The 56,278-nt window shown below is 49.7% G+C and carries 59 protein-coding genes and 3 pseudogenes (1 of these 62 cut by a window edge); 43 read left to right on the top strand and 19 right to left on the bottom strand.

The window, feature by feature from the left end:
* The 16 genes from SK38_RS07895 to SK38_RS07815 all read left to right on the top strand — a co-directional run.
* Nucleotides 1-869 carry the 3' portion of a major capsid protein gene (locus tag SK38_RS07895; RefSeq protein WP_048235562.1) on the top strand. 157 nt of this gene lie to the left of the window's left edge, so only the last 869 of its 1,026 coding nucleotides appear in the window; its start codon lies beyond the left edge, outside the window; the stop codon is at nt 867-869.
* A 41-nt stretch (nt 870-910) separates the two neighbouring features.
* A complete protein-coding gene (locus tag SK38_RS07890) occupies nt 911-1,309 on the top strand; it encodes a DNA-packaging protein FI (protein ID WP_048235561.1) in 399 nt (132 codons plus the stop codon).
* An 11-nt stretch (nt 1,310-1,320) separates the two neighbouring features.
* Nucleotides 1,321-1,674, top strand: a complete 354-nt coding sequence (locus SK38_RS07885) for a head-tail joining protein (RefSeq protein WP_048235560.1) — start codon at nt 1,321-1,323, stop codon at nt 1,672-1,674.
* 11 nt (nt 1,675-1,685) lie between these two features.
* Nucleotides 1,686-2,264, top strand: a complete 579-nt coding sequence (locus SK38_RS07880; protein WP_048235559.1) for a phage tail protein — start codon at nt 1,686-1,688, stop codon at nt 2,262-2,264.
* Nucleotides 2,261-2,656, top strand: a complete 396-nt coding sequence (locus SK38_RS07875) for a phage minor tail U family protein (protein ID WP_048235558.1) — start codon at nt 2,261-2,263, stop codon at nt 2,654-2,656. The genes SK38_RS07880 and SK38_RS07875 overlap by 4 nt, the downstream gene beginning before the upstream one ends.
* 7 nt (nt 2,657-2,663) lie before the next feature.
* The gene (locus SK38_RS07870) at nt 2,664-3,410 is read left to right on the top strand and encodes a phage tail protein (RefSeq protein ID WP_048235557.1); all 747 of its coding nucleotides are present in this window, start codon (nt 2,664-2,666) and stop codon (nt 3,408-3,410) included.
* Between the two features lie 17 nt (nt 3,411-3,427).
* The gene (gene gpG / locus SK38_RS07865; protein WP_048235556.1) at nt 3,428-3,844 is read left to right on the top strand and encodes a phage tail assembly chaperone G; all 417 of its coding nucleotides are present in this window, start codon (nt 3,428-3,430) and stop codon (nt 3,842-3,844) included.
* Between the two features lie 26 nt (nt 3,845-3,870).
* Nucleotides 3,871-4,269, top strand: a complete 399-nt coding sequence (locus SK38_RS07860) for a phage tail assembly protein T (protein WP_048235555.1) — start codon at nt 3,871-3,873, stop codon at nt 4,267-4,269.
* Nucleotides 4,253-6,802, top strand: coding sequence for a phage tail tape measure protein (locus SK38_RS07855; RefSeq protein ID WP_048235554.1), 2,550 nt, complete (start codon nt 4,253-4,255; stop codon nt 6,800-6,802). Before SK38_RS07860 ends, SK38_RS07855 begins: the two co-directional genes overlap by 17 nt.
* A complete protein-coding gene (locus tag SK38_RS07850; protein WP_048235553.1) occupies nt 6,799-7,128 on the top strand; it encodes a phage tail protein in 330 nt (109 codons plus the stop codon). The genes SK38_RS07855 and SK38_RS07850 overlap by 4 nt, the downstream gene beginning before the upstream one ends.
* Nucleotides 7,128-7,826, top strand: coding sequence for a phage minor tail protein L (locus tag SK38_RS07845; protein WP_048235552.1), 699 nt, complete (start codon nt 7,128-7,130; stop codon nt 7,824-7,826). Before SK38_RS07850 ends, SK38_RS07845 begins: the two co-directional genes overlap by 1 nt.
* 5 nt (nt 7,827-7,831) lie before the next feature.
* Nucleotides 7,832-8,575: a C40 family peptidase gene (locus SK38_RS07840; RefSeq protein ID WP_048235551.1), complete on the top strand. Its 744-nt coding sequence runs from the start codon at nt 7,832-7,834 to the stop codon at nt 8,573-8,575.
* A complete protein-coding gene (locus SK38_RS07835) occupies nt 8,539-9,114 on the top strand; it encodes a tail assembly protein (RefSeq protein ID WP_231587321.1) in 576 nt (191 codons plus the stop codon). Before SK38_RS07840 ends, SK38_RS07835 begins: the two co-directional genes overlap by 37 nt.
* Before the next feature lie 60 nt (nt 9,115-9,174).
* Nucleotides 9,175-12,597, top strand: a complete 3,423-nt coding sequence (gene gpJ / locus SK38_RS07830) for a phage attachment tail tip protein J (RefSeq protein ID WP_048235549.1) — start codon at nt 9,175-9,177, stop codon at nt 12,595-12,597.
* 94 nt (nt 12,598-12,691) lie between these two features.
* Nucleotides 12,692-14,704 (top strand): prophage tail fiber N-terminal domain-containing protein, encoded by a 2,013-nt coding sequence (locus SK38_RS23795; RefSeq protein WP_156183249.1) that lies wholly within the window; start codon nt 12,692-12,694, stop codon nt 14,702-14,704.
* A complete protein-coding gene (locus tag SK38_RS07815; RefSeq protein ID WP_048235548.1) occupies nt 14,704-15,306 on the top strand; it encodes a tail fiber assembly protein in 603 nt (200 codons plus the stop codon). The genes SK38_RS23795 and SK38_RS07815 overlap by 1 nt, the downstream gene beginning before the upstream one ends.
* Nucleotides 15,307-15,576: 270 nt before the next feature.
* Here SK38_RS07815 and SK38_RS07810 read toward each other — a convergent pair whose 3' ends face one another.
* Nucleotides 15,577-15,819 carry a DinI family protein gene (locus SK38_RS07810; RefSeq protein ID WP_048235547.1) on the bottom strand — a complete coding sequence of 81 codons (243 nt, stop codon included), beginning with the start codon at nt 15,817-15,819 and terminating at the stop codon, nt 15,577-15,579.
* Between the two features lie 77 nt (nt 15,820-15,896).
* Between SK38_RS07810 and SK38_RS07805 the strand changes: the two genes are divergently transcribed.
* Nucleotides 15,897-16,316, top strand: a complete 420-nt coding sequence (locus SK38_RS07805; protein ID WP_048235546.1) for a translesion error-prone DNA polymerase V autoproteolytic subunit — start codon at nt 15,897-15,899, stop codon at nt 16,314-16,316.
* Between the two features lie 2 nt (nt 16,317-16,318).
* Nucleotides 16,319-17,587, top strand: coding sequence for a Y-family DNA polymerase (locus tag SK38_RS07800; protein ID WP_048235545.1), 1,269 nt, complete (start codon nt 16,319-16,321; stop codon nt 17,585-17,587).
* Between the two features lie 33 nt (nt 17,588-17,620).
* Here the strand turns inward: SK38_RS07800 and SK38_RS07795 are convergent, their stop codons facing one another.
* From SK38_RS07795 to SK38_RS07780, 4 genes are all read right to left on the bottom strand, one after another.
* Nucleotides 17,621-19,366 carry a P-loop NTPase fold protein gene (locus SK38_RS07795; RefSeq protein WP_048235544.1) on the bottom strand — a complete coding sequence of 582 codons (1,746 nt, stop codon included), beginning with the start codon at nt 19,364-19,366 and terminating at the stop codon, nt 17,621-17,623.
* Between the two features lie 72 nt (nt 19,367-19,438).
* Nucleotides 19,439-20,110 carry an SOS response-associated peptidase gene (locus SK38_RS07790; protein ID WP_048235543.1) on the bottom strand — a complete coding sequence of 224 codons (672 nt, stop codon included), beginning with the start codon at nt 20,108-20,110 and terminating at the stop codon, nt 19,439-19,441.
* 325 nt (nt 20,111-20,435) lie between these two features.
* Nucleotides 20,436-21,641 (bottom strand): DUF4236 domain-containing protein, encoded by a 1,206-nt coding sequence (locus tag SK38_RS07785; RefSeq protein ID WP_048235542.1) that lies wholly within the window; start codon nt 21,639-21,641, stop codon nt 20,436-20,438.
* Nucleotides 21,642-21,986: 345 nt separating this feature from the next.
* Complete coding sequence (locus SK38_RS07780) at nt 21,987-22,328, bottom strand: hypothetical protein (protein WP_231587310.1); 342 nt, start codon at nt 22,326-22,328, stop codon at nt 21,987-21,989.
* 150 nt (nt 22,329-22,478) lie between these two features.
* On the opposite strand from SK38_RS07780, the pseudogene SK38_RS23790 reads away from it, so the two are divergent.
* From SK38_RS23790 to SK38_RS07770, 3 genes and pseudogenes are all read left to right on the top strand, one after another.
* Nucleotides 22,479-22,646, top strand: a pseudogene (locus SK38_RS23790) (isocitrate/isopropylmalate family dehydrogenase); the annotation flags it as partial.
* A 520-nt stretch (nt 22,647-23,166) separates the two neighbouring features.
* On the top strand, nt 23,167-23,652 hold the full coding sequence (locus tag SK38_RS07775; RefSeq protein WP_032944396.1) for an Ail/Lom family outer membrane beta-barrel protein: 486 nt from the start codon (nt 23,167-23,169) through the stop codon (nt 23,650-23,652).
* 10 nt (nt 23,653-23,662) lie between these two features.
* Complete coding sequence (locus SK38_RS07770) at nt 23,663-23,917, top strand: hypothetical protein (RefSeq protein ID WP_048214393.1); 255 nt, start codon at nt 23,663-23,665, stop codon at nt 23,915-23,917.
* Nucleotides 23,918-23,977: 60 nt separating this feature from the next.
* On the opposite strand, the pseudogene SK38_RS23785 reads toward SK38_RS07770, so the two are convergent.
* Together SK38_RS23785 and SK38_RS07765 are read right to left on the bottom strand one after the other, a co-directional pair.
* Nucleotides 23,978-24,097, bottom strand: a pseudogene (locus SK38_RS23785) (cytochrome b); the annotation flags it as partial.
* A gap of 88 nt (nt 24,098-24,185) precedes the next feature.
* Nucleotides 24,186-24,458 carry a hypothetical protein gene (locus SK38_RS07765; RefSeq protein WP_048235540.1) on the bottom strand — a complete coding sequence of 91 codons (273 nt, stop codon included), beginning with the start codon at nt 24,456-24,458 and terminating at the stop codon, nt 24,186-24,188.
* Between the two features lie 241 nt (nt 24,459-24,699).
* Between SK38_RS07765 and SK38_RS07760 the strand changes: the two genes are divergently transcribed.
* Together SK38_RS07760 and SK38_RS07755 are read left to right on the top strand one after the other, a co-directional pair.
* Nucleotides 24,700-26,223 (top strand): EAL domain-containing protein, encoded by a 1,524-nt coding sequence (locus tag SK38_RS07760; protein ID WP_020996464.1) that lies wholly within the window; start codon nt 24,700-24,702, stop codon nt 26,221-26,223.
* 169 nt (nt 26,224-26,392) lie between these two features.
* Entirely contained in the window at nt 26,393-26,590 is a 198-nt protein-coding gene (locus SK38_RS07755) for a hypothetical protein (protein ID WP_048235539.1), read from the top strand.
* A gap of 116 nt (nt 26,591-26,706) precedes the next feature.
* Here the strand turns inward: SK38_RS07755 and SK38_RS07750 are convergent, their stop codons facing one another.
* Nucleotides 26,707-28,794 carry a TonB-dependent receptor gene (locus SK38_RS07750; RefSeq protein ID WP_048235538.1) on the bottom strand — a complete coding sequence of 696 codons (2,088 nt, stop codon included), beginning with the start codon at nt 28,792-28,794 and terminating at the stop codon, nt 26,707-26,709.
* A gap of 396 nt (nt 28,795-29,190) precedes the next feature.
* Here SK38_RS07750 and SK38_RS07745 point away from each other — a divergent pair, with 396 nt between their 5' ends.
* The 11 genes from SK38_RS07745 to SK38_RS07695 all read left to right on the top strand — a co-directional run bounded on the left by SK38_RS07745 (nt 29,191) and on the right by SK38_RS07695 (nt 37,586).
* On the top strand, nt 29,191-30,813 hold the full coding sequence (locus SK38_RS07745) for an ABC transporter substrate-binding protein (RefSeq protein ID WP_156183248.1): 1,623 nt from the start codon (nt 29,191-29,193) through the stop codon (nt 30,811-30,813).
* Complete coding sequence (locus tag SK38_RS07740; protein ID WP_048236440.1) at nt 30,813-31,787, top strand: ABC transporter permease; 975 nt, start codon at nt 30,813-30,815, stop codon at nt 31,785-31,787. Before SK38_RS07745 ends, SK38_RS07740 begins: the two co-directional genes overlap by 1 nt.
* Nucleotides 31,777-32,589: an ABC transporter permease gene (locus SK38_RS07735; RefSeq protein WP_003832419.1), complete on the top strand. Its 813-nt coding sequence runs from the start codon at nt 31,777-31,779 to the stop codon at nt 32,587-32,589. The genes SK38_RS07740 and SK38_RS07735 overlap by 11 nt, the downstream gene beginning before the upstream one ends.
* Nucleotides 32,583-33,377 (top strand): ATP-binding cassette domain-containing protein, encoded by a 795-nt coding sequence (locus SK38_RS07730; protein WP_048235537.1) that lies wholly within the window; start codon nt 32,583-32,585, stop codon nt 33,375-33,377. The genes SK38_RS07735 and SK38_RS07730 overlap by 7 nt, the downstream gene beginning before the upstream one ends.
* Nucleotides 33,361-33,948, top strand: a complete 588-nt coding sequence (locus SK38_RS07725) for an ATP-binding cassette domain-containing protein (RefSeq protein ID WP_048235536.1) — start codon at nt 33,361-33,363, stop codon at nt 33,946-33,948. The genes SK38_RS07730 and SK38_RS07725 overlap by 17 nt, the downstream gene beginning before the upstream one ends.
* 31 nt (nt 33,949-33,979) lie before the next feature.
* A complete protein-coding gene (locus SK38_RS07720; protein WP_003832425.1) occupies nt 33,980-34,495 on the top strand; it encodes a phospholipase D family nuclease in 516 nt (171 codons plus the stop codon).
* 77 nt (nt 34,496-34,572) lie between these two features.
* Nucleotides 34,573-35,223: a metal-binding protein ZinT gene (gene zinT / locus SK38_RS07715; protein ID WP_003832427.1), complete on the top strand. Its 651-nt coding sequence runs from the start codon at nt 34,573-34,575 to the stop codon at nt 35,221-35,223.
* A 139-nt stretch (nt 35,224-35,362) separates the two neighbouring features.
* Entirely contained in the window at nt 35,363-36,001 is a 639-nt protein-coding gene (gene leuE / locus SK38_RS07710; RefSeq protein ID WP_048227040.1) for a leucine efflux protein LeuE, read from the top strand.
* A gap of 173 nt (nt 36,002-36,174) precedes the next feature.
* Nucleotides 36,175-36,537: a DUF1971 domain-containing protein YeaR gene (gene yeaR, locus SK38_RS07705; RefSeq protein ID WP_048235535.1), complete on the top strand. Its 363-nt coding sequence runs from the start codon at nt 36,175-36,177 to the stop codon at nt 36,535-36,537.
* Between the two features lie 3 nt (nt 36,538-36,540).
* The gene (locus SK38_RS07700) at nt 36,541-36,723 is read left to right on the top strand and encodes a DUF1869 domain-containing protein (RefSeq protein ID WP_003832433.1); all 183 of its coding nucleotides are present in this window, start codon (nt 36,541-36,543) and stop codon (nt 36,721-36,723) included.
* A gap of 218 nt (nt 36,724-36,941) precedes the next feature.
* The gene (locus SK38_RS07695; protein ID WP_048235534.1) at nt 36,942-37,586 is read left to right on the top strand and encodes a hypothetical protein; all 645 of its coding nucleotides are present in this window, start codon (nt 36,942-36,944) and stop codon (nt 37,584-37,586) included.
* A 52-nt stretch (nt 37,587-37,638) separates the two neighbouring features.
* Here SK38_RS07695 and fdhF read toward each other — a convergent pair whose 3' ends face one another.
* Nucleotides 37,639-39,786, bottom strand: coding sequence for a formate dehydrogenase subunit alpha (gene fdhF / locus SK38_RS07690; protein ID WP_048235533.1), 2,148 nt, complete (start codon nt 39,784-39,786; stop codon nt 37,639-37,641).
* Between the two features lie 361 nt (nt 39,787-40,147).
* Here fdhF and SK38_RS07685 point away from each other — a divergent pair, with 361 nt between their 5' ends.
* Nucleotides 40,148-40,396 carry a GlsB/YeaQ/YmgE family stress response membrane protein gene (locus SK38_RS07685; protein ID WP_003832440.1) on the top strand — a complete coding sequence of 83 codons (249 nt, stop codon included), beginning with the start codon at nt 40,148-40,150 and terminating at the stop codon, nt 40,394-40,396.
* A 48-nt stretch (nt 40,397-40,444) separates the two neighbouring features.
* Here the strand turns inward: SK38_RS07685 and yoaJ are convergent, their stop codons facing one another.
* Genes yoaJ through SK38_RS07680 form a run of 3 tightly spaced genes read right to left on the bottom strand, consistent with a single transcriptional unit; the run spans nt 40,445 to nt 41,693 of the window.
* Nucleotides 40,445-40,519: a protein YoaJ gene (gene yoaJ, locus SK38_RS24945; protein WP_095533175.1), complete on the bottom strand. Its 75-nt coding sequence runs from the start codon at nt 40,517-40,519 to the stop codon at nt 40,445-40,447.
* A 2-nt stretch (nt 40,520-40,521) separates the two neighbouring features.
* Entirely contained in the window at nt 40,522-40,620 is a 99-nt protein-coding gene (locus SK38_RS24940; protein WP_032941789.1) for a YoaK family small membrane protein, read from the bottom strand.
* Nucleotides 40,621-40,667: 47 nt separating this feature from the next.
* On the bottom strand, nt 40,668-41,693 hold the full coding sequence (locus SK38_RS07680) for a sensor domain-containing diguanylate cyclase (protein ID WP_048235532.1): 1,026 nt from the start codon (nt 41,691-41,693) through the stop codon (nt 40,668-40,670).
* A gap of 186 nt (nt 41,694-41,879) precedes the next feature.
* On the opposite strand from SK38_RS07680, the gene SK38_RS07675 reads away from it, so the two are divergent.
* Complete coding sequence (locus tag SK38_RS07675) at nt 41,880-42,128, top strand: putative hemolysin (RefSeq protein ID WP_048214378.1); 249 nt, start codon at nt 41,880-41,882, stop codon at nt 42,126-42,128.
* A gap of 7 nt (nt 42,129-42,135) precedes the next feature.
* On the opposite strand, the gene SK38_RS07670 is transcribed toward SK38_RS07675, so the two are convergent.
* The gene (locus SK38_RS07670) at nt 42,136-42,483 is read right to left on the bottom strand and encodes a DUF488 domain-containing protein (RefSeq protein WP_048235531.1); all 348 of its coding nucleotides are present in this window, start codon (nt 42,481-42,483) and stop codon (nt 42,136-42,138) included.
* A 198-nt stretch (nt 42,484-42,681) separates the two neighbouring features.
* Here SK38_RS07670 and SK38_RS07665 point away from each other — a divergent pair, with 198 nt between their 5' ends.
* Complete coding sequence (locus SK38_RS07665; protein WP_020996459.1) at nt 42,682-43,389, top strand: CTP synthase C-terminal region-related (seleno)protein; 708 nt, start codon at nt 42,682-42,684, stop codon at nt 43,387-43,389.
* A gap of 37 nt (nt 43,390-43,426) precedes the next feature.
* On the opposite strand, the gene SK38_RS07660 is transcribed toward SK38_RS07665, so the two are convergent.
* Nucleotides 43,427-44,614: a CynX/NimT family MFS transporter gene (locus SK38_RS07660; protein WP_032943103.1), complete on the bottom strand. Its 1,188-nt coding sequence runs from the start codon at nt 44,612-44,614 to the stop codon at nt 43,427-43,429.
* A gap of 99 nt (nt 44,615-44,713) precedes the next feature.
* Between SK38_RS07660 and SK38_RS07655 the strand changes: the two are divergent.
* A pseudogene (locus SK38_RS07655) lies at nt 44,714-45,512 on the top strand (AraC family transcriptional regulator).
* Here the strand turns inward: SK38_RS07655 and SK38_RS07650 are convergent.
* The 3 genes from SK38_RS07650 to dgcJ all read right to left on the bottom strand — a co-directional run bounded on the left by SK38_RS07650 (nt 45,489) and on the right by dgcJ (nt 48,112).
* Complete coding sequence (locus SK38_RS07650; RefSeq protein WP_003832453.1) at nt 45,489-45,935, bottom strand: DUF441 domain-containing protein; 447 nt, start codon at nt 45,933-45,935, stop codon at nt 45,489-45,491. The pseudogene SK38_RS07655 and the gene SK38_RS07650 overlap by 24 nt on opposite strands.
* Nucleotides 45,936-46,073: 138 nt before the next feature.
* A complete protein-coding gene (locus tag SK38_RS07645) occupies nt 46,074-46,577 on the bottom strand; it encodes a YbaK/prolyl-tRNA synthetase associated domain-containing protein (protein WP_032943105.1) in 504 nt (167 codons plus the stop codon).
* A gap of 44 nt (nt 46,578-46,621) precedes the next feature.
* Nucleotides 46,622-48,112: a diguanylate cyclase DgcJ gene (dgcJ, locus tag SK38_RS07640; RefSeq protein WP_048235529.1), complete on the bottom strand. Its 1,491-nt coding sequence runs from the start codon at nt 48,110-48,112 to the stop codon at nt 46,622-46,624.
* Nucleotides 48,113-48,276: 164 nt separating this feature from the next.
* Between dgcJ and SK38_RS07635 the strand changes: the two genes are divergently transcribed.
* A complete protein-coding gene (locus tag SK38_RS07635; RefSeq protein ID WP_008784518.1) occupies nt 48,277-49,047 on the top strand; it encodes a class I SAM-dependent methyltransferase in 771 nt (256 codons plus the stop codon).
* Nucleotides 49,048-49,141: 94 nt separating this feature from the next.
* Here the strand turns inward: SK38_RS07635 and SK38_RS07630 are convergent, their stop codons facing one another.
* Nucleotides 49,142-50,425: a YeaH/YhbH family protein gene (locus SK38_RS07630; protein WP_008784519.1), complete on the bottom strand. Its 1,284-nt coding sequence runs from the start codon at nt 50,423-50,425 to the stop codon at nt 49,142-49,144.
* A 120-nt stretch (nt 50,426-50,545) separates the two neighbouring features.
* Complete coding sequence (gene yeaG / locus SK38_RS07625) at nt 50,546-52,480, bottom strand: protein kinase YeaG (protein WP_003030707.1); 1,935 nt, start codon at nt 52,478-52,480, stop codon at nt 50,546-50,548.
* Nucleotides 52,481-52,913: 433 nt separating this feature from the next.
* Between yeaG and SK38_RS07620 the strand changes: the two genes are divergently transcribed.
* From SK38_RS07620 to SK38_RS07605, 4 genes are all read left to right on the top strand, one after another.
* Nucleotides 52,914-53,660, top strand: a complete 747-nt coding sequence (locus SK38_RS07620; protein WP_048235528.1) for a MipA/OmpV family protein — start codon at nt 52,914-52,916, stop codon at nt 53,658-53,660.
* Nucleotides 53,661-54,184: 524 nt separating this feature from the next.
* Entirely contained in the window at nt 54,185-54,484 is a 300-nt protein-coding gene (locus tag SK38_RS07615; RefSeq protein ID WP_156183247.1) for a hypothetical protein, read from the top strand.
* Nucleotides 54,485-54,494: 10 nt separating this feature from the next.
* A complete protein-coding gene (locus SK38_RS07610) occupies nt 54,495-54,845 on the top strand; it encodes a hypothetical protein (protein WP_032943110.1) in 351 nt (116 codons plus the stop codon).
* Nucleotides 54,846-55,024: 179 nt separating this feature from the next.
* On the top strand, nt 55,025-55,879 hold the full coding sequence (locus SK38_RS07605) for an aldo/keto reductase (RefSeq protein ID WP_048235526.1): 855 nt from the start codon (nt 55,025-55,027) through the stop codon (nt 55,877-55,879).
* The last annotated feature ends 399 nt before the right edge of the window (nt 55,880-56,278 follow it).

Raw genomic sequence — 56,278 nt, 5'->3', positions numbered from 1 at the left:
ACGTTTCACCGATTGTTTCCGGTGAGGTTATCCGCTCCCGTGGCGGCTCTACCTCTGAATTTACTCCGGGTTATGTCAAGCCGAAGCATGAGGTGAATCCGCAGATGACCCTGCGTCGCCTGCCGGATGAAGACCCGCAGAATCTGGCGGATCCGGCATACCGTCGCCGTCGCATCATCATGCAGAACATGCGCGACGAAGAGATGGCGATTGCTCAGGTTGAAGAGATGCAGGCGGTCTCTGCCGTACTTAAAGGCAAATACACCATGACCGGTGAAGCCTTCGAACCGGTTGAAGTGGATATGGGGCGTGATGAGGCGAATAACATCACGCAGTCTGGCGGCACGGAGTGGAGCAAGCGTGACAAGGCCACGTATGACCCGACCGACGATATCGAAGCCTACGCGCTGAACGCCAGCGGTGTGGTGAATATCATTGTGTTCGATCCGAAAGGCTGGGCGCTGTTCCGTTCCTTCAAAGCCGTCAAGGAGAAGCTGGATACCCGTCGCGGCTCCAATTCCGAGCTGGAAACAGCGGTGAAAGACCTGGGCAAAGCAGTGTCCTATAAGGGGATGTATGGCGATGTGGCGATCGTCGTGTATTCCGGACAGTACGTGGAAAACGGCGTCAAAAAGAACTTCCTGCCAGACAACACGATGGTGCTGGGTAACACTCAGGCACGTGGTCTGCGTACCTATGGCTGCATTCAGGATGCGGACGCACAGCGTGAGGGCATTAATGCCTCTGCCCGTTACCCGAAAAACTGGGTGACCACCGGCGATCCGGCGCGGGAGTTCACCATGATTCAGTCAGCACCGCTGATGTTGCTGGCTGATCCTGATGAGTTCGTGTCCGTGCAACTGGCGTAATCATGGCCCTTCGGGGCCATTTTATCTCTGTGGAGTAGTCCATGACGAAAGATGAACTGATTACCCGTCTCCGGTCGCTGGGTGAGCAACTGAACCGTGATGTCAGCCTGACGGGGACGAAAGAAGAACTGGCGCTTCGTGTGGCAGAGCTGGAAGAGGAGCTTGGTGATACGGATGACACAGACAGCCAGGATAAGTCTTCCCGTCCGGAAAATGCGCTGACCGGGCATGAAAATGATGTGGTATCAGCGCAGCCGGATACCGTTATTCAGGATACGGCTGATCTGGCCACGGTCGTGGCACTGGTGACGCTGCATACCGATGCACTTCACGCCACGCGGGATGAACCTGTGGCATTTGTGCTGCCGGGAACGGTGTTTCGTGTCTCTGCCGGTGTGGCAGCCGAAATGACAGAACGTGGTATGGCAAAAATGCAATAACGGGAGGCGCTGTGGCTGATTTCGATAATCTGTTCGATGCTGCCATTGCCCGCGCCGATGAGACGATACGCGGGTACATGGGAACGTCAGCCACCATTACATCCGGTGAGCAGTCCGGTGCTGTGATACGTGGTGTTTTTGATGACCCTGAAAATATCAGCTATGCCGGACCGGGCGTGCGTGTTGAAGGCTCCAGCCCGTCTCTGTTTGTCCGGACTGATGATGTGCGGCAGCTGCGGCGTGGAGACACGCTGACCATCGGTGAGGAAAACTTCTGGATAGACCGGGTTTCGCCGGATGATGGCGGAAGCTGTCATCTCTGGCTGGGGCGGGGCGTGCCGCCTGCCGTTAACCGTCGCCGCTGAAAGGGGGATGTATGGCCATAAAAGGTCTTGAGCAGGCCGTTGAAAACCTCTGCCGTATCAGCAAAACGGCGGTGCCCGGTGCCGCCGCAATGGCCATTAACCGCGTTGCTTCATCCGCGATATCGCAGTCGGCGTCACAGGTTGCCCGTGAGACAAAGGTACGCCGGAAACTGGTAAAGGAAAGGGCCAGGCTGAAAAGGGCCACGGTCAAAAATCCACAGGCCAGAATCAGGGTTAACCGGGGGGATTTACCGGTGATTAAGCTGGGTAACGCGAGGGTCGTGTTGTCCCGCCGTAAGCGCAGGAAAAAAGGGCAGAGTTCTTCGCTGAAAGGCGGCGGCAGTGTTCTTGTAGTGGGGAATCGCCGTATCCCCGGCGCTTTTATTCAGCGACTGAAAAATGGCCGGTGGCATGTCATGCAGCGTGTGGACGGGAAAAACCGCTACCCCATTGATGTGGTGAAAATCCCGATGGCGGTGCCGCTGACCACGGCGTTTAAACAGAATATTGAAAGGATACGACGTGAACGTCTTCCGAAAGAGCTGGGCTATGCACTGCAGCATCAGCTGAGAATGGTGATAAAGCGATGAAACATACTGATATCCGTGCAGCCGTACTGGATGCACTGGAGAAGCATGATACCGGGGCGACGTTTTTTGATGGTCGCCCCGCTGTTTTTGATGAGGCGGATTTTCCGGCAATTGCCGTTTATCTCACCGGCGCTGAATACACGGGCGAAGAGCTGGACAGCGATACCTGGCAGGCAGAGCTGCATATTGAGGTTTTCCTGCCTGCTCAGGTGCCGGATTCAGAGCTGGATTCGTGGATGGAGTCCCGGATTTATCCGGTGATGAGAGATATCCCGGCACTGTCAAATTTGATCACCAGTATGGTGGCCAGCGGCTATGACTACCGGCGCGATGATGATGCGGGGCTGTGGAGTTCAGCCGATCTGACTTATGTCATTACCTACGAAATGTGAGGACGATATGCCTGTACCAAATCCAACAATGCCGGTGAAAGGAGCCGGAACCACCCTGTGGGTTTATAACGGGAATGGTGACCCTTATGCGAACCCGCTTTCAGACGTTGACTGGTCGCGCCTGGCAAAAGTTAAAGACCTGACACCCGGCGAACTGACTGCTGAGTCCTATGACGACGGCTATCTCGATGATGAAGATGCGGACTGGACCGCGACCGGGCAGGGGCAGAAATCTGCCGGTGACACCAGCTTCACGCTGGCGTGGAAACCTGCAGAGCAGGGGCAGCAGGCGCTGCTGGCGTGGTTTAATGAAGGGGATGTTAGGGCCTATAAAATCCGGTTCCCGAACGGCACGGTGGACGTATTTCGTGGCTGGGTCAGTAGCATCGGTAAAGCCGTTACCGCGAAAGAAGTGATCACCCGCACGGTGAAAGTGACTAATGTCGGGCGCCCGTCGCTGGCTGAAGACCGCAGCACCGTCACCCCGGCAACGTCCATGACAGTGACACCGGCCAGTGCGTCGGTGGTGAAAGGGCAGAACACCACCCTGACTGTGGCGTTCCAGCCAGAAGGTGCGACCGACAACAGTTTCAGTGCGGCATCTGCTGACAAAACAAAAGCCAGCGTGTCGGTGAGCGGTATGATCATTACCGTAAAAGGTATCGCTGCAGGCAAGGTGAAAATCCCGGTGGTATCCGGAAATGGTGAATTTGCCGCCGTGGCGGAAATCACTGTTACGGAAGATGGTGGTTAATCCGGAGAGAGTAAGCAATGTTCCTGAAAACAGAATCCTTTGAATATAACGGCGTGACCATCACGCTCTCAGAACTGTCAGCGCTACAGCGTATTGAGCATCTGGCCTGGCTGAAACAGCAGGAAGAACAGTTGGCCTCCGGTGTTAACCCTCGGGTGGCGCTGGAAGACACCATTAAGACGGCAGCGTTACTGGTGGCCATGTCCCTGTGGCACAACCACCCGAAGAAAGCGCAGATGCCATCAATGGATGAGGCCATTAAGCAGCTTCACCAGGAAGTGCTGACCACCTGGCCTGTTGAAGCAATTTCTGCTGCGGCAGATATGGTGGAGCGTCTGAGTGGCATGTCTGCGCCAGTGACTGAAGATGTTCCGGCACTGGCGGAGGATACTGCTGAACCGATCACGGCGGGAAAGCATTCGAAGGCGAGCTGAAGTTTGCCCTGAAACTGGCGCGTGAGATGGGGCGACCCGACTGGCGCGCCATGCTTGCCGGGGTGTCATCAACCGAATATGCCGACTGGCACCGTTTTTACGACACGCATTATTTTCAGGATGCACAACTGGATATGCATTTTGCCGGGCTGACGTACACCGTACTCAGCCTGTTTTTTTGCGATCCGGATATGCATCCGTCTGATTTCAGCCTTCTGAACGAACGGGTGGTTGAGGAGGGGACAGAAGATGATGTGCTGATGAGAAAAGCGACAGGGCTTGCCGGTGGGGTTCGTTTCGGGCCTGACGGAAATGAAGCCATATCCGTCCCCCCTGATGTGGCAGGTATGACGGAGGATGACGTAATGCTGATGACGGTATCAGAGGGTATTGCAGGAGGTGTCCGGTATGGCTCAACCGGTTAGTGATCTGGTCGTTGATTTGAGTCTGGATGCGACCAGATTCGATGAGCAGATGGCCAGGATAAAGCGTCATTTTTCCCGGACGGAAACTGATGCCGGAAAAACAGCAGCAGTCGTTGAGCAGTCAATGAACCGGCAGGCACTGGCTGCACAGAAAGCGGGGATCTCCATCGGGCAGTACAAAGCCGCCATGCGAATGCTGCCTGCGCAGTTTACCGACGTGGCCACACAGCTTGCGGGGGGCCAGAGTCCGTGGCTGATCCTGCTGCAGCAGGGGGGGCAGGTGAAAGACTCCTTCGGTGGGATGATCCCCATGTTCAGGGGACTTGCCGGAGCAATCACACTGCCGATGGTCGGAGCCACTTCGCTGGCGGTTGCCACTGGTGCGCTGGCGTATGCCTGGTATCAGGGTAATTCAACGCTGTCAGACTTTAATAAAACGCTGGTCCTTTCCGGTAATCAGTCCGGCCTGACGGCGGATCGTATGCTGGTCCTGACAAGGGCTGGACAGACTGCAGGACTGACATTTAACCAGACCAGTGAGGCGCTCAGTGCGCTGGTGAAAGCCGGTGCGCGTGGTGATGAGCAGTTTGAATCCATCAGCCAGAGCGTGGCGCGTTTTTCTTCTGCTTCAGGTGTGGAAGCGGACAAGGTTGCTGAGGCCTTTGGAAAGCTGACCACAGACCCGACCTCAGGGCTTATTGCGATGGCCCGCCAGTTCCATAACGTGACGACGGAGCAGATTGCGTATGTTGCTCAGTTGCAGCGTTCTGGTGATGAGGCAGGGGCATTACAGGCGGCAAATGAGGCCGCAACGAAAGGGTTTGATGACCAGACCCGACGTCTGAAAGAGAACATGGGCACGCTGGAGACCTGGGCGGACAGAACGGCCAGAGCGTTTAAGTCCATGTGGGATGCGGTGCTGGATATCGGTCGTCCTGATACCGCTCAGGAGATGCTGGCGAAGGCAGAAGCGGCGTTTAAGAAAGCAGATGAAATCTGGAATCTGCGCAAGGATGACTATTTTGTCAATGATGAAGCGCGGGCGCGTTACTGGGACGATCGTGAAAAAGCCCGACTTGCTCTTGAGGCGGCGAAGAAGAAGGCCGAGGAACAGGCCAAACAGGACAAAAATGCTCAGACGCAGAGTGAAACTGAAGCGTCGCGGCTGAAGTATACCGAAGAGGCGCAGAAGGCTTATGAGCGTCTGCAGACGCCGCTGGAGAAATATAAAGACCGTCAGGATGAGCTGAACAAGGCACTGAAAGACGGGAAAATCCTGCAGGCAGATTACAACACACTGATGGCTGCGGCGAAAAAGGACTATGAAGCGACTCTGAAAGAGCCGAAACAGTCAGGCGTGAAAGTGTCTGCGGGCGATCGTCAGGAAGACAGTGCTCATGCCGCTCTGCTGACGCTTCAGGCAGAACTCCGGACGCTGGAGGAACATGCCGGAGCGAATGAGAAAATCAGCCAGCAACGCCGGGAACTGTGGAAAACAGAAAACCAGTACGCGGTACTGGAAGACGCAGCGCAACGGCGTCAGTTGTCAGCACAGGAAAAATCTCTGCTGGCGCATAAAAATGAGACGCTGGAATACAAGCGTCAGTTGGCTGACCTGGGCGACAAAGTAGCGTATCAGGAGCGCCTGAACGCGCTGGCTCAGCAGGCAGAGACATTCGCACAGCAGCAGCGGGCGAAACGCGCGGCTATTGATGCCAAATCCCGTGGCCTGACTGACAGGCAGGCTGAGCGTGAGGCGACGGAGCAGCGGCTGCGTGAGGCGTACAGCGATAATCCTCTGTCACTTCAGAAGGTACTGGAGGAACAGAAGAAAACCTGGGCTGCGGAAGACCGGCTGAACGGCAGTTGGATGTCTGGTCTGATGTCAGGCTGGGGAGAATGGGAGGAGAGCGTCACGAACAGCCTGTCGCAGGTAAAAGGTGTGGCAACGCAGACTTTTGATGGTATCGCGCAGAACATGGCGGCGATGCTGACCGGTGGCGAACAGAACTGGCGCAGTTTCACCCGTTCAGTACTGTCGATGATGACAGAAATTCTGCTTAAACAGGCAATGGTTGGGATTGTCAGTAATGTAGGCAGCCTCATCGGAGGCAGCACATCAGTGTCAACAGGTACAGCCATTCAGAATGCGGCAGCGAACTTTCATTTTGCGACCGGGGGATTTACGGGAACTGGCGGGAAATATGAGCCAGCGGGGATCGTTCACCGTGGCGAGTTCGTCTTCACGAAGGAGGCAACCAGCCGTATTGGTGTGGGAAATCTGTACCGGCTGATGCGCGGATATGCCGATGGCGGCTATGTGGGGGCGCCGGGCAGCATGGCAGACAGTCGGGGACAGGCTGTCGGAAAATTTGAGCAGAAGAACAACGTGGTGATTCAGAATGACGGTACGAATGGGCAAATAGGCCCGCAGGCGTTGACAGCGGTTTACGACGTTGCCCGCAAGGCGGCGCTGGACGTGCTGAGTGGGCAGATGCGTGACGGTGGCCTGTTCTCGGGAGGTGGGCGATGAAAACCTTCCGCTGGAAAATTAAGCCCGGAATGGAGGTTACCTCGGTACCGTCGTTCCGGGAAGTGCGGTTTGGTGATGGTTATTCCCAGCGTTCGCCAGCTGGGCTGAATGCAGACCTGAAAACGTACAGCGTGACGCTTTCCGTAACCCGTGATGAAGGCAGGCTGCTGGAAGCATTTCTGGCAGAGCACGGGGGCTGGAAGGCCTTTCTGTGGACGCCGCCTTACGGATACCGGCAGATAAAAGTGATCTGTGCTAAATGGACGTCGCGGGTGAGTATGCTTCGCACTGATTTCAGTGCGGAGTTTAAACAGGTGGTGAACTGATGCAGGACATACAACAGGAAACGCTGAATGAATGTACCCGCGCGGAGCAGTCTGCGACCGTAGTGCTCTGGGAGATTGATTTGACGACGGTGGGCGGCGATCGTTACTTCTTCTGCAATGAGCAGAATGAGAAGGGTGAAGCCGTCACCTGGCAGGGGCGGCAGTATCAGGCGTATCCGATTCAGGGGAAGGGATTTGAGCTTAACGGCAAGGGTACAAGCGCCAGACCGACGCTGAATGTTTCCAACCTGTACGGAATGGTCACCGGTATGGTGGAGGATCTGCAGAGTCTGGTCGGCGGCACAGTCATCAGGCGTAAGGTTTATGCCCGTTTTCTGGATGCGGTGAACTTTATCAGCGGTAATCCGGAGGCTGATCCTGAGCAGGAGGTGGTCAGCCGCTGGCTGATTGAACAGTGCAGTGAACTGTCAGCGGTAAGTGCGTCCTTTGTGCTGTCCACGCCAGCTGAAACGGATGGCGCCGTTTTTCCGGGGCGCATCATGCTGGCCAACACCTGCACCTGGAGTTACCGCGGCGATGAATGTGGCTATACCGGCGGCGCGGTGGCGGATGAGTACGATCAGCCCACGGCAGATATCACAAAGGATAAATGCAGCAAGTGCCTGAGTGGTTGTAAGTTACGTAACAACGTCGGCAACTTCGGCGGTTTCCTTTCCATCAATAAACTTTCGCATTAAATCCCATGACACAGACAGAATCAGCGATTCTGGCGCACGCCCGGCGATGTGCGCCAGCGGAGTCGTGCGGCTTCGTAGTGAGAACGCCGGAGGGAGAGAAGTATTTTCCCTGCGTGAACATTTCCGGTGCGCCGGAAGATTATTTCCGGATGACGCCGGAGGACTGGCTGAGGGCAGAAATGCAGGGTGAGATTGTGGCGCTGGTCCACAGCCATCCCGGTGGCCAGCCATATCTGAGTGAGGCCGACCGGCGGCTGCAGGTGCAGAGCGATTTGCCCTGGTGGCTGGTCTGCCGGGGGACGATTCATAAATTCCGCTGTGTGCCACATCTCACCGGGCGGCGATTTGAGCACGGTGTGACGGACTGTTACACCCTGTTCCGCGACTCTTATCATCTGGCCGGGGTTGAGATGCCTGATTTCGGGCGTGAGGATGACTGGTGGCGTAACGGCCAGAATCTCTATCTGGATAATATGGAGGCGACGGGGCTGTATCAGATGCCGTTATCAGCGGCACAGCCGGGCGATGTACTGCTGTGCTGTTTTGGCTCATCGGTGCCGAATCATGCCGCCATTTATTGTGGCAATGGCGAACTGCTGCACCATATTCCCGAGCAACTGAGTAAACGAGAGAGGTATACCGATAAATGGCTGCGACGCACACACTCCCTCTGGCGGCACCGGGCATGGCACGCATCTGCCTTTACGGGGATTTGCAACGATTTGGCCGCTACATCGACCTGCGTGTGAAAACAGGGGCAGAAGCCATCCGGGCGCTGACTGTTCAGATCCCTGCATTTCGTCAGAAACTGATTGATGGCTGGTATCAGGTACGGATTGCCGGGCGAGATGCAGGCGAAACCGAATTATCAGCCCGTCTTAATGAACCGCTGGCAAGTGGTGCCGTGATCCATATAGTGCCGCGACTGGCGGGAGCCAAAAGGGGCGGTGTTTTTCAGGCCGTTCTGGGCGCTGCGTTGATTGTGGCGTCAATATGGATGCCTGGGGTAAGTATTGCGGCGAGCAACATCATGTTTTCTCTCGGTGCTTCAATGGCTCTGGGCGGTGTGGCCCAGATGCTGGCGCCAAAACCTAAAATGCCAGGGCAGTCAGCCACGGACAATGGAAAACAAAACACCTATTTCTCCTCATTGGACAACATGGTCGCTCAGGGCAATGCCCTGCCGGTGTTGTACGGCGAAATGCGGGTGGGATCGCGGGTGGTGTCCCAGGAAATCAGTACGGCTGACGAGGGGGATGGTGGTGAAGTCGTTGTGATTGGCCGTTGATGCAAAAAGTCTTATGTGAAACCGCCTGTGGGCGGTTTTGTCGTTTTTGGAGCATGAGGAATGGGTAAAGGCAGCAGTAAGGGGCATACCCCACGTGAAGCGAAGGATAATCTCAAATCGACGCAGCTGCTGAGCGTGATTGATGCCATCAGTGAAGGTCCGATTGAAGGTCCGGTGGACGGGCTGAAAAGTGTGCTGCTGAACAGTACGCCGGTGCTGGACAGTGAAGGTAATGCCAACATCTCTGGTGTGACGGTGGTATTCCGTGCCGGAGAGCAGGAGCAGACACCGCCGGAAGGATTTGAATCCACTGGCTCAGAAACCGTGCTGGGTACGGAAGTGAAATATGATACGCCGATCACCCGTACCATCACTTCAGCGAACATTGACCGCCTGCGTTTTACCTTTGGTGTGCAGGCGCTGGTGGAAACCACGTCAAAGGGGGACCGGAACCCTTCGGAAGTTCGCCTGCTGATTCAGATCCAGCGCAACGGTGCATGGTTAACGGAAAAAGACATTACCATCAGGGGCAAGACCACCTCGCAGTATCTGGCCTCGGTGGTGGTGGATAACCTGCCGCCGCGCCCGTTCAATATCCGGATGCGCAGAATGACGCCGGATAGCACCACAGACCAACTGCAGAACAAAACCCTCTGGTCGTCGTACACCGAAATCATCGATGTAAAGCAGTGCTATCCGAACAGCGCACTGGTTGGGGTTCAGGTGGATTCAGAGCAGTTCGGCAGCCAGCAGGTGAGCCGTAATTACCATCTGCGCGGGCGTATTCTGCAGGTACCGTCGAACTATAACCCGCAGACGCGGAAGTACAGTGGCATCTGGGACGGGACGTTTAAACCGGCATACAGCAACAACATGGCCTGGAGCCTGTGGGATATGCTCACCCACCCGCGTTACGGCATGGGAAAACGCCTCGGGGCGGCAGACGTGGACAAATGGGCGCTGTATGCCATCGGGCAATACTGCGACCAGTCAGTGCCGGACGGTTTTGGTGGAACGGAGCCGCGCATCACCTGTAATGCCTACCTGGCCACGCAGCGTAAGGCGTGGGATGTGCTCAGTGATTTCTGCTCGGCGATGCGGTGTATGCCTGTCTGGAACGGGCAGACGCTGACATTTGTGCAGGACAGACCATCTGACAGGGTGTGGACCTATCACCGCAGTAACGTGGTTATGCCGGATGATGGCGCGCCGTTCCGCTACAGCTTCAGCGCCCTGAAGGACCGCCATAATGCCGTTGAGGTGAACTGGATCGACCCGAATAACGGCTGGGAAACGGCAACGGAACTCGTGGAGGACACGAAGGCTATTCTCCGCTACGGGCGCAACGTTACGAAGATGGATGCCTTTGGCTGCACCAGCCGGGGACAGGCGCACCGCGCCGGGCTGTGGCTGATAAAAACGGAGCTGCTGGAAACCCAGACGGTGGACTTCAGCGTGGGGGCTGAAGGGCTTCGCCATGTGCCGGGGGACGTCATTGAAATCTGCGATGATGACTATGCCGGGATCAGTACTGGCGGGCGTGTTCTGGCGGTGAACAGCCAGACCCGGACGCTGACGCTCGACCGTGAAATCACGCTGCCGTCTTCCGGAACCACGCTGATAAGCCTGGTTGATGGTGAAGGACATCCGGTCAGCGTGGAGGTCCGGTCCGTCACCGACGGCATGACGGTGAAAGTCAGCCGGGTTCCTGATGGGGTTGCAGAATACAGCGTGTGGGGACTGAAACTGCCGACACTGCGCCAGCGTCTGTTCCGCTGTGTGAGTATCCGGGAAAACGATGACGGTACGTATGCCATCACCGCCGTGCAGCATGTGCCGGAAAAAGAGGCCATCGTGGATAACGGGGCGCACTTTGACGGTGACCAGAGTGGCACGGTGAATGGCGTCACGCCGCCCGCGGTGCAACATCTGACAGCCGAAGTCACCGCAGACAGCGGGGAATATCTGGTGCTGGCGCGCTGGGAAACCCCGAAAGTGGTGAAGGGTGTGAGCTTCATGCTTCGTCTGACAGCGACAGCGGATGACGGCAGTGAGCGGCTGGTCACTACGGTAAGAACAACTGAAACCACATACCGGTTTACACAGCTGGCGCTGGGGCGCTACACGCTGACAGTAAGAGCCGCGAATGCCTGGGGGCAGCAGGGAAGCCCTGCGTCGGTTTCTTTCAGAATCGCTGCGCCTGCAGCACCGTCGCGTATTGAACTGACGCCGGGATATTTTCAGATAACCGCCACGCCGCATCTTGCCGTTTATGACCCGACGGTACAGTTTGAGTTCTGGTTCTCGGAAAAGCAGATTGCTGATATCAGGCAGGTTGAAACAACCGCCCGCTATCTTGGCACGGCGTTGTACTGGATTGCCGCCAGTATCAATATTAAGCCCGGCAGGGATTATTATTTCTATATCCGCAGCGTAAATACTGTCGGGAAATCAGCATTTGTGGAGGAAGCAGGTCGAGCCAGCGATGATGCTGAAGGTTATCTGGATTTTTTCAAAGGCCAGATAACGGAATCCCACTTAGGCCAGGAGTTACTGGAAAAAGTCGAACTGACAGAGGATAACGCCAGCAGGCTGGAGCAGTTCTCTAAAGAGTGGAAAGACGCCAACGATAAATGGAATGCCATGTGGGGCGTCAAAATAGAGCAGACCGAAGACGGCAGGCACTATGTTGCCGGCCTTGGCCTCAGCATGGAGGACACCCCGGAAGGAAAACTGAGCCAGTTTCTGGTGGCGGCAAACCGAATCGCGTTTATTGATCCGGCTAATGGCAACACCACGCCGATGTTTGTGGCGCAGGGCAACCAGATATTCATGAACGAAGTCTTCCTGAAATATCTGACGGCGCCCACCATTACCAGCGGCGGATATCCGCCAGCATTCTCACTGACGCCGGACGGAAGGCTGACCGCTAAAAATGCGGATATCAGCGGCAACATTAACGCCAGCTCCGGTACGCTGGACAATATCACAATCAATCAGAACTGCCGGATCCTGGGAAAACTGTCGGCGAATCAGATTGACGGGGATATTGTTAAAGCCGTCGCAAAAAGTTTTCCGCGTGCAGGCGTGGATCCACAACACCATAACAACGGCTGGCCGTCAGGCACGCTGACTCTGACGGTATTTGATGATCAGGCGTTTGACAGGCAGATCATCATTCCACCTGTTATGTTCTGCGGAGCATCCAGTAGCTACAGCATCAGCGACAGTGCGGACGGGTGGTGGACGACGACCTGTACTCTGGATATCCGTAAAAATGGTGTGCAGATATTTAATGACAGTGTGACGGACAGAACGTCGACCTACTCCGGGGTGATTGATATGCCCGCCGGAAGGGGACATGTCACGATGACTTTTTCGGTTTCTTCCAGAAGCAGTAATAAATGGAACCCTTCAGCCTGGATAAGCGACCTGGTTGTTATGGTGGTTAAAAAAGCATCCACAGGTATCACTCTTGCCTGAGTGTGCCCTTGCATCCTTCCCGTCCTTCAGCGAGGGGAATGATATCAGTTCAGTTATTAGCCCCGCACTGGCGGGGTTTTTTTATGGGGTAATTATGCCGGTACACATTTCGGGCGTACTTAAAGACGGTGCAGGAAAGCCCATAGAGAACTGCACTATTCAACTGAAAGCGAAACGGAACAGCACTACGGTGGTGGTGAATACAGTAGCCTCGGAAAATCCGGATGAGGCCGGGAGTTACGCTATGGACGTTGAGTATGGCCAGTACAGCGTCATCCTGCTTGTCGAAGGTTATCCTCCTGCTCATGCAGGGATGATAACTGTCTATGAGGACTCTAAGCCCGGCACACTGAATGACTTTCTTGGTGCACTTTCTGAGGATGATGTGCGTCCTGAGGCACTCCGCCGCTTTGAGCAAATGGTGGAAGAGGCAGCGCGAAATGCAGCATCAGCGTCACAGTATGCAGTTGATGCAAAGAAATCAGCCAGCGATGCCAGCGCATCTGCCGGGCAGGCTGCAACCCATGCAACTGATGCTGCAGATTCAGCTCGGGCAGCCAGCACCTCATCCGGACTTGCGTTGTCGTCAGCACAGTTAGCCTCTTCCAGTGCTGAAACGGCATCAATAAAGGCCACAGAAGCGTCAAAAAGTGCCACAACTGCAGAGTCATCCAAAAATGCAGCGGCCACCAGTGCCGCAGCTGCAAAAACGTCAGAAACGAATGCCGCGGCGTCACAACAATCAGCAGCTACATCTGCATCCACAGCGACCACGAAAGCGTCAGAAGCCGCCATCTCAGCCCGGGATGCGGCGGCCTCAAAAGAGGCAGCAAAATCATCAGAAACGAACGCATCATCAAGCGCCAGTAGTGCAGCTTCCTCGGCAACGGCGGCAGGAAATGCCGCGAAGGTGGCAAAAACGTCTGAAACTAACGCTAAGTCCTCTGAAACGGCAGCGGAACAGAGCGCCTCAGCTGCAGCAGGCTCAGAAACGGCGGCAGCGTTGTCGGCCAGCGAGGCATCCACGAAGGCGACAGAGGCGGCAGACAGCGCGGCGGAGGCTGCGCGGAGTAAAAGTGCGGCAGAGTCTGCAGCAACGCGTTCGGAGAATGCGGCAAAACGTGCAGAGGATATTGCATCCGCAGTGGGGCTTGAGGATGCGAGCACGACAAAAAAGGGAATAGTGCAACTCAGCAGTTCTACCGACAGTACATCTGAAACACTTGCAGTCACACCAAAGGCCGTCAAAATCGTTATGGATGAGACGAAGACGAAAGCACCCCTGGACAGCCCTGCCTTCACCGGGACGCCCACCACACCAACCCCACCGGACGATGCATCTGGTCTGGAAACGGCGAACGCGGCGTTTGTGCGCAAACTGATAGCTGCACTGGTTGGTTCATCTCCTGAAGCCTTGGACACACTGAACGAGCTGGCGGCAGCGCTGGGTAATGACCCGAACTTTGCGACAACGATGACGAATTTGCTGGCAGGTAAACAGCCGCTTAACGAAATACTGACGTCCTTATCAGGGCTGGCCGCTGCCGGTAATAAGTTGCCTTATTTCAATGACAGAAACACTATGGCACTGGCAAATCTGACGGCGGTCGGGCGGGTGTTAATTGGTCAGAACTCGAAAAATGAGGTGCTGAAATACCTGGGACTGGAAGGTGGCGAGCCCTTTCCGGCAGGTATCCCGCTCCCGTGGCCGTTACACACACCACCGGCAGGCTGGCTGAAATGTAACGGTGCGTCATTTTCTGCTGAAGCCTACCCGGCGCTGGCGAAAGTTTTCCCGACAGGACGATTACCGGATTTGCGGGGCGAGTTTATCCGTGGCTGGGATGATGGTCGTGGTGTTGATGCCGGACGTACACTGCTGAGTAGTCAGGAACATGCCATTGAATATCACTCACACCGGTTATTCATCAGCACCGGTCGTGCGGGTGACGACAGGTATATCAGTATCAGCGGAGGCACCAGTGGAGCATTTGCTGATTACATTGAGCAACCCAATGGCGGAGAAATCAGTGGGATTGATTCAACCGGAGAGTGGGAAACCCGACCCCGTAATATTGCATTTAACTATATTGTGAGGGCTGCATGATGAATAAGGCGGTATTAAACGGTGAGTTTATTGCCACAGAAGAAGGGTATATAACCGTTTATAACTATGACCGCGTCACGCGGGAATATCTGTCGGCATCGACGGAATACCTTGCTGTGGGGGTGGGTATTCCTGCCGGTTCGTGTCCGGATGCACCTGACGTCCCCCTGGCAGGATATGTCGTCTGCCGCACGGCAGATTTAAGTGCATGGGAATATGTGCCGGATCATCGGGGGGAAATTGTCTACGACACCGGGACAGGAGAATCAAAAAAAATCACTGTCCCAGGGGATTATCCTGAAAACACAACCACCATTCCCCCATCAACGCCATACGATAAATGGAATGGTGAGCAATGGGTGACGGATACGGAAGCTCAACGCTGCGCTGCAGTGGAAGTGGCAGAAACACAGCGGCAGTCACTGATTGATGCAGCAATGGCGTCGGTGGAGTTGATTCAGCTGAAGTTACGTGCAGGGCGGAGACTGTCGGGAAGTGATGCAGCCCGTCTTGATGCGGTGCTGGACTATATTGAGGCACTGGAAGCCACAGATACCGGCTCTGCACCGGATATCGAGTGGCCGACAATGCCTGCAGAGTAATAACGGTGTCAGCGTGAAATGTACTGGAATATTTAGACGATATAAGGTTACTTGATATAGAGGGTGGAAGTCGATCGGGACTGGGACGGTATGAATATTGATGTGAAAAATATTCGAGTGCTGAAGTAAAAGAAACCAGAGCTAATAACCGCAGTCACGTCGTATGCAAGAACGTCACTGCGACTGACTGGCGTTTGTTCGATATTGCGAGTATGGAATGACTGCCAGCCGGCGCAGATTGTACTTGCCCGGTATGACAATTCAATGTGTTTAATCTGAAATCAGCCACATATCAGCCTCTTCAAACATTTCCTGAACAGTACGGCTTATCTGCTCTTTCTCGTGCTTGCTAGCGTCGGTGCTGATCGCTGGCAGTGTCATCATCGGCTTAACCCGAACCTCAGCATCGGGGAAGATCCGGTGAACTCTCTTAGTCAATTCACCCAGAATGATATCTTTTGCACCGGGCAGACCATCAAAATTCCTTTTGTCATAAACGAGTTCCACGAACATGCTTTAACTCCTCTTTACTGTGTATAACGTCAGTATATACTGTATATATAAACAGTATCAATGTGAGTGAGTTTATTATGATGTTTTATTCACCAGCAGAGCTGCGACAGATAGTTGGGCTCCCCTTGTTCAGCGATCTTGTTCCCTGTGGTTTTCCATCTCCGGCGCATGACTACGTTGAAAAACGTATTGATTTAAATGAACTGTTAGTGAAACACCCCAGCGCTACATATTTTGTGAAATCGTCCGGCGATTCCATGAATGGGGCGGGGATCAGTAATGGTGATTTGTTGGTGGTCGATCGATCAAGAAAGCCTGCGCATGGAGATATCGTTATCGCTGCTGTAGACGGGGAGTTCACTGTTAAACGTCTGCAGTTGCACCCGAGCGTCATGCTTGTTCCTGAAAATAGTGCGTATGCGGCCATTATGATAAACAGCGAAGACACGCTGGATATCTTTGGCGTTGTGACGTTTATCGTTAAAGCGGCCAGCTGAACATGTTTGCTCTGGTTGATGTGAACTCGTTTTATGCCAGTTGTGAGACTGCGTTCCGGCCAGATCTCAAAGGAAGGCCGGTTGTGGTTCTCTCAAACAACGATGGCTGTGTTATTGCCCGTAACGCTGAAGCCAAAACGGTTGGTGTGAAAATGGGGGATCCGTATTTTAAGCAGAAGGACTTATTCCGTCGATACGGCGTGGTTTGTTTCAGCAGCAATTATGAACTGTATGCGGATATGTCCAGCAGGGTAATGTTCACGCTGGAGGCGTTGTCGCCACGCTGCGAAATTTATTCGATAGACGAGGCATTCTGTGATCTTGCTGGTGTAAGGAATTGTCGTGTTCTGGAGGATTTTGGGCGGGAATTAAAAGATGCTGTTTATCAAAATACAGGGCTGGCGGTTGGCGTTGGTATTGCCCAGACAAAGACTCTGGCGAAACTGGCGAATCATGCTGCCAAAAAATGGCAGAGACAAACGGGTGGGGTGGTGGATTTATCTAACCTGGATCGCCAGCGCAAACTGATGGCTGCACTTCCGGTTGATGAAGTATGGGGAGTAGGGCGCCGTATCAGCAAAAAGCTGGAGGCTATGGGGATTAAAACGGTTCTGGAGCTGGCTGATACCGATATTCGTTTTATCCGGAAGCACTTCAATGTTGTCCTCGAGAGAACGGTGCGCGAACTGCGCGGCGAACCCTGTTTTGAACTGGAGGAATTTGCCCCCGTAAAGCAGGAAATTGTCTGTTCCAGATCATTCGGGGAACGTATTACGGATTATGACGCTATGCGACAGGCCATCTGCAGTTATGCCTCGCGCGCAGCAGAAAAGTTACGTGGAGAGCATCAGTATTGCCGCTTCATATCTACTTTTGTTAAAACGTCACCCTTTGCGTTGAACGAACCGTACTACGGTAACAGCGCGTCGGTGAAGCTGCTCACCCCGACACAGGACAGCCGGGATATCATTGCAGCATCGACGAGGAGTCTGGATGCAATATGGAAAGACGGACACCGATATCAGAAAGCCGGGGTAATGCTGGGGGACTTCTTCAGTCAGGGCATCGCCCAGTTGAATCTGTTCGATGATAATGCGCCGCGCCGGGGTAGTGAGAAATTGATGGAAGTTCTGGATCATCTGAACGCTAAAGATGGAAGGGGCACACTCTACTTTGCTGGGCAGGGTATACAGCAGCAGTGGCAGATGAAGCGTGAAATGCTATCGCCGCGATACACAACACGCTATGCTGATCTATTAAGGGTTAAATAATAAGGTCAAATAATCGACCTCATTATGAAGTTACTAAAGACGGCTTAGGATCTCATTTAATTTATGGTTAAGGCTTTTTAATGCGCCGAATTTAAGACTTGGTCTGTGTGACGATAAAAATATACTCGTTAACATTTCCAGTTTCATTAGGTGAAATTTTTCTCCAGATAAGAAATCTTTAATGTTATTAAAGTTGTACAAATTTTGTAAATAAGACTCAAAAGATTCAATGTCTATTGGTTTCCATGTGGTCAATATGTGTTTTGCGAGAAAAGAGGTGCCAATAATTTCCAAGGGCTTATATTTTGAGTTATGATCAATGTTATCTATATGGTCACTAACGTTAACATGATACCATCCATCTTTTTCAATAATGTTACGCAACGTATTAATTTTTTCATTTGTATCATATAATTCATATTTCTTAATGAACAAGCTAATGTATGGATTACCATAAAGCGAAGAAGTTCCATAACGACGTAGGTTGTCAATCCCTCCTTTTTCATCTATAAATATAGATATATCATCAATGCTAAATTCATTTGCTTTTTGTTCGATAAAACTATGAGTGATGGAAGGTGATGCTGCAAGATATTCATATTTAGTTAGGAATAGGTAGTTGTTTACAACCAATAGCCATGTGGTAACTGTGACATTTTTATTTCTGGTTATGACTTCTAGTAAGTATTGTTGTAGTGAGGTTTCGTCAATATCGAATGTATGGGGGCGATCTGCGGTTGCTATGTAGTCAATAGTTATTTTCTTAGGTTCTGAAAATATATAATCTTGTACGGTCATTACAGATTCAAGTCCCATGCTATACTCACGTACGACGTTGGGTACTGCATATTTACGATATGAATCCCATAAGTTTTTCTCAGCGTAAGTCGCATCATCATCGATGGTGAATAAATAATTTTCTGGTTTTTTCTCTTTTAACTCATCAATGCTCTTTTTAAGTTGGAATTGTAGTATGATACTTGAAGTAATACATTCGATAATATCTTCAGAGCGAACAGCCCATATTTTATCTGGGTTTGAATTTATGTATTTGAAAAGTGGTTCGATTTTGTTAATACATCTGTTTATTATTCTAAGATTAGAAAGTTCTTGGCGTTCAATTATCTTAAGAAATAGTTTTTTATCATCATCAGGGAAAGAAATTAGATTTGGTGTGATTGTTTCTGATAAGTCTTGATGATTTAACTCAAATGAAATGGTATCTGAGATTATTTTTTCCTTATGTTTTATTTCAAAATTTGCTTCCTTCGTGGTGTTTCCTACAACTATAAAGTCTAATGATCGATTTTCTCTTTGAAAATATAAAGAGTGACAGTAATTCAATATATTGGATGTTAGTTCGTTGTCGTTCATACGTTCAATATCATCAAGAATAAACAATCCTGATAAATTGGATAATACCTTTCCTTTTACACTTGTGCCTATAGAATTAAAAAATGATCTTAAAACCCCTGACTCATCGGGTTCCCCCCTGAGTAAACTGACGCCATCAGCTAAAGAATTAAAATCATTTGCAAGGTTTTCAGCGCCTTCAAGATAGTAACATTCAATTATTTTTGACTTGAAATCAGCAAGGGATGTTATTCCCAATAATGAAATGTAAAAAATAGGCAGATCGGAATAATAAGATTTTAGCTTGTTATGAATGAAGTATGTTTTACCAGAACCCCAACGCCCGTCAATAAACAATAAACCTTCTCGTTCTTTATTGATTAGTGGAACTAACTTTGTAATAAATGATGAAATAGAATTTCCCATAATGTTACTTACTCCATGTTTTTAAGATTAAATGTTGAAAGGCATTTTAAGGAAGAATTGTATGATATTAAACTAAATTAAAGAAATGATTAGAGTTGGATCATCGTTTTTAGGATTTCCAACTGCGCGTGACACTGGGTGCCAGATAAACTTGTCAGCGGGCACAGTTCCGTCAGCAGTTATCTCTTCGGCTTCCTTCCCTCCTACATCTTGACGCATCCACTCCCTGGCCGCTTCCGGTAACAAAACCAGTGGCCTACGGTCATGAATATCTACTAGGCCTTTGTCGGTCGCAGCTGTCACTATCAGGAAACCTCCGGCTTCATCTCCACGTTTGAATGGTGTGCTGCCGATCGCCGCCATAAAAATCGGCTGACCGTCTGCCAGGTGAATAAAATAGGGTTGTTTCTTGTCACCTTCCTTCTTCCACTCAAACCAACCATCCGCAAATACGATAGCCCGGCCATGCTGCCACAGAGGCTTGAACATTCTGCTGGTGGCTGCAGTTTCAACGCGTGCATTAATCAGTGGCGGTTTATCCCACCACCCGGGGGCGTATCCCCAGATAACTGGGTCAAGATGGAGTTTCTCGTCACGTTCGCTCAGAAGCAGAACTTTGGTGCCTGGCGCGACGTTAAAACGTCCGATGGGGTCCGGGTCATATGGAATGTCGCGATCGGCTTCATCAGCCAAATAGGCAAGGTATTCTTCACGGGTTTGAGATTGTGCAAAACGTCCACACATAGAAACCTCCAGCTAGAGTCAGACTGAAAGTATAGGGTAGGTAGAAAAAGTGGTGCGCACCGGTAAAGATTTAAAAGGAATTTGTAAGGTAAATCGGAATGATGGTTTTGTTAATTGATGAATTCCGAAAGTGAAGAGGTTCCTTAATCATTGTGTTCAATAGCAATTCAGAGACAACATTTGACGGCATTATTCCCCGGAGCTTCCCTGCTCAGAAAGCAGGTATAAAAAACCAGCCGTAACAGGCTGGTTCTTAGAGGATTTTTTAGTCGGCACGAGAGGATTTGAACCTCCGCCCCCCCCGACACCCCATATTTGAGATAAGTTAGGCCTGTACCAACGCTTCAGTTTCTGTGAGTGAGATTTGATAGCGTTTTACTGCCTCAGCAAAGGCTTGCGCGGCATCTGCATTTGATACCATATATTCTTCAGTTACCCCTGTTTGAGAATGGAAAGTAATATTTCCATAAATGCAAATAGGGATTTGGTAGTTGTCTTTAAAACGACGGTCTGGCGAGCCATTCTTATTCGTTTTCGCCCATGTATACCCATCTATGCTTGAGTCACTGGGAACACCTTCTTCCTCATGGAATCTTCGATATTCTGAACTGATTTGTAATTCGCGTAAATCAATCAGAGCGAACGCCCCATCAGCTCGTGGTATGACTGCAACACCAGGATAAAGCAAAATATCGTCACCATTCACATTTTCAAACCGCATCGCGCGCCCTGTGAATTGAATGAGTTCCGTTGAACTGAAATCAAAGGTAACTGGGTGACGATTAACAGTACGGGTTGCTAATGTTCTTTCGGCAAACTGGTCTGTAGCTTTATCTGCAGTAATATCCCATTTTTTGACGCTAGATTTTAACATATCAAATGCACGAACCATCGCTGCATATGCGCGCTGTGAAGTATCACTGCTCTCGAATGTTATGGCTATTTTTGTGTTGTCTTCCCAGGATACTAGGCGAGATATCTCTGCTTGGGTTCGGGGGAGTACTGTCTCAAGTTCTGCGATACGTCGTTTGTAAAACCAACGGAATAGACTTGATTTGCGTCGAACCAGCTCGCTCTTTTGTTTTGATTCTTCAGCAAGAGCCTCTTGCAGATCTGCTTTTATCTCTGCCCTTTGTGCTCGCGCTTTAGCAATCAAATCCCGTAAAGGTAAAAGGGAGGTGCTCGTCAGGACGTCTACCGAAGCGCTGGATATTTCATTCATGCCAGCCATTGGCATATATATTTTAGCGTTCGATGGTGTGTTACTTGGGGATGCCTCGGGCATTCCCAAATGAGGTTCTGTAGAGGCTGGATTTAATGGATTAGTAACTGAGCGCCCATCATCATAGGGCAGGGTAGGTGTAGTATAAGATAAGCCTGTGCCTGGTAGTCCGACGGTCGCTCTGACTCCTTTTTTCCCAACATTGACAGTTGCGCCAGGCACGCCAATGCTTGCGCTTATTCCACGCTTGCCAATGTTGAGCCTAACGCCAGGAAACAGAGTAAAGGTTTGTCTGAAACGAAGAGACATAAAGTTATCCCTATGTAGTTTTGTTCACCAAAGTTCGAAATGTTTTTATATGAACATTGAGCTGATACAAAAGCTTATCCTTAGCTCACCTTCATACTGCCATGATACAGCGGTTTGCTTGCTGGTGAAGAAAAACCAAAAAGCCCGCATCAGCGGGCTTTCATGTCACTCTGGAGCCGCGGCTCCTTTGTGTATCCTTTTTTGCCCCCTCACCGTCAGGTCGGTGTCCTGCTGAGACTGCTAACTTCCTGTTATTGCAGGTGATGTACTATCACTGTCCTATCATGATTCGTGGAGCAGGCGGGAGTTGAACCCACTGCCGGTATGAAGAACATAGAACATGAATTATTGTTTCAAAATTGCCTCAGCCATTGCTCTCAGACGTTCAATTTGAACGTTTATTTCCGAAACAATTTCTTCAGGCTTCAGCCCCTTGTTAGATTGCACAAAATCTCTAATTTGCATCATTTGATGTGCACGAATTTCTAATTCGCTATAAATACTTAGCTCGTCAGGATCATCTGGCGATTGTTCACCTGTTTCAAATTCTACATAGGTATGTGGCGGATTGTGATAAACACGAGAAATAGGGGTTGGCCACCATTCCTCACCGGTCACTACGTCCGCATCGAATGGCACAGTTTTGTCAATTTCCATTAATTTCTGAATGAGAACAGAAGTTTTCAAGCGAACCTCCATTTAGCTCTAAAGTGGTTATCAAAATGCTACGTAAACTATACAAAATCAGTGAGTTATCGTGAAGGTAAAAAAACAAGTTTAGATACTTGTTAAGCATAAAATCGTTTTAATTCAATTGGATATAATAAATTGTTAAATCTACTGCTGCGCCACATGGGTTGGACTGAAGCGGCTGACTTAATTGTTAAAGGTATGGAAGGCGCAATCAACGCCAAGACCGTAACTTACGATTTCGAACGTCTGATGGACGGCGCTAAACTGCTGAAATGCTCAGAGTTTGGTGACGCGATCATCGAAAACATGTAATCCAGATCTTGGTTTGTATGAGAACGGGAGCCGAGAGGTTCCCGTTTTTTTACCTGCAAAATGCTTTCCTGGCGCTCATACTATTAAACTCATTTAAATAGCACTGAAGAACAAATTTTTATCTTTGCCATTACAATTTTATTTTTTGATAATAATTTCCATGGCTGTCAATATTTCTTTATTTAACTCTATTCGGGTATGAGAACTAACTATAATTGAGTGGTGTTTGTATCTTATTGATTATTAGATGGGAAATAATCATTTTAAAAATAAGAAAAATATCGGAAATTTTTATAAAGAAGAAGCGTTTTAAGATTTTTTATCCTAATTTTAAATTCATTTTTATCAGTGTGTTATAACAGTTGATTATTCTGAATATTAGTAATGTCCAAAAAAGAACATTTTCTCCGATTGATGTTTTTTTACCTTTCTGTTTTTCTCTTGGCAACATGCTTGAGAAATAAAACTCAAAGCATGATTCCTTATTATGTGTGTTACTTACTATTAGTTGATGATGAAAATGGTTATTAAAAAGCTAAGTTTAAAAACAGGTTTAGTGGCTGTTACATTATGTTTTGCTATGACGGTTTATGCAGGAGAAAGCGTAGTCACCGGCGGTTATGTACATACCCGGACAGATGGGCAGAACCTTAATGGTTTTAACGCTAAATATGGTTATACCCCAGATGAGAGTGATTTTGGTGTTATGACATCCTTAACCATTTCAGCAAATGACGATAATGATATAGATCGTGGTTATGGTTCTGCATTAGTCGGCGCAAGTTATAAAGTAAATGATGTGGTAAAACCTTATGTAATGGCGGGTATTGGGAGAGGTGCGATCAAAGCTAATGGTGAAACTGACACTTCTACAGGTTTTGCCTATGGCGCTGGTATTCAGTTTATCCCCATTGCAGGTTTCACTGTTGATGCAGGCTATGAAGGTTCTAAGGTCTTTGGCGCACAAGCTAATAGTATTGTAGTCGGCGCCGGCTGGAAATTCTAAGGTTATTTATATGAATAAATTAATGATAATATTGGGTGCGTTTTCTGCTGTTTCCTTGATGTCTGGTTGTGTATCAGAAGAACAACGCTTAGCAAAGTGCGAAGCGAAGGGAATTAGCCGTGATGTTTGTTATCACGAAGAAAAAGAATATTGGAATAATTACAGTGCTAATATGAGTCGACTGCAGGCCGCTAATACACAAGCGGATGCTTTCAAAGAGGCTATGAGTGATCACAAGAAACATAAGCATTATGATGACGATTAATATTTAAGAACACGCACATACGGTCTTGAGTGCTTATGTTCTTGATATTTTAATCATTTATTAATTATTCAAATGGTTATGCTCAGTCTTCACTCTCAAAAGCGTATTATCCTTCTGTATATAGTGATGAAATAATGCAGCGCCGGCATGGGCTGCAATTAGAAAGTAGCAGATATCGGCGAGCTGACTTCCCCCCAAAGCCAGAGTTTTTTATGATAACCATGGCCTTACTTTGGTTTGAGAAAAACGCTTCGTCTGCTGTGTGCAATTATTCTTTTGCTGAAAGTTTGTACGGAAATACATGCAGAGCGTTGGCTGCGATGGGATAAACGCCCAGGCCTTCTGTTCTGGCTTTGATTTCCTCGAAAGAGAGTGAAGGGGAGGGTTCTCGTCCGCCCCACAGATTAATGCCTTCAGGAACATCGTCCCGGCTGTACTCCTCGGCGATCTCGATGGTTCCGCCACTATTCAATTCGATGACAACGCTTTTTCCGTCAACAGGAATCAGGTGCCCGTCATTGTCAGTGATAAAGATTTTCATTTGATTACCTCTTATTAGTGCATTCCTATGATAGCAAAATTGGATGAGGTGCAACGCCGGTTTTGTACTGCAAATTTCAGTAATGATTTTATCAATAAATTAGTAAGTTACGTTGTTATTGAGGAAATGTGACTGGGCGCATGGCGGCTTTTGTTTCTGTCTACCATGCTCTGTAGATATAAATTAGAACACGTCAATGCTCATCGCAACGACCGATCGGCTTTCACCACAGGATATGAGAATGCGCAAAGCACTTTTACCGGTAACTGCTGCGGTGTGTCTTTTTTTAATCGGTGTTTTTATTCTTAATATGCAGCTTTGGTATTCATCTTCGATGGAAAACCTCGGGGGGGCCAGATATGCCGCGAAAAATATGGATAACATACTTGATGAAGCTTTCCAGGCAACCCGTACCGCTATGAACATCGCTGAAAAAAAATGCGATTTGGAGGGGCAATACCAACTTGGAACCGAAGCTGCGCTCCGACCCCATTTGCGAACGCTGATCATTATTCGACAGGGGAAGGTTTGGTGTACATCTTTGCCGGGTAATCGGATATTACTTAAGCATATTCCCGTTATAGCTGATACTAATTTACAACTGACTCCCGCAAGCAATACCGAGAATGAAATACCTGTTCTGCTGTATCAAACACGTTTTCACACAGGCCGTATCATCGTCACCATAAGTGGCGTGCATATCCGAGGGGCAATGAATGTCCCGTTAGCGGGAGTAACGTACTCGTTGCTTGTGGGTGACGCAGCACTCGGTTTATTGGGCGATGTAAAAACCGTTACAACAAGCGCACGTGCGTCTGGTCAAGTTAATTCCGCAAAGTATCCGTTCAGTATTATTTATAATAAACCGCCACTGTTTAGTGCAAAAAGACTGGTTACACAGGGTTCAGGGATTCTGGTTTTTATCCTGTTAATGTCTTTTGCAGCCGCTTATGCCATTGATAAGTATCTGAACAAGAACGATACCCCTGAAGAAACGTTGCGCAGGGCGATAGTAAAAGGAGAGATCGTGCCTTTTTATCAACCTATCGTAAATGGTCGCGAGGGGACGTTACGCGGTGTTGAAGTGCTGGCCCGATGGAAACATCCAAAAGCCGGGTATATTTCTCCTGCTTCCTTTATACCTGTAGCGGAAAAATCAGGCCTGATAGTGCCACTAACTCAAAGTCTGATGAGGCAGGTCGCGGCGAATATGAACGCCATTGCCAGCAAACTGCCATCCGGCTTCCATGTCGGCATTAACTTCAGCGCATCCCATATCACATCCCCTACATTCGTGCAGGAGTGCCTGCATTACAGGGATAGCTTTAACCGCGATGACCTCAATCTGGTAATCGAAGTTACTGAGCGCGAGCCGTTAGATGTGGATGAAGATCTTGTGCAGAGGCTCAATATCCTGCATGAGAATGGCTTTGTGATTGCGCTGGATGATTTTGGTACGGGCTATTCTGGGCTTTCTTATTTGCATGACCTGCACATTGATTACATTAAAATCGATCAGAGCTTTGTGGGAAGGGTAAATGAGCTTCCCGATTCAACCCGAATTTTGGATTGTGTTCTCGATTTGGCGCGCAAGCTGTCTTTAAGCATCGTTGCTGAAGGGGTTGAAACGAAGGCTCAGCTTGATTATCTCAACAAAAACAACATTGTTTTCCTGCAAGGGTACTATTTCTATAAACCAGTAACCTTCACTGAGTTCGTCATGATTCTGCTGTCAAAGCCTAAAGTGAAGGTTTTTGTCGAATAAATACAAGATAACCTAATTGATGAAAAGTGAGCATGAAATCTGCTTCGGTAGCAAAAATCCGACGATTATCTTTATCGTGAGGCAAATCTCGGATTCTGTTATTTAAAATCTATACCCTTATCGATGTGGTGGTTATTTGTGTTTTCATATACAGCAACTGGATAATGGTATGGCAGATATAACATTCGCGATGGAGCGTGATTCAAGTCACAAAGTGGCGAAAAATAAGTTGGATGTGCGAAGCAAAGTGAAGAACACAAATCGCAACCAGCTTGCGATTGCCGCAGTCTTGTTTTTAGGCGGTATCGTCGGGGTTATTGTTTTGGCATTATATCTAATGGTGCAGGAAGGGGTGTTTCTGTATTAATTGTTTAAATATTCTTATATGTTAAAATAAGTTGCTGATTATATCTTGTGTCTTCTTTCAATAATATTCTGCTGGTCGGGGTATTAGTGTGCCCCGACCAGCAGGATCTTATAAAATTAGAACTGATAATTTAAAGATACCCAGTAGTTACGACCAGGGTTTACGTATCCGGTAGTGGATTGTGCAGTCTGATAATAATCACCTGCGTAGGTGCTATTGCGGCCCACCTGGTACAATTTGACCTCACTAAAGTCTTTATCCAGCACGTTATTAACCGCCGTATTAAGCGTCAGATCTTTGGTCAGCTTATAAGACATCCCCATGTCGACAACGGTCCAGGCTTTTAAATCAGCGCCTTTATCGTCATAGACTGCCTTTTGTACCGCGCTAAGGTTGTCGTAATTTTCGGTAAAGCGTGGGGCTTTGCCGCGATAACGTGCGCTTAACCAGGCGTTCATATCTTCCGTTGCCTGCCAGTTCAGACGGGCGTTAGCCATATGTTTTGGGGTGTAACTTAATGGCGCGCCTTTATTTTCACCATCTTTTTGCTTGCTCTGAGTGTAGGTGTAGTTGAGAGATAAGGTCAGCACATCCGACCATAGAGGGAAGGTGCTGGCAAATTCAACGCCATCGGTCCTCGCCTTGCCGCTGTTGGTATAGCTGTTGGTATTATCATCGATAGAATATGAGACAATTTTATTTTTGTATTCGGTATAGAAGCCGGTAATGTTGGCGTTAAGCCCGGCGTCGTTCTCGTAATACAGCCCGGTTTCGTAGCTGATACTTTCCTCAGGTTTGAGGTCCGGGTTACCGACCGTATTCACCGTTCCCTGCGCGGTTACACCGCTGATCCCGTTATGCAACTGGCTTAGTGATGGTGCTTTATAACCTGTCGTTACGCCGCCTTTGAGCGTCCAGGCGTCGGAAACGTCCCAGACCATATAGGCACGCGGGCTGAGATGACCGCCAAAGACATCGTTATGCTCATAGCGTGTTCCTGCGGTTAAGGCCAGCGAGTCGAGAATATGCCATTCATCTTCCGCATAAGCTGCCCACGTTTTTTGATGGAACGTCTCGCCGGTATTGGCCAGTACCACACCATCTTTCATCCGTGCATCCCAGTATTCTCCGCCAAGGGTTAAGAGGTGCGAATCACCTAATGGCGTCAGCAGCACTGAGTCAAGAATGACGTTGGTGTTCTTCAGTTCACGCGCGTCACCGGCCCGGCCTGCGTTCTCTGGTGTGAGTGCGGAAGATACCAATTGCCGGCCTTTGTTTTCGGTTTCATTCCAGCCGAGGGAGGATTTCCAGGTGCCGAACGTTAAGGCTGTATCGTGGCCGAGGGTCACTTTGTTACGCTCATAGCGTAGCGTTTTATCATACCCCCCTGTCAGGTTGCCCAACTGCCCGTCATCGTTGTCATAGCGCTGTCTGGCGGAGTCGAGATCTAACCACAGCGTATTGTTCTCATTGGTTTTCCAGTCGAGGCGCGTGCCAATATTATAGTTTTCCGATTCGGTAGGATAAGGTACGCGGGTGGAGGCGGTATCGCTGAGGGAGGTGACGCTGGAACCCTGACGCTGGGTTGTGCTCCCCCGAACCTGCATATCCAGTACGCCCGCAATCAACGGGCCGCTTGACCAGAAGTTGGCGACCGTACTGTTACCCCATTTATTACTCTCTTGCAGGTTAACGCCGGTATTGATGGAAGTGCTCCATTTATCGGTGCTTTTTTTGGTGATGATATTCACCACGCCACCGATTGCGTCGGACCCATAAAGCGTCGACATCGGGCCGCGGATCACCTCAATATGATCGATCGCCGCCAGCGGGGGCATAAAGCTGGTATTCATGGCAGAGAAACCGTTTGGCGTTACGTCGCTGCTGCCGTTTTGACGAATACCGTCAATCAGGATCAAGGTATAGCTGGCAGGCATGCCACGGATGCTGATCTCCAGACCGCCGGTTTTACCGGTGCTGCTTTCAACATCTACCCCTTCAACAGAACGCAGGGCTTCACCTAAGTCATTATATTTATTGGTTTGTAACTCTTGCTGCGAAATAACAGAGACGCTGGCGGCGGCATTGGTGATTTTCTTTTCATAACCGGAAGCGGTTACCACCATGACATCTTCAGCAAATACCAGGGGGCTGGAAAATCCTAAACAGGACAGAACGACAGAGGCAACAGGTTTTAAACGCATAGTCAAACTTCCTTTGTTAAAAATTCAAAGGCAGTAAGATAATTGATGGAAATGATAATACAAATAATTATCATTACAAATTTACATAACTTGTCACTTCTGGTGTTTTTCTTGAATAAATATACATAAATTGTCATGAGTTTTAGATAAGGAATTAGCAGCAAGGGACAATAGTCCGCATAGGCAATTATTAGTTCGGGATTAATATTTCTGTGAATAAATGGCGAGGGATTAATCTATTTTCTGAGATTCACATCGTACTCATAACGGAGTATCAGAAAAAAGTATGATAATTTTAGAAAATCGTCATACTTTTCTGCGCCGCATCATTTTTTTCGTCATTTCTGTCCGCCATAATCCCTTCCCCAGGAGACTGCTTAACGACGGTAAATCGTTATGCGGCATAAAAATAACGTAAATCTGGATAACATAATGATCAAAGGCAAGCTGGCACTGCTTACGTGCGCATTGACTCTCGCATTAACCTCACCACTTCTTGCCGCGCAAAATGCGAGCGAAGGGCAGACGTTAAAACTGGCAATTGGACCAGAACCAACGGAAGGGTTTGACCCGATGCTGGGCTGGAGTCATGGCAGCTATTTGCTTTTGCATGCACCATTATTAAAACAAAATGCAGATATGAGCTGGGGAAACCTGCTGACGGAAAAAGTAGAGACCAGCACAGACGGCAAAACCTGGACGTTGACGTTAAAACCTGACCTTAAATTCTCTGATGGTTCCCCGCTAACCGCTGAAGATGTGGTGTTCACCTATAACAAAGCAGCAAAAAGCGGCGGCAAAATCGACATGGGAAACTTCACCCATGCCAGCCTGAAAGATAACCGTACGGTAGAAATTACGCTAAATAGCCCACAGAGCACCTTTGTGAATGTGCTGGGTTCTTTGGGTATTGTTCCGGCGAAACGGTATGACGAAAAAACATTTGCCAAAAATCCGATTGGCGCAGGTCCTTATCGGCTGGTGAGTTTTCAGCCGGGACAGCAGTTGATCGTGGAGGCTAATCCCTGGTATGCCGGTAAGAAAAATGATTTCAGTAAGCTGGTGTTTGTCTTCCTTGATGAAGATAACGCTTATGCCGCAGCGCGCAGTGGCCAACTGGGACTCGTACGTATCGCGCCGTCGATGGCGGTCGCTCCTCAGCAGACAAATTTGAAACTTTGGGTACGCGATAGCGTGGAAAACCGGGGCATTGTGTTCCCGATGGTTCCTGCAGGTAAAAAAGATGCCAATGGCTATCCGATTGGGAACGATATCACTGCCGATGTTGCCATCAGGCGCGCCATCAACTATGCCATCGACCGTAAGCAGCTTGCCGATCAGGTCATGGAGGGTCATGCGATTCCTGCGTATAGCGCAGTGCAGGGGCTGCCATGGCAGGGGCAATCCGTTGCGTTCAAAGATGGTGATAGCGAAAAAGCACGTACGATTCTGGAAGAAGCCGGCTGGAAGGTAGGTAAAGATGGCGTGCGAGTGAAAGACGGCAAAGAGGCTCGACTGACTTTATGGTACGCCAGCGGTGACAGTACGCGCCGGGATTTAGCCGAAGCTGTTCGCGCAATGCTGGAGCCGGTGGGCATTCAGGTATCACTACAGTCAGGAAGCTGGGAAACTGTTGAACGTCATATGCATGCGAACCCGACGTTATTTGGTTGGGGAAGCCTGGATCCGATGGAGCTTTTCCATCATTACAGTAATCAGGCCGCGGGCGTGGAATATTATAACCCAGGCTATTACAGCAATCCTGTTGTTGAACAGCACCTTAAACAGGCTATCGACGCCCCAGACTGGCAAAAGGCGTTGCCTTTCTGGCAACAGGTGGAGTGGGATGGTAAGCAAGGGGCTGGCGTGCAGGGCGATGCTGCCTGGGCATGGCTGCTGAATATTCAGCACACTTATCTGGCAAATCCGTGTATTGATTTAGGCAAAGGCGCACCGGAGATTCACGGTAGCTGGTCACTGCTCAATAATCTGGACGAATGGACCTGGACCTGCCGTTGATGAAGTCTGTTGTGGGCCATTTTCTACGGCTGATAGTGCTATTAGTGCTGGTTGCGGCTGGCACTTTTGTGCTGCTCAGCTTTTCTCCAGTCGATCCTATTCGCGCTTATATCGGCAACGATCTCCTGCATGTGCCGCCGGAGCAATATGCACGCATTGCTGCTCGCTGGGGATTGGACCAGCCGCTATGGGAGCGTTTTGGTCACTGGTTTGTTCGTGTATTGCAGGGCGATCTCGGCTATTCCATGTTGTTTAATGCGCCGGTTGCCAGCGTGATCAAGGAACGCTTTTCCACCTCGTTTGCGCTGCTTGGCGGCGCGTGGCTACTCTCCGGCATATTGGGAACGGCAATGGGATTTGTCGCGGGTCGCTACCTGAATCGATGGCCGGACAAAGCAATCTGTCGCATCAGCTATCTGCTTTCTTCGCTGCCGACCTTCTGGATTGGCATGTTGCTGCTGGCGTTATTTGCCGTGCGCTGGCCGGTATTTCCGGTCTGCTGCGCGTGGGAGCCGGGCAACAGCGGCGATATGGCGACGCTGACCGAGCGTCTGCGTCATCTGGTGCTTCCCGTTTGTGCGCTCAGTTTGCTGGGGCTGGGGCAAATTACGCTTCACACGCGGGAAAGCATCGCCAGCGTAATGAAAAGCGAATTTGTCCGTTTTGCGCGTTCCCAGGGAGATAAAGGCTGGTCATTGTTACGCCATCAGGTTCTGCGTCATGCAATTACGCCTGCGCTGTGTTTGCAGTTTGCCTCACTGGGAGAACTGTTGGGAGGTGCACTATTGGCCGAAAAAGTCTTTGCTTATCCAGGACTGGGGCAGGCCACTATTGATGCCGGGTTACGCGGCGATCTGCCGTTACTGATGGGGATTGTGTTGTTCAGTACCGTACTGGTGTTCATTGGCAATTCGCTGTCTACCTGGCTTGTCCGTATGTTGAACCGTGCTCTGGAGCGACCTGATGCTCTATAACCCGACGCCGACGCTAATTCGTCTTTTATTCTCTTTTAGCTGCCTGTTATTCATTGCGGTGTATGGTGCCGCAATGCTGGATAACCCGTTGAGCGTTAATCTGCTTGCTCGTCATCTTCCACCTGATGCCATGTACTGGTTTGGCACCGATAACCTCGGTCGCGATCTGTGGATCCGTTGTTTTCAGGGTGCACTAACCAGTCTGCAAATTGGTATTGGTGCGGCGTTGTGCAGTGGCTTAATTGCGTTAATGATGGCGGCGGTTTCGCGCATACATCCGCGTCTGGATGTGCTTATGCGTCTAATTACTGATGCCATGCTATCGATGCCGCATCTGCTGTTGCTTATTTTGATCTGTTTTACGCTGGGTGGTGGGAAAAACGGGGTAATCATGGCGGTTGCACTAACGCACTGGCCGCGTCTGGCGCTGATCCTGCGTGCTGAAGCGCAGCGCGTGGCCCACAGTGACTATCTGACGTTGACCTGGCGTCTGGGACACGGCCATTTTTACTGCTGGCGGCATCACTATCTACCGGCGTTGTTACCCCAGTGGTTAACCGGGACATTGCTGATGTTTCCCCATGCGGTGTTACACAGCGCGGCGTTAAGCTTCCTCGGTTTTGGACTGGCACCGCATGAACCGTCGCTGGGCCTGCTGCTGGCGGATGCGCTGAGGTTTATCAGTCATGGCGACTGGTGGTTAGTGCTGTTTCCAGGACTGATGCTGTTCAGTCTGGTGATGTTATTCGATCAGCTCGCAAGGGCGGTGCATCGTTTATGGTTACGAGGTGACGCATGTTGAGTTTAAGGCAGGTCTCGCTGGACGTGGCGCGTTATCGCTGGTACGGCGCGAAAAACTGGTCTTCGCTGTTGCAGGATATCTCTTTCGACGTAGCGCCTGGTCAGATGGTGGCGCTAGTTGGGGGAAGTGGGGAAGGTAAGAGCCTGTTGCTGCAATGTCTGCTCGATCTCTTACCAGACAATTTGCGTTTCAACGGCGTTATTACCCTGGAAGGTAAAGCGCTGGGCAGTGATGATATTCGCAAATGTCGTGGCAATACCTTCAGCTACGTCCCACAAGGTATTCAGGCACTTAACCCGCTGCTCTCGATTGAAAAGCATCTGCGCAGGGCATGCCAGCTTTCTGACCAGCAATGGAGTGCCGGAAAAATTGAACGATTGCTCCAGCGTAGCCGACTGGAAAGTCGCGTATTAGATGCTTTTCCGCGTCAGCTTTCAGGCGGTATGGCAAAGCGTGTTCTGGCTTGTCATGCGTCTCTGAGTCAGGCTCGTTATATTCTGGCGGATGAAATTACCGCCTGGCTTGATGCACCTCTCGCTAATCAACTGCTTGAACAGTTGCGTGAGCAATGTGAGCAAGGGGCTGGTGTTTTGTGGGTAACGCATGACCTCACGCTGGCGGCCCGCCATGCGGATCGTATTGTTGCACTGCATCAGGGAAGGGTGTCGGATAACGTCAGCCGGGAACAGCTGTTACGCGGAGAGATTAGCGAACACCTGCAACGACAATGGCGGGCGCTGCCTGAAAGAAATCAACTTTTTGGAGAGCGCGATGCTGTGCTGTCGTGATGTAACAATCCGTCAAGGGGAAAAGGTTCTGTGGCAAAATCTGACCTTTTCTCTACGCCCTGGAGAACGTATTGGGATTTGTGCGCCCAGTGGAACTGGCAAAACGACGCTGGGACGCGTGCTGGCGGGCTGGCAGAAACCAACTTCCGGTGACATTCTGATTGATGACCAACCGTTGCCGGTGCACCAGTATTGTCCGGTGCAACTGGTGCCACAGCATCCAGAATTAACTTTTAACCCCCGACGCAGCACTGGTGATGCGGTGCATGATGCATGGCGACCGGATGCTGCATTGCTTACCCGTCTTCACATCAATCCAGAGTGGTTAACCCGCCGTCCCGGACAACTTTCTGGTGGTGAATTGGCGCGAATTGCTTTACTTCGCGCGCTGGACCCGCGGACACGTTTTCTTATTGCCGATGAAATTACAGCCCAGCTTGATCCTTCTATTCAACGGGATATCTGGGCGCTGCTGCTTGAAGAATCTCAGCGTCGGCCATTGGGTATGCTCATTATCAGTCATCAGCAGGCGCTGCTTGATCAGATCTGCACGCGAGCGCTACTCTCTTAGGTCTCTTTCGCATTTCAGGCAAATAACTAACGTGATCGTAAAAACTATCGCTGTGGCTGCGCTAATGTACGGGGCGGGTGCTTTTGCAGCACATGCTTCCATTCAGGTGGGTTTTTCACCGGAAGGGTCGGCTCGGGCTTTAGTGCTGGATTCAATTAACCATGCGCAGCACAGCATCGATATGATGGCTTATTCATTTCAGTCTGCAGATATTGTTCAGGCCCTGGTAAACGCTGAAAAGAGAGGCGTAGTGGTTCGGGCTGTTATCGATAAGAAACGTAACCAGGGCAAGGTTAGCCAGAAGGCCATCGCGTTTGCTGCCGCGAATGGGGTTGATGTGCAACTGGATGGTCACTACCACATCCAGCATGACAAGGTAATGATTATTGATGGCGACACGCTGGAAACCGGTTCATTCAACTTTGCCAAATCCGCAGAATTTGCCAACTCTGAAAATGTGTTAGTTATTCGTGACGAACCTGCCGTTGTTGCGCAGTATCAGGCCCATTTTGACAGCCGTTGGAAAATCGCGCACCAGAGCGGTTAAATGCTTCACAACGCCGTTGATTTAAATGTGATGTTATATTATAACAATTCACTCGCAAATGATTTGAGGGTGAAATTTTGGCTATTCGTTTTAAGAAACTGACAATCGCTCTGGGGATGCTTTTAGTCAGTAGTTCGGTTCTGGCGCATGGTCATCATTCCCATGGTGCGCCAATGAGTGAAGCAGAACAAAAGGCGTCGGAAGGGGTATTTGATGACAACCAGGTGCAGAACAGGGCGCTGACCGACTGGGATGGCATGTGGCAATCTGTTTATCCGTATCTGGTCAGCGGCGAACTTGATCCAGTATTCAAAAAGAAAGCGGAGAAAGATAAAAGCAAAACGGCAGAACAAATCAAAGCGTATTACCGTACAGGCTATGCAACCAACGTAGACACTATCGGTATTGAAAATGGCGTGATGGAGTTTCATACCGGGAATCAGGTTGCATCATGTAAATACGACTACGCCGGATATAAGATCCTGAATTATAAATCAGGCAAGAAAGGTGTACGGTATCTGTTTGAGTGTAAAGCTGCTGACAGCAAAGCGCCTAAATATGTGCAATTTAGCGATCATATTATCGCGCCGCGTAAATCGAGCCACTTCCATATCTTTATGGGAAATACCTCGCAGGCAGCCTTGCTTGAAGAGATGGAAAACTGGCCTACCTACTACCCTTATCAGTTGAAGGGAGAAGAGGTTGTGGATGAGATGCTGCACCATTAATCCGGACTAACCTTATCTGTACACACCCGTCACCAGTGGCGGGTTTTTTAATTCATAACCTTCTCTTTCCATCACCCGATGCATTCGTTAGCATATTGTATCGCAGCAAGTGCATGTGTTTTTTCAGGAAGAGGTTAACGTGTTCGCAGAGTATGGAGTTCTGAATTACTGGACGTATCTGGTGGGAGCCATTTTTATCGTGTTGGTACCGGGGCCAAATACGATATTTGTGTTGAAGAACAGCGTCGGTCGGGGAGTGAAGGGTGGTTATCTCGCCGCAAGCGGTGTGTTTATCGGTGATGCCGTGTTGATGTTTTTGGCCTATGCCGGTGTTGCCGCATTGATCAAAACAACGCCCGTTTTGTTCAACATCGTTCGCTATCTTGGCGCGTTTTATCTGCTGTACCTCGGTGCGAAGATCCTGTATGCGACACTGAAATCGAAAGCAAGCGATGCTGCGGCCGAGGAAGTCCCGTTTGGCGCTATTTTTAAGCGAGCATTAATTCTGAGCCTGACGAATCCCAAAGCTATTTTGTTTTATGTTTCGTTCTTTGTGCAGTTTATTGATGTCAATGCACCGCACTCAGGGCTGTCATTCTTTATTTTGGCCATTACGCTTGAAGTAGTGAGCTTTTTCTATCTGAGCTTCCTTATTTTCTCCGGCGCGTTCGTGACACAGTATATTCGCACGAAGAAAAAACTGGCCAAAGTGGGTAATTCCCTAATCGGCCTGATTTTCGTTGGTTTTGCTGCTCGTCTGGCCACGCTTCAGTCGTGATGCTATCGGCCCGCTGGTTGCGGCGGGCCTTCAATATGACGCTTTGCTTTTCATTTATAATTGTAGGGTTATAACCAATAAATGGTATTTTAAATGTATATTTTGAGGCGTACCCTGTGTACAGCAGCGATTCAATAAGACTCGCTGGTTGTCGACTGGAAAAGGGAAGAAAAATGCTTCAAATTCCACAGAATCATATCCATACACGCTCTACACCATTCTGGAACAAAGAAACTGCGCCTGCCGGAATTTTCGAACGCCACCTTGATAAAGGAACTCGTGCCGGGGTTTATCCACGACTTTCTGTTATGCAGGGGGCGGTCAAATATCTCGGATACGCCGATGAACACAGTCCGGGGCCAGTAGAGGTGATGGTTATTGAAGCCGGTCAGTTTGGCGTTTTTCCGCCGGAAAAATGGCATAACATCGAAGTGATGACCGACGACACTTACTTTAATATCGATTTTTTCGTTGCCCCGGAAGTTCTGATGGAGAGTGCAAATCAACGAAAAGTCGTGCGCACCGGCAAGGAGTAAATCATGGGCAAAGCAACCTATACCGTAACCGTGACCAATAACAGCAACGGTGTTTCTGTGGATTATGAAACAGAAGCGCCTATGACATTACTGGTGCCGGATGTGGCAGCAGAAGTGGTCAAAGACTTGGTCAATACCGTTCGTTCGTACGATACCGAGAATGAGCATGAAGTCTGCGGATGGTAGGCGTTAAATACTCTTACTGATTGAATACACAGAATTTTAATGTACTAACCGCACAGCGTTTTGACGGCGCCGTGCGGTTTTTTTATTTGTGTTGAACGTAGTGATGTCCGAAAAAAGATTCCTTAAGAATACCTTAAGAAATTCGCATTGAATGCTAATTGTCGATCATTCACAGGAGTTATGATCGCAAAACAGTAACAATACAGAACATCGCGCTTATGAAACTGAATACCCAAATTACATTCCCCACACTTATTCTAGGACTGGTCATTGTGGCGATCCCGTTCACCGCGAACTGGAATCTTCCGCTGCTTAACGGCACTGTCGTCAGATGGATCGAAAATGGGCAGGCGCTATGGCTACTGTTTGGTGCCGTATTTACCCTTGGCTATATCCGGCCTTTATCACGCCCTGAAGGGGAGAAGCAATTTTGGCTTTGGGCAGCCGTGTGGTGGTTGGTATTGCTGGGGAGAAGCACCAGTTGGGGCCGTGACTATTTCCCGGAGCAGCCTAAACTTCTGTTCAGAGCTATCTCTGTTGTAATGATTTCCATGATTATTCTGCCGGTGCTGTTGTCGAAGCGCTTACGCCTGGATATTGTCCGACGCGTGCGTAATGAACCGCTACCGCTCTGGCTGCTGGCGATCACCGCCTGCGCATTTTTGATTTCCGATACGGTAGAGCATCATCGTCTGCTGGCTCCCATCTTCCTGCACAATGTCCAATATGGCGATATGATTGAAGAATTGTACGAACTGCCGTTTATGGCTGGCCTGTTTCTGATGAACTTCGGTTTTATGCAGCGGGATATGCAGGAGGAATCTGCCTCCATCCGCTTCAGTGAACCACACCTGGTAAAGTAATGAGATAAAACCTGAGTCTGGGTATCCAGACTCAGGTGGCGATGCTGGGGAATTACGCAATGGCCTCACATAAGCGCGATTTCATGTCGCTATACGATTGAGCGGCATACTTTTCAGCCCATCTCTGATCGCTAATGTGCTCGATATTTACGGCACAATATTTGGTTTCCGGCGTTTTCGAGATTGGATCGAGGTTATCCTGGGTCAACTCGTTGCATGCACCAATCCACCATTGATAGGTCATATACACCGTTCCGGAATTGATACGCTCGGATACATCCGCACGGCTGATGACCTTACCCCGACGCGAGCTGACCCACACCAGATCACGATGACGGATACCGAGTTTTTCGGCATCATGGGTATTGATTTGCACATATCCTGGTTCATCAGCCAACGCTTGTAACGCTGCGCAGTTACCGGTCATCGAGCGACAGGAGTAATGCCCAACTTCACGCACGGTACACAGTACCAGCGGATAATTGTCATCCGGAACTTCTGCGGGCGCTCGCCACGGTGCGGCAAACAGTTTGCCTTTGCCGTTGGCGGTATCAAACTGGCTGTGCGCGTAAAGGTACGGCGTACCAGGACTATCGAGATCGGGGCACGGCCACTGAACATGCCCCATTTCCCCCATTTTCTCATAGGTCACGCCGTAGAACAGCGGGCACAGCTCGCGCATCTCATCCCAGATTTGCTGGTTATTTTGATACTGCATTGGATAGCCCATTTCGCTGGCCAAAAGGCTGATGATCTCCCAGTCACGTTTCACATCAGCGGTGGGCTCAATCGCTTTCTCAAAACGCTGGAAGCCGCGATCGGCGCAGGTAAATACGCCGCCATGTTCGCCCCATGAGGTGGCGGGCAGGAGGACGTCGGCCATTTCCGCTGTCTTAGTCATGAAGATGTCTTGCACGACGATAAAATCGAGCGCGTTAAACCCTTCCCGAACCAGGCACAGGTCGGCCTCGGTTTGCAGCGGATCCTCTCCCATGATGTAGTAGGCTTTTATTTTGCCTTCGAGAGCCAGATGCGGAACTTCAGTGATGCGCGTTCCAACCTTGTCATCCATCTGATTAACGTCAATGCCCCATGCGCTGGCGAATTTTTCCCTGACGGCGGAATCGGTCACGTCCTGATACCCCGGGAACTGGTTAGGTAGTACCCCCATATCGCACGCACCCTGCACGTTATTTTGCCCGCGCACCGGACCAACGCCGACGTTAGGGCGACCCAGATTCCCGGTCAACAACGCCAGGCTCGACAAACCGCGAACCACATCAACGGCCTGACCAAACTGGGTGACGCCCATCCCCCACATTACGGTTGCCGATGGTGCTGCGGCAAATGTACGCATTGCCTGACGAACCTGCTGTGCGGGAACACCGGTCAAATGTTCAACGGCTTCAGGCGCATAGTCCTTAACGGTTTCCCAGTATGTTTCCAGCCCTTCCGCATGCTTTTGCACATACTCGCGATCGTAGAGTTGCTCTTCGATAAGAACATGACCAAAGGCATTAACCAGCGCCATGTTGCAACCGTTTTTCAACTGCAAATGTTGGTCAGCAATACGGGCGGTTTCAATACGACGTGGGTCGCAGACAATGATTTTTGCGCCGTTCTGGCGAGCTTTAATTACCCGGCGGGCTACGATTGGGTGCGAGTCGGCGCAGTTATAACCAAAGATCAGCAGGCATTTTGAGTTTTCAATGTCGCTGATGGAATTGCTCATGGCGCCATTGCCTAACGTTTCTTGTAACCCGGCAACGGAAGGACCGTGACAGACGCGGGCGCAACAATCGACATTATTGGTATGAAGTACGCCACGTGCGAATTTTTGCATCACGTAGTTAGTTTCATTTCCGGTTCCCCGGGAGGAGCCGGTGGTCATGATGGCGCGAGGACCATAGGCTTTTTTGATTTCAGACAGGCGTTTTGCGGTGTAACGAATGGCTTCATCCCAGCTAACGGGCGTGAATTTGCCACCTTTTTCATAACGGATCATCGGGCGAGTCAGACGGGGAGTCAGGAGGCGAGTGTCGTTAAGAAAGTCCCAACCATAATAGCCTTTCAGGCATAACTGATTTTGGTTCGTTACACCCTCTGCGGCTTCGGCGCGGATGATTTTGTTATTTTCGACAACAAGCTTGAGCTTGCACCCGGCCCCACAGTATGGGCAAACACTGGTGATTTTTTTCATCAATAACAGACCTGTTAAATGCTGAAATAGCGCGAATTGTAGACGCAGCCGCGCGATAAGCACCGCGGACTACGATTTGTCGTAGCGACAAGTTGTTTAAGCATAAAGTGTGCCAGAAGTGAAAACCCAGCAATAACGGGGCTGAGGGCAAAAGAGTTAAGCATAATGACTGACGATTCGACATTAATGACGAGGAGCGGCAAAAATTTAGCCTGCCGGTCAGCAGTCATAACCTTATGAAACATCGGAAAAAGATGAAAATATGAAGTGATGACGATCACAAATTTTAATTTTTCAGCGCTATGCTATGCTTTTATACAACGAGTGAATCGTTAATTTAAAAACATAAGCGAGGAAAATTATGGGCATTATTTCATGGGTGGTTTTCGGTCTTATCGCTGGGATTTTGGCAAAATGGATTATGCCGGGTAAAGATGGCGGCGGGTTCTTTATGACCATTATCTTAGGGGTTGTCGGTGCGGTAGTGGGTGGCTGGATCAGTACCTTCTTTGGTTTTGGTAAAGTTGATGGTTTCAACTTCGGCAGTTTCGTGGTAGCGGTTATCGGTGCGATTGTGGTGTTGTTTATCTACAGAAAAATCAAAAGCTAACTAAACATGCAGATAATAGAGGCCACTGATAAGTGGCCTCTATTTTGGTTACCACCACCCCAGTTCCGTGCCCAGAACCACGATGATCGCCACGCCAATCATAATAATCGTTGTTTTTTTCATCGTTATGCTCCCGGCGCAGCGTAGCCGCCAATAAAAAACCAGGATAAGAAAACGACAGCGGAAATGAAAATAATGACAGGGAAAATAATACCGAGTCGCATACGATTATCTACCAGAGTTATTTAAAGACGAGCCAGCATAGCAGGGCTTAATGTACGACAAAAGGGGTTTTATCCTGACGCTTTTTATCCTGATACATTGCGCTGTCTGCAAGATGAAGCGCACAGTTTACATCAGTCTCCAGCGGATCAATTTCCACCACACCCAGACTGGCACCAGGATAAAACAGATGAATGTCACCCAGCTGGTAGTCACCGCAAATCTGCTGTTGTAGCTGATTTTTCACCTGCTGCAGACGCATAAGTTGATCCAGTTCATCTTCCGCTGACAGGCGAACGACTAAAAATTCGTCACCGCCTAGTCGACCGAGAATGTCATTATCATTACATTTACGGAGCAGGCGCTGCCCAATCTGTATCAGGAACTGGTCACCAACCTCGTGGCCAAAGCGGTCATTAATCAGTTTGAAATCATCCAAATCGATATAGGCGACAACTATCTTCTGCCTGAGATGGCGGGCAAGCGAAAAAAGGGTTTCCACATTTTCAAATATTGCGCGCCGATTCGGTAAACCGGTCAGGGCATCGGTGTAGGAGTGAGCAATCAGCGCGGCGTTCGCTTCACGTAACTGAGCAACCAACGACTCTTTTTGAATCGACTGGGCGATCAGACCGGCAAACAGATGTAATACTTGTTCTCCACGTTGGCTCAATGCCTGCTGGCGGCGGCTGGTAGCGCAGAGTGTACCGTAAAACGTTCCGTCAGGAAGATGAACGGGAGTGCTCAGAAAGGTGGTGATGTCCAGTGCGCGAGCGGCGGTACATTCCGGCCAGCGTGCGGGCACGTTGTCACTGTACAGACAGTTTTCCTCAATAGCGCGTTTGCACAGCGTTTCATCCCACGGCACGGATAGCCCTTCGGGGATCTGCATTTGGCGGCTATTACGTGCATACAGAATATGCTGCAGACGGGCATCCAGATCGACCTTGGTCAGGTAGGTCGATTCCATCTCAGTCACCATCTCCAGCATCTCCAGAAGTTGCCGAACCAGACTTTCAACAGACTGCTCCGTGGCTAAGGATTGTGAGACTCTGGCAAGGATCATGTCCGACATGAGATGTAAATGCTCCTGAGTAATGACTGGGCTGACGTTGCCCGCATGATAGAACATCAAGGTGAAAGATGAAACACGCCATCCAGCTCAGAATGTAAACATAAAATGGATAGCTGGCAGGAAAACATGGAGATAGATGGAAAGTCGGGGTAACCTGCCAGGATAAGGTTTTTAACAGGAGTAAATATGAAACTGGCATCTATTGTTTTGCCCGGTTTGCTGGTGCTGGCGGGGTGTACCACGGAACCGGAAGCGCCTGTGCCACCGAAAGTTGGCATGGCGAATCCAGCATCGGTGTATTGCGAACAAAAGGGCGGCTCGTTGATTGCGGTGCAGACTCCGCAAGGTGTTAAGTCTGACTGCAAACTACCCAACGGGGAAGTGATTGATGAATGGTCACTCTGGCGTAGAGATCATCCGGCAACGGCCAAGTAATACGCGGTCAGCATTGACGTAGCCACTCAGCGAGCACCAGTGCGTGGTTTTGCTGGGTATTTTTCGCCGCATACAGTAGCGTTAAGGTTTGCTGCTGGGCAATCTCTGCGAGGCGCTTTCCTTCCTGCTGCTGTTGGGCCAGCTCTGCGCGATATTGCTCGGAAAAGTGTGAAAAATCGATCAGTTCTGCGTGGAATGCTTTGCGCAATTCAGAAGATGGCGTCAGCGTTTTATTCCATTCGTTGAAAGTAAGGTCAGTCTTTTTTATTCCGCGTGGCCACAACCGGTCGACCAACACGCGATAACCATCGCTTTTTTCTGCCGGGTCATACACGCGTTTACACTGAATCTTCATCTCTTCATCCGCTCCTTTCAGCTACCGCTCAGGTATTTATCATCAACTTTATTACGGTTAAATAAGATCGTAAAACGTGACCATTATAGCATTTTGCCCGCCCTGACTCCCAATTTAAGGGATTGTGATACCACTAAAAAGTCGGTAGGCTGAGGCTCCTTATGCTGTCCCTTATTGTCAGGACACAAGGAAAGCTTAATGGAAATTTCCCCAATTAAAGATACGCTTCGCATTGCGCTGGTGGGCGATTACAGCCCCGATATTGTGGCGCACCAGGCTATTCCCCTTGCTATCGATGATGCTGCCGCCGTCCTGGAATTGGTGGCTGATTACGACTGGCTAACCACATCTGATATCAACAGCAGTGAGGACTTGATTGGCTATGATGCCATCTGGGTCGTTCCAGGCAGTCCATATCGCCATCTTGAAGGGGCGCTGATAGCGATACGCTACGCGCGTGAAAACAGCATCCCGTTCCTGGGGACCTGCGGCGGCTTTCAACATGCGATTCTGGAGTACGCCCGCAACGTGCTGGGCTGGAGCGATGCCGCCCACGCCGAGACGGACACCACGGGTCGGATGGTGATAGCACCATTGACCTGCTCGCTGGTAGAAAAAACGGATGATATTGAGCTGCGGGCCAATACGCTGATTGCCAAAGCCTACGGGCGGGATGTTATCACCGAGGGATATCACTGCAACTATGGCGTATCGGAGGATTTTGCCGCCGAGCTTGAAAGCGGCGATCTTCGGGTGACCGGTTGGGATGAGGCTGGTGATATTCGTGCCATTGAGCTGGTGACGCATCCATTTTATGTTGGCACGCTCTTTCAGCATGAACGCGGAGCGCTGGCGGGAAAACCCGTACCGTTAGTTCAGGCGATGCTGCGCGCCGCGCGCGGATAAAAAAACGGGCAGGTTGTTCACGAACCTGCCCTGTGTATTATGCGCTCGCGATCTCCCGATTACGCCCCGCGCACAGACCAAATACCGCCATCAGCATCGCTAACACGGCGACCCCGCCAAGAGGAATCAGCCAGCTATCGTTGAGGTCGTGAATTTTCCCCATCAGCGGTGGCCCGCAGGCGGCCAGTAAATACCCAACAGATTGTGCCATGCCGGACAGGGCAGCAGCCTGATGCGCTGAGCTTGCGCGCAGGCCAATAAAGGTCAAGCCGAGGATCATCGTCGCGCCTGAGCCAAAGCCAAACAGGATGGTCCATAGCAATGCCTGGTCGGGCATTATGGCGAATCCCGCCGCGCCGACGGCGCACATTAATGAAACCAGAGCGGCGATGGCGCGCTGATCCTTAAATCTGTTCAGGACGAGAGGAATCAATAATCCCGGCGCGGCGGTCGCCAGCTGCAGTAAACCATGCAGCGAACCGGCCTGCGCCTCGCTGTAGCCGTGGCTGATCAAAATGGCGGGCAACCAGCCGATGATGACGTAGTAGATAAGCGAATTGATCCCCAGAAACAGCGTCACCTGCCAGGCGAGGCTGGAGCGCCAGATCGCGCGGGAATGCAGAGCGCGCGAGCTGCTCAAGCTGGCATTGGCCATCTGGCGGCATTGGGGTAACCAGATAATCAGTGCCAGTAGCGGAAAGGCCATCAGTACCATCAGCGCACCGCGCCAGCCAAACCCGTTCAACGCCAGCGGTACCACAATGGCGGAACCCAGTGCCGCTGCTGCGCCCATGGTCAGCGAGTATGCGCCAGTGAGTTTCGCCACATGCTGAGCAAAATCACGCTTAATCAGTCCGGGTAAAAGCACATTTCCCAATGCGATTCCGCAACCAATGATAGCGGTGCCGCTAAACAGGAACCCTGGTGAGGGCAGAGAACGTATCGCAATACCCGCGCAAATCAGTAGCATAGCGACAAACAGGCTGCGTTCGATACCCCAACGGCGCGCAACAGCGGCAGCCAGAGGTGAAACCAGTGCGAAAGCCAGCAGTGGCAGGGTGGTCAGAAGCCCCGTCTGGGCGGTGCTCAGACCGTAGTCGGCGCGAATTGCATCCAGCAACGGGGCTGCACCGGTAAAGGTGACGCGCAATGTGGTGGCAATCATCAGGATCCCCGCGATCAGCAACGCTGCGTTCTTGCCACGGGAGGAAGGTGTATTTGTCATTTTTTTCTCATATCGTCAGGCGAGGCGATACCTTAGCGTTTTTACTCAATGGATGAATCAAGCTAAAATGACAGTTTATCGCTTAAATCGGACATTTTTATGTTAGGACTGAGGCTGGATGGATACGAACCCGATCTTCACCACGATGCGGCGGTGGCGTTTTGTATTCAGGCCCGGGAAGATGAACTTTTCAGTCCGCTGCATCAGCACCGTAAAGGCCAGTTGATTCTGGCGTTGCATGGCGCGATCACCTGTGAGGTTGAGAATGCTATGTGGATGGTGCCCCCGCAATATGCGGTGTGGATCCCCGGTGAAATTCCACACAGCAACCACGTTACCGTTGGCGCACAATTGTGCTTTTTGTTTATTGAGCCGCAGGCCGTTGTGATGCCCGATCGTTGCTGCACGCTGAAAATTGCTCCGTTGTGCCGGGAGCTTATTCTGGCGCTGGCATCCAAAACGGATGCCCAACGGCTGGAGCCGGCAACCCAGCGGCTGACGCAAGTGCTGTTTGATGAACTGCCGCAGCAACCCCAGGAGCAAATGCAGTTGCCGGTTTCCGATCACCCGAAAATTCGCAGAATGGTCGCAACGATGGCGAGAGAGCCTGCACAATGGCAGACGTTGGGGCAATGGGCCAGCGTATTTGCGATGAGTGAACGTAACCTTGCTCGCCTGGTCGTCAAAGAAACGGGGTTAAGTTTTCGCCGCTGGCGTCACCAGCTCCAGCTGATTCTGGCGCTGCAGGCGTTAATTGATGGTCGCAATGTACAACAGGTCGCGCAAATGCTCGGGTACGATTCGACCACGGCATTTATCACTATGTTCAAAAAAGGCCAGGGACAGACGCCAGGCCGTTATCTGAACGGGCTGGCTACTGCTTCCCAACAATCAATGAGACCAGACCTGCCGCAATAAGCGGCCCCACTGGCACACCGCGAAACAGCGCCACGCCCAGTACCGTGCCCACCAGTAAACCAGCAACAAGCTGAGGCTGGCTACCCATTAGCGTAACGCCGCGTCCGCCAAGCCAGGAGACAAATACCCCAACGGCAATAGCAACCAGTGATTTCCAGTTCACAAAGGAGTGGATGAGCGTGGAGGGCGGTAGCGTTCCGCTGGCGATCGGCGCCATGACGCCAATGGTCAGAATTATAATCCCGACGGTCAGGCCCTGTTTTTCAATCCAGGGAAAGAAGGTATTCAGTGGGGTAACACGGACTATTATCAGCACCAGAATTGAAACAGCGACAGTGGTGTTGTGGCTGACAAAGCCCAGAGCTGCCAGTCCGAGCAGGATCAGCAGAGTGACATCAAACATCGTAGTTTCCTTGCCAAAAGAAAAAATAAGCCTGCTTACTGTACGCGTAAATGCGTGACGGAACAGGCTTTTTTTAATGATTATGATTTTTTTTGGGCTAACGCACGAAGCGATGTTTTTTACTGCTAACTTGTGCAGTTATTGTTCTCTGCGGAACGGGATTAATTCCGGTTGCGCGATGCGCAGGTAATCTGCGGTATCCATGATCACAGATTTTTCCAGCATTCCGGCATTGAACGCAATTTCATTAAAACGCTCAAACAACAGCGGGTCGGCGACCAGCTTGAGGTTCGGATGAAAACTGAACGGTGGGATAGCGCCAAATACGCAGCCAGTCAGTTCATCTACCTCCGCCGGGCTGGCAAGTGACGCTCTCAACCCGCCAATATGGCTGGCCAACAGGCTCAGGTCGGCCTGCTGATCGGCAGAGAGGATCGCCAGAACATGCTGATTGACGCCGTTGCCTTTTACTTTGCAGACCAGCGCTTTTGCACCCTGACCCAGTGCGGTACCGCGAATTTCAGAGACAGCTTCACATTTGCCTACGGCTTCATGGCTGACTACGCGGTAGGTCGCACCGTGTTCTGACAACAGGGAGATTAAACGCTGGTGCGTTGCGTTACCTTTGTTTACTTCCGTCATGACTTACTCCTGGTACAACAATGAAAATCCTGTCAGAAAAATAATTACGCATCGGTGCGTTTTTTCTGTTTGTTCAGGTAGAGCTGTGCATCAGATGCTTTGTAGGCATCATCAATGGTGTCGTTTGGCTGCATATTATAAATCCCGACAGAGAAGCTGATTGATCTATCTTGCGCAATAATTTGTAAGTTATAGCGAATCCTCTCCAGCAGGCGGGGCGTTAATTCACTGGGGTGATCGATGAGGATAATGCAAAACTCATCGCCGCCGAGGCGGATGGCATAGTCGCTTTTGCGAATGGACGTTTGAATAGCTTTGGCCAAAATGGTGATAATGCGATCGCCTTCCTTATGCCCCAACGTATCATTAATAACTTTTAGTTTGTCGCAATCAATGGCGATAAAGGTCACGAGCGTTCCTGTGTTCACCAACTGTTGCAAACGCTGCTCAAGCGCTGGCGTAAAAATTTTACGGTTGTAGAGCCCTGTCATCGCATCACTGACATTTTCCCGTGTGACGTTGTGATACAAGCGAAAATGCGTTCTGACCATATTCAGCAGCAATATCGTTGCCAGTAGATAGAAGGCGAATATCTTCCAGGACGAGACAATAAAGTACATAACATCAAGTGAGAGGGTGATTCGTATACCGCCAGGTATGTCCTTCTCATAGTGAACATAGCGGAATAGATCGGTTTCACTTTTATGAACGAGGATCTCTTTACCTGAACTGGTGTCAGAGACCGTTACGTTAAGATAACGCCAGACGAGAGGGCGGTCGCTGGTATAGAAAATATTCTGTAAATTCTCTTTATTAATATCCACCATCACCACGCCTTTTAGCTTATTGGCGTAGTAAACCGGTGTTAAAAAGCTCATCACCTTTTTCTCGGTCAGGTTATCTTCATAAATACTGGAGATCACCGTGCGGCCAGTAAAAATACCGTCAATATCATTCTGGTCGATTCCCAACGTACCTTTTTGCAAAAACGACCAGTTGTGTATCGCAAATTTCCGCGAGTCGATCACATCATAGAAATAAACGTAGTTATTTTTGAGATCGACGTAATATCGAAATTTATACTCCAGCGTCCCTAATCCCTGACCGTAATCTTTCTGCTGGCGATTAACATTGACCGCCCGGTCAAAAGAGGGCAGCAGAAAAATGTCATCAAGCTGTTCGCTACATTTTGTTGAGGTGGTCTGCAACGTACCGTGTAATGGCAGATAGTTGCGCTTAGTGAGATTGAGCCCATGAGTGCCGTTAACGCTGTCGAAAGCGTTGCAAAGTACTTTTTGCTGTTCGAGAGAAGCAGGCCCCTGAGGGGATGAAAATGTGCGCATCAGATGGGCTGCGATGCTCTGATTTGTGTACTTATCATAGAGAAACGAGGAGTCGGCTTTCTCATTGATATAGCGCATGTACGCATTCATTGCTTTATCACTAGCAATGAGCTCATAAACCAAAAAAGAAGATGTCAAAACAATTACGCTGACGGAGATAAAGATCCTGAGCGCTTTATGATGCAATTTCATAATGATTTACAGCCCTGTAAGTCTGATACTTCAGTCTATCACACGGCATACATCCGCTCTAACGCTACGGGAAAGGACATTTTGAAATAAAAATCATTCGCGTACTTCACCTTTAACTCTTAATGTTGTATTTATAATGCAACTTATGCAAAGGAGACAGGCCAATGAGCGCGACTGAAAAAGCGGGTCATACATTTTTAGCCAGCCTGGGCAAAACCCGTCTGCGTCCGGGCGGTGTTGAAGCAACAGAATGGTTGTTTAGCCAGTCACAGCTGACGCCCGGCAGCCAGGTACTTGAAGTGGCGTGCAACATGGCCACGACGGCGATAGAGTTAGTTCAACGCTATGGCTGTACCGTATACGCCATTGATATGGATAAAACCGCACTGTCAAATGCAAGGAATAACGTAGCGGCAAATGGTCTGGAAAATCATATTCATGTGATGGCTGCTAACGCCAACACTCTTCCTTTTGCGGATAACAGTTTCGATGTTGTGATTAACGAAGCCATGCTGACAATGTATGCCGATAAAGCGAAGGCGAAGTTAATTGCCGAATATTATCGCGTGTTGAAGCCCGGTGGGCGTCTGCTCACCCACGATATTATGTTCACCGCCCAAAAACTGGGCGCGGGCGATCAGGGCCAGCTTGTCGATGTGGTGAAATCAAACGTTAGCCCAATGACCAGACAAGGCTGGCGTGATTTGTTTCTTAACTGCGGGTTCGAACAGGTCCTGCAGCAGAATGGCAACATGTCGCTGATGTCGCCGCGCGGATTAGTTCGTGATGAAGGGCTTACGGGGGCGGTAAAAATTGTGTTTAACGGCTTACGCACGAGCGAAAATCGTCGTCGTTTCCTGAAAATGTTTCGCTTCTTCCGTTCGCAACGTCATCAACTCAATTACATTGCCTGCTGCTCTGTAAAGGGAAAATAAAAAGGATAAACGGATGAATATTGATAAGATGAAAAAACAGCACCCGTAAAAAATCAGCCAGAGAAGATAACCTCTGGCTGATTTGTTTAGGTGGTTAACTATTGCTGGTCGTACTTTGTTTATGAAACAGTTCGCGGAATACCGGGTAAATATCATCCTGGTCGCGAATATGTTGCATCGCAAAGTTATCAAAAGTTGATTGCAGATGTTCGTATTCACGCCACAAGGTTTGGTGAGCGCGGCGAGTGATTTCGATATAGCTGTAATAGCGGACCACTGGCAGCAGTTTTTTCGCCAAAATTTCATGACACAGCGGTGAATCATCAGCCCAGTTATCACCGTCCGATGCCTGTGCAGCATAGATGTTCCACTGGGCAGGGTTGTAGCGCTCTTTCACCACTTCATCCATTAACTTCAGCGCACTGGAGACAATGGTTCCCCCGGTTTCCTGAGAGTAGAAGAACTCATGCTCATCCACTTCTTTCGCCTGGGTATGGTGGCGAATATAAACCACCTCCACGTTCTTATAGGTCCGGCTTAAGAACAGATACAGCAGGATATAAAAACGTTTAGCCATATCTTTGGTCGACTGATCCATTGAACCAGAAACGTCCATCAGGCAGAACATTACCGCCTGGCTGGAAGGGTCGGGGCGTTTTTCATAATTCTTGTAGCGTAAATCAAAGGTGTCGATAAATGGCACGCGTTCGATTTTTGCCCGTAGTTCGGCAATCTCTTTGCGTAACCGTTCCTCTTCCAGCAACTGTGCTGGTTCGCTTTTCGCGATGGTTTCCAGATCCGCTTCGAGAGCATGCAGTTCGCGACGCTTACCCGCTGTCATCGCCGTGCGGCGCGCCAGTGAGTTTTGCAGGGATCGCACCACGCTGATGTTGGCTGGCACACCGTTAGAGGTAAAACCTGCCCGGTGCGTTTTGTACTCCGTTAGCTGACGCTGCTGATTCTGCTTCAGGTTAGGAAGTGCTAAATCTTCGAACAACAGATCGAGATATTCATCTTTAGAGATCTGAAAGACGAACTCATCCTGACCCTCACCATCCTGGCTGGCCTGGCCTTGTCCGCTTCCTGAACCGCCACCGCCGCCCTGTGGGCGTTCAATGCGGTCATTCTGCACAAAATGGTCGTTACCCGGATGCACGCGATGGCGCAGGCCACCACGTCCCTGATGAAACATAGGTTCGCTAATATCATCAGTCGGAATAGAGACAGATTCGCCGCTATCCACATCAGTCACCGAACGCTTGTTAATGGCCTCGGAGATCGACTGTTTAATTTGCGATTTATAACGGCGTAAGAAGCGCTGGCGGTTTACCGTGCTCTTGTTTTTGCCGTTAAGACGCCGGTCAATAAACCAGGTCATAAGCCCCCCGTACTGCCAACTGTTCGCCATGTCTGTAAGTGCCGGATGGCGCTGGCGCTATCCGGCCTACGGAACATTGTTTTGCAAGCCCGGTAAGCGCATGCGCACCGGGCACTTATGTTAAGACGATTTACGTACGCGCAAATACCATTCGCACAGTAAACGCACCTGTTTACGCGTGTAGCCTTTTTCCATCATACGGTCGACAAAATCGTCGTGTTTTTTCTGCTCGTCAGTCGAGGTTTTAGCATTGAACGAAATGACCGGCAGCAGCTCCTCGGTATTGGAGAACATTTTCTTCTCAATAACCGTGCGCAGTTTTTCGTAACTGGTCCAGTTTGGATTGCGACCGCTGTTATTCGCTCTGGCACGCAGAACAAAGTTGACGATCTCGTTACGAAAATCTTTCGGGTTACTGATACCCGCCGGCTTCTCAATTTTCTCCAGTTCTGAGTTTAGTGACTCGCGGTCAAACAGCTGACCGGTATCCGGGTCGCGATACTCCTGATCCTGAATCCAGAAATCCGCATAAGTGACATAACGGTCGAAAATGTTCTGTCCGTATTCGGAATAGGATTCGAGATAAGCCGTCTGGATCTCTTTGCCGATGAATTCAGCATATTTCGGGATCAAATAGCCTTTCAGGAACTCAAGATAACGCTCAGCTTGCTCCTGCGGGAACTGTTCACGTTCGATTTGCTGCTCCAGTACGTAAAACAGATGTACCGGGTTAGCTGCCACTTCGGCATGGTCAAAGTTAAAGACGCGAGAGAGGATCTTAAACGCGAAACGCGTGGACAGACCGTTCATTCCCTCATCAACCCCGGCGTAATCCCGATACTCCTGATAGGATTTCGCTTTCGGATCGGTATCTTTCAGGCTTTCGCCATCGTAAACGCGCATCTTCGAGTAAATGCTCGAGTTCTCAGGTTCTTTCAGGCGAGAAAGAATGGTAAAGCGAGAGAGCGTTTCCAGTGTGCCCGGTGCGCAAGGCGCATGGGTCAGCTCACTGTGGTTAAGCAGTTTTTCGTAAATTTTGATCTCTTCAGAGATACGCAGGCAATAAGGCACTTTGACGATGTAAACACGGTCAAGGAACGCCTCATTGTTTTTGTTATTACGGAACGTTACCCATTCGGACTCGTTCGAGTGGGCAAGAATAATCCCGTTAAACGGCAGGGCAGAGATACCTTCTGTCCCGTTGTAGTTTCCTTCCTGGGTGGCGGTCAGCAGAGGATGCAGCACTTTAATCGGTGCTTTAAACATCTCAACGAATTCCATAATCCCCTGGTTTGAACGACACAGTGCACCCGAATAACCGTAGGCATCAGGATCGTTCTGGGCGTGGTGTTCGAGTTTACGAATATCCACTTTCCCGACCAGCGCAGAAATATCCTGGTTGTTTTCATCACCAGGCTCCGTTTTGGCGATTGCGATCTGCTCCAGAATAGACGGCCAGACTTTGACGACGCGGAATTTTGTAATGTCCCCGCCAAAATCGTGCAGACGTTTCGCAGCCCAGGGCGACATGATCGTACCGAGATAGCGACGCGGGATCCCATACTCTTTTTCCAGGATCTGCGCGTCTTCCTGCGGATTAAACAGGCATAACGGATGATCGTTGACCGGGCTACGTTCGCCATTAGCACTCAGGACATAAATTGGTACTCTCTGCATCAGCGACTTCAGCCGCTCAGCAAGAGATGATTTCCCCCCTCCCACAGGCCCCAGCAGATACAGAATCTGCTTCTTCTCTTCCAGACCCTGAGCCGCATGTTTCAAATAAGAAACAATTTGCTCAATGGCGTCTTCCATGCCGTAAAACTCTTCAAAGGCGGGATAGCGTGCAATTACCCGATTCGAAAAGAGTCGAGAAAGTCGAGGTTCGTGGGCAGTGTCGACCATGACAGGCTCACCAATAGCCATTAATAGCCGCTCTGCCGCGTTGGCATAAGCACTGCGATCTTGCCGACAAGTGGTAAGAAACTCCTGCAGCGTGAACTCTTCGTCCTTGGCAGCTTCATAACGCTGGCGATAGTGATCGAATATATTCATGGTATGCCGTCCTTTCGTTTTTTAGCACATGTTAAGAGCCGTTCATATGAATAGTAGAGGCCCCTGAAGAGGTAAACTGAACGACGTCGTTGCTGAAGAAATAAGCAACTCTCATGCCATTTTAGTGGTCAGGAGATCAACGTATTCGGTGATACACCTTCTAAAATTAAGCGTAGATGGCATTTGCAAAACTTGCCTGTGTGCGCAAATGAATTTCAATGGCATATCAATAACTCATCAGCAAAAAAAGCACATCTTATGTAAAGAATTGGAGCGGGATTCATGCGGTGTTCACCGTCCTGCAAGCAAAATGTCATCACTCGCTGAGAAATTAGGGGGTTACATTCTGGGGCGAATACGTAAAATAGTTGGGCTGAAGCGTATTGGCGGTTACACTTTGACCGCTACACTTTTGAATAAGGAATTATGGATTGTGACCAAACTCAAACTTCTGGCACTTGGCGTCCTTGCCGCAACCGCAGTTAGCACCGCACAGGCGGAAAGTCAGTGGACTGTTGGCGCGGGTGTCGGCGTGATTAACAGCCCGTACAAACAGTATGACCGCGATGTTTACCCTGTTCCGGTTGTCACCTATGAAGGCGATAATGTCTGGTTCCACGGCTTGGGTGGCGGCTACTATCTGTGGAATGACACGGCAGATAAGCTTTCCATCATGGCGTACTATGATCCGACGCATTTCAAGCCAGGTGATAGCGATAGCCATGCTTTGCGCCAACTCGACAAGCGTAAAAGCAGCATGATGGCTGGCCTTTCGTATGTACATAACACCCAGTATGGTTTCCTGCGTACTGCACTGGCGGGTGATACTCTGGATAACAGCAACGGCTTTATCTGGGATCTGGCCTGGCTCTACCGTTACACTAATGGTGGGCTGACTCTGACGCCGGGTATCGGTGTGCAGTACAGCAGCGAAAACTACAACGACTATTATTATGGCGTGTCCAATCACGAGTCTCGCCGCAGTGGTCTGAAAAGCTACAACGCTGACGATGGATGGGATCCGTACCTGGAGTTGACCGCGAGCTATAACTTCATTGGAAACTGGAACGTATACGGAACTGGCCGTTATGTGCGCTTGAGTGATGAAGTGAAGGACAGTCCGATGGTCGATAAGTCCTGGTCTGGCATCTTCTCGGTGGGTCTAACTTACAAGTTCTGATGCTACTGCGCGTCAAGCACTAGCCCGCATCAGTGCGGGCTTTTTTGTGCGTGACGGAGATGAATATTGATCTAAAACATGAGATTTGATTTTTTGTGCTGTTTTGGCATTCTGTCAGGCGACAACGAATTTTTAACGTATTATTCCTGTCGCTGTTACTAAAAATAAACCTGCTATTTTATTAGCCTGTTATCTATTCATTTTTGAATGAAATATAGTCGTGAAGGTTTAGCAAGTCATTGTCATGAGGTAATGGTTTGTAGCTATACAATGCTTTGATAATACTAGGGTTTATGATCGAGGTAAGCGTTATTTTCTTATTGTTAAGCACAATGAAAATTATTGATAACTCTTTTAGCATGTTTATCTCATGGCGAAAGTTAACTTTCATGTGAAAAAAACAAAAATTAATCGATTGATTTTAATTTTACATCTTTAGGTATTTATCTGAAAAAAATTAAATTGACATTAAATATCCCATTGCAGATATTAAGTAAACTTTAAAGTATCGACAGCAACCCTTCATGGCATTAAATATAATTCGCCATGTGGATTTTTTGAGAATAAACCTAGTATATATAATGAAAAAGTTAATCATGATAGCTGTGATGGGCGGGATTCTGGCTGGTTGTTCCACCGAGGCTTCACGCATGAATGCTTGCGAAAGCAAGGGTGTGAGCCGTGATGCCTGTTATGTTGCTGAGCAAAACCGTCAGGCGACAATCAATGCTGCCGCTGAAAAACAGGCTATGGAAAATGCGCAAAACTTGTATGGCACAAATGATAAAAATTCCAGTCACCACCACAAACACGATAAATATTAAGGTTTAACTAATGAAGAAATTAATTATTATCGCTGCTCTGGTGGCTTCCTCTGCTGCGCCTGCGTATGCCATCAGTGAGGCTTATCGTCAACAATTACAGCATGAACATAAAACCATGGTCAGTGACACGAATGCCCCGGTACACGCCAGTAAAATCACGCCCGTGCATGTGAATAAACTTGGAGTGGACTTTAAACGTGGTGCTGATGGCATTGCTTATATTAATGGCAAACCTGCGGCAAATGATGAGAATAGTGCTGAAGCTCAGTCTTATAGCGCAGGTTTGATTTCCGTCATCGTCTATAAAAACGGAAAAATCAACGCTATGAAAGAGGGAAAATATTTGGGTCGGTTGAAATAACCACTTCGTAGATAAGATTTTGTATTTTTTCGGCCCGGGAACATTTGCTGTTCCCGGGCTTTTTATTTCGCTCGCCTTAACGATCGGTTTCCAATCCATAATGGTGCAATTTGTGCACCCTAACAGGACACATGCACGTTGTTTTGCTTTACTGTGGTGCATTAACACAGGAGGGTGCGATGACAGCGAAACAGGTGACGTTTACAAACCAGGTATCGCTTCCTGCTATTGGGCAGGGAACATGGTACATGGGCGAGGATCCATGCCGACGCCGGGATGAAGTGTCTGCGCTGCAGGCCGGACTGGATCTCGGCCTGCGATTGATTGATACCGCAGAAATGTACGCTGATGGTGCAGCGGAAGAGGTGGTGGGTGAAGCATTAACGGGACGGCGTGATAGCGCTTTTTTAGTCTCGAAAGTTTACCCATGGAATGCCGGTGGACAGAAAGCCATTGCCGCCTGCGAAGCGAGCCTGCGTCGACTGAAAACTGATTATCTGGATCTCTATTTGCTGCACTGGATGGGCGATTTTTCATTTGCAGAGACCATCGATGCCATGGAAACACTGATTGCGCAGGGGAAAATCCGCCGTTGGGGCGTCTCAAATCTCGATTATGATGATATGCAGGCGTTATGGCAGGTACCCGGTGGACGAGAGTGTGCAACTAACCAGGTGCTTTATCATTTAGCCTCGCGCGGTATTGAATATGATTTACTGCCGTGGTGCCAGCAGCAGCAGATGCCGGTCATGGCATACAGTCCGCTGGCTCAGGCGGGACGACTGCGTGGAGATTTGCTTTCTAACTCTGTGGTGAATGACATCGCGCGTGCGCACAATGTTAGCGCTGCGCAGATTTTGCTGGCATGGGTGATTCGTCAGTCGGGTGTAATAGCCATCCCGAAAGCCGCAAGCGTAGCGCATGTCGAACAAAATGCCGCCGCGCTGGGGATAATGCTCTCTGTAGATGAGTTGAAGCAGTTAGATAAGGCGTATCCGGCGCCCAAAGGTAAAACCGCGCTGGATATGGCCTGATTTGCCAAATGCCGATGATCCCACAGCTTATCAGGCCTACGGCTGTATGTAGTTTGTAGGCCGGATAAGGCGTTAGCCGCATCCGGCACGATGCGCGGAACTGTCTGATGGTGCTGTGCTTATCAGGCCTATGGCTGCATGTAGTGTGTAGGCCGGATAAGGCGTTGGCCGCATCCGGCACGGTGCGCGGAACTGCCTGATGGCGCTGTGCTAATCAGGTCTACGGTTGTATGTAGTTTGTAGGCCGGATAAGGCGTTGGCAGCATCCGGCACGGTGCGCGGAACTGCCTGATGCGCTGAGCTTATCAGGCCTACGGCTGCATGTAGTTTGTAGGCCGGATAAGGCGTTAGCCGCATCCGGCACGGTGCGCGGAACTGCCTGATGGCGCTGTGCTAATC

The organism is Citrobacter sp. MGH110, from assembly GCF_001037515.1.
GTDB classification, from domain to species: domain Bacteria; phylum Pseudomonadota; class Gammaproteobacteria; order Enterobacterales; family Enterobacteriaceae; genus Citrobacter; species Citrobacter portucalensis.
This window is presented reverse-complemented; position numbering and strand designations above follow the sequence as displayed.

Excerpts from the sequence above, each read along its gene's own strand:
- SK38_RS07890 (WP_048235561.1), top strand. The coding sequence starts at position 911 with ATGACGAAAGATGAACTGATTACCCGTCTCCGGTCGCTGGGTGAGCAA.
- SK38_RS07880 (WP_048235559.1), top strand. The coding sequence starts at position 1,686 with ATGGCCATAAAAGGTCTTGAGCAGGCCGTTGAAAACCTCTGCCGTATC.
- SK38_RS07875 (WP_048235558.1), top strand. The coding sequence starts at position 2,261 with ATGAAACATACTGATATCCGTGCAGCCGTACTGGATGCACTGGAGAAG.
- SK38_RS07870 (WP_048235557.1), top strand. The coding sequence starts at position 2,664 with ATGCCTGTACCAAATCCAACAATGCCGGTGAAAGGAGCCGGAACCACC.
- gpG (WP_048235556.1), top strand. The coding sequence starts at position 3,428 with ATGTTCCTGAAAACAGAATCCTTTGAATATAACGGCGTGACCATCACG.
- SK38_RS07860 (WP_048235555.1), top strand. The coding sequence starts at position 3,871 with ATGGGGCGACCCGACTGGCGCGCCATGCTTGCCGGGGTGTCATCAACC.
- SK38_RS07855 (WP_048235554.1), top strand. The coding sequence starts at position 4,253 with ATGGCTCAACCGGTTAGTGATCTGGTCGTTGATTTGAGTCTGGATGCG.
- SK38_RS07850 (WP_048235553.1), top strand. The coding sequence starts at position 6,799 with ATGAAAACCTTCCGCTGGAAAATTAAGCCCGGAATGGAGGTTACCTCG.
- SK38_RS07845 (WP_048235552.1), top strand. The coding sequence starts at position 7,128 with ATGCAGGACATACAACAGGAAACGCTGAATGAATGTACCCGCGCGGAG.
- SK38_RS07840 (WP_048235551.1), top strand. The coding sequence starts at position 7,832 with ATGACACAGACAGAATCAGCGATTCTGGCGCACGCCCGGCGATGTGCG.
- gpJ (WP_048235549.1), top strand. The coding sequence starts at position 9,175 with ATGGGTAAAGGCAGCAGTAAGGGGCATACCCCACGTGAAGCGAAGGAT.
- SK38_RS23795 (WP_156183249.1), top strand. The coding sequence starts at position 12,692 with ATGCCGGTACACATTTCGGGCGTACTTAAAGACGGTGCAGGAAAGCCC.
- SK38_RS07815 (WP_048235548.1), top strand. The coding sequence starts at position 14,704 with ATGAATAAGGCGGTATTAAACGGTGAGTTTATTGCCACAGAAGAAGGG.
- SK38_RS07810 (WP_048235547.1), bottom strand. The coding sequence starts at position 15,819 with ATGTTCGTGGAACTCGTTTATGACAAAAGGAATTTTGATGGTCTGCCC.
- SK38_RS07805 (WP_048235546.1), top strand. The coding sequence starts at position 15,897 with ATGATGTTTTATTCACCAGCAGAGCTGCGACAGATAGTTGGGCTCCCC.
- SK38_RS07800 (WP_048235545.1), top strand. The coding sequence starts at position 16,319 with ATGTTTGCTCTGGTTGATGTGAACTCGTTTTATGCCAGTTGTGAGACT.
- SK38_RS07795 (WP_048235544.1), bottom strand. The coding sequence starts at position 19,366 with ATGGGAAATTCTATTTCATCATTTATTACAAAGTTAGTTCCACTAATC.
- SK38_RS07790 (WP_048235543.1), bottom strand. The coding sequence starts at position 20,110 with ATGTGTGGACGTTTTGCACAATCTCAAACCCGTGAAGAATACCTTGCC.
- SK38_RS07785 (WP_048235542.1), bottom strand. The coding sequence starts at position 21,641 with ATGTCTCTTCGTTTCAGACAAACCTTTACTCTGTTTCCTGGCGTTAGG.
- SK38_RS07775 (WP_032944396.1), top strand. The coding sequence starts at position 23,167 with ATGGTTATTAAAAAGCTAAGTTTAAAAACAGGTTTAGTGGCTGTTACA.
- SK38_RS07770 (WP_048214393.1), top strand. The coding sequence starts at position 23,663 with ATGAATAAATTAATGATAATATTGGGTGCGTTTTCTGCTGTTTCCTTG.
- SK38_RS07765 (WP_048235540.1), bottom strand. The coding sequence starts at position 24,458 with ATGAAAATCTTTATCACTGACAATGACGGGCACCTGATTCCTGTTGAC.
- SK38_RS07760 (WP_020996464.1), top strand. The coding sequence starts at position 24,700 with ATGCGCAAAGCACTTTTACCGGTAACTGCTGCGGTGTGTCTTTTTTTA.
- SK38_RS07755 (WP_048235539.1), top strand. The coding sequence starts at position 26,393 with ATGGCAGATATAACATTCGCGATGGAGCGTGATTCAAGTCACAAAGTG.
- SK38_RS07750 (WP_048235538.1), bottom strand. The coding sequence starts at position 28,794 with ATGCGTTTAAAACCTGTTGCCTCTGTCGTTCTGTCCTGTTTAGGATTT.
- SK38_RS07745 (WP_156183248.1), top strand. The coding sequence starts at position 29,191 with ATGCGGCATAAAAATAACGTAAATCTGGATAACATAATGATCAAAGGC.
- SK38_RS07740 (WP_048236440.1), top strand. The coding sequence starts at position 30,813 with ATGAAGTCTGTTGTGGGCCATTTTCTACGGCTGATAGTGCTATTAGTG.
- SK38_RS07735 (WP_003832419.1), top strand. The coding sequence starts at position 31,777 with ATGCTCTATAACCCGACGCCGACGCTAATTCGTCTTTTATTCTCTTTT.
- SK38_RS07730 (WP_048235537.1), top strand. The coding sequence starts at position 32,583 with ATGTTGAGTTTAAGGCAGGTCTCGCTGGACGTGGCGCGTTATCGCTGG.
- SK38_RS07725 (WP_048235536.1), top strand. The coding sequence starts at position 33,361 with ATGCTGTGCTGTCGTGATGTAACAATCCGTCAAGGGGAAAAGGTTCTG.
- yeaR (WP_048235535.1), top strand. The coding sequence starts at position 36,175 with ATGCTTCAAATTCCACAGAATCATATCCATACACGCTCTACACCATTC.
- SK38_RS07700 (WP_003832433.1), top strand. The coding sequence starts at position 36,541 with ATGGGCAAAGCAACCTATACCGTAACCGTGACCAATAACAGCAACGGT.
- SK38_RS07695 (WP_048235534.1), top strand. The coding sequence starts at position 36,942 with ATGAAACTGAATACCCAAATTACATTCCCCACACTTATTCTAGGACTG.
- fdhF (WP_048235533.1), bottom strand. The coding sequence starts at position 39,786 with ATGAAAAAAATCACCAGTGTTTGCCCATACTGTGGGGCCGGGTGCAAG.
- SK38_RS07685 (WP_003832440.1), top strand. The coding sequence starts at position 40,148 with ATGGGCATTATTTCATGGGTGGTTTTCGGTCTTATCGCTGGGATTTTG.
- SK38_RS24940 (WP_032941789.1), bottom strand. The coding sequence starts at position 40,620 with ATGCGACTCGGTATTATTTTCCCTGTCATTATTTTCATTTCCGCTGTC.
- SK38_RS07680 (WP_048235532.1), bottom strand. The coding sequence starts at position 41,693 with ATGTCGGACATGATCCTTGCCAGAGTCTCACAATCCTTAGCCACGGAG.
- SK38_RS07675 (WP_048214378.1), top strand. The coding sequence starts at position 41,880 with ATGAAACTGGCATCTATTGTTTTGCCCGGTTTGCTGGTGCTGGCGGGG.
- SK38_RS07670 (WP_048235531.1), bottom strand. The coding sequence starts at position 42,483 with ATGAAGATTCAGTGTAAACGCGTGTATGACCCGGCAGAAAAAAGCGAT.
- SK38_RS07665 (WP_020996459.1), top strand. The coding sequence starts at position 42,682 with ATGGAAATTTCCCCAATTAAAGATACGCTTCGCATTGCGCTGGTGGGC.
- SK38_RS07660 (WP_032943103.1), bottom strand. The coding sequence starts at position 44,614 with ATGACAAATACACCTTCCTCCCGTGGCAAGAACGCAGCGTTGCTGATC.
- SK38_RS07650 (WP_003832453.1), bottom strand. The coding sequence starts at position 45,935 with ATGTTTGATGTCACTCTGCTGATCCTGCTCGGACTGGCAGCTCTGGGC.
- SK38_RS07645 (WP_032943105.1), bottom strand. The coding sequence starts at position 46,577 with ATGACGGAAGTAAACAAAGGTAACGCAACGCACCAGCGTTTAATCTCC.
- dgcJ (WP_048235529.1), bottom strand. The coding sequence starts at position 48,112 with ATGAAATTGCATCATAAAGCGCTCAGGATCTTTATCTCCGTCAGCGTA.
- SK38_RS07635 (WP_008784518.1), top strand. The coding sequence starts at position 48,277 with ATGAGCGCGACTGAAAAAGCGGGTCATACATTTTTAGCCAGCCTGGGC.
- SK38_RS07630 (WP_008784519.1), bottom strand. The coding sequence starts at position 50,425 with ATGACCTGGTTTATTGACCGGCGTCTTAACGGCAAAAACAAGAGCACG.
- yeaG (WP_003030707.1), bottom strand. The coding sequence starts at position 52,480 with ATGAATATATTCGATCACTATCGCCAGCGTTATGAAGCTGCCAAGGAC.
- SK38_RS07615 (WP_156183247.1), top strand. The coding sequence starts at position 54,185 with ATGGCATTAAATATAATTCGCCATGTGGATTTTTTGAGAATAAACCTA.
- SK38_RS07610 (WP_032943110.1), top strand. The coding sequence starts at position 54,495 with ATGAAGAAATTAATTATTATCGCTGCTCTGGTGGCTTCCTCTGCTGCG.
- SK38_RS07605 (WP_048235526.1), top strand. The coding sequence starts at position 55,025 with ATGACAGCGAAACAGGTGACGTTTACAAACCAGGTATCGCTTCCTGCT.